Origin of the sequence: Vibrio sp. A1-1 (genome assembly GCF_021728175.1) — a bacterium.
Taxonomy (GTDB): Bacteria; Pseudomonadota; Gammaproteobacteria; order Enterobacterales; family Vibrionaceae; genus Vibrio; species Vibrio diabolicus.
Genome location: NZ_JAKKCL010000014.1, coordinates 57672 through 115342, shown reverse-complemented (window position 1 = coordinate 115342; position 57671 = coordinate 57672). Strand labels below are relative to the sequence as shown.

At 44.2% G+C, this 57671-nt stretch carries 50 protein-coding genes and 1 pseudogene (2 of these 51 cut by a window edge); 40 read left to right on the top strand and 11 right to left on the bottom strand.

The annotated features are described in order from the left end of the window. From tssA to tssG, 6 genes are all read left to right on the top strand, one after another. A protein-coding gene (gene tssA, locus L3V30_RS18545; RefSeq protein ID WP_237309508.1) for a type VI secretion system protein TssA crosses the window boundary here: on the top strand, positions 1–1376 show its 3' portion. It extends 187 nt beyond the left edge of the window; 1376 of the gene's 1563 nt are visible here — the last part of the coding sequence; the start codon falls outside the window, past its left edge; it ends in the stop codon at positions 1374–1376. Between the two features lie 26 nt (positions 1377–1402). Continuing rightward, positions 1403–1909, top strand: a complete 507-nt coding sequence (gene tssB / locus L3V30_RS18540) for a type VI secretion system contractile sheath small subunit (RefSeq protein ID WP_005392637.1) — start codon at positions 1403–1405, stop codon at positions 1907–1909. A gap of 8 nt (positions 1910–1917) precedes the next feature. Next, positions 1918–3393, top strand: a complete 1476-nt coding sequence (gene tssC, locus L3V30_RS18535; protein ID WP_005392635.1) for a type VI secretion system contractile sheath large subunit — start codon at positions 1918–1920, stop codon at positions 3391–3393. 61 nt (positions 3394–3454) lie between these two features. After that, positions 3455–3865, top strand: a complete 411-nt coding sequence (gene tssE / locus L3V30_RS18530) for a type VI secretion system baseplate subunit TssE (protein WP_005392634.1) — start codon at positions 3455–3457, stop codon at positions 3863–3865. 10 nt (positions 3866–3875) lie between these two features. Next, positions 3876–5624 (top strand): type VI secretion system baseplate subunit TssF, encoded by a 1749-nt coding sequence (gene tssF / locus L3V30_RS18525; protein ID WP_237309505.1) that lies wholly within the window; start codon positions 3876–3878, stop codon positions 5622–5624. Then, positions 5621–6619 (top strand): type VI secretion system baseplate subunit TssG, encoded by a 999-nt coding sequence (gene tssG, locus L3V30_RS18520; protein WP_006741089.1) that lies wholly within the window; start codon positions 5621–5623, stop codon positions 6617–6619. Before tssF ends, tssG begins: the two co-directional genes overlap by 4 nt. 54 nt (positions 6620–6673) lie before the next feature. Here the strand turns inward: tssG and L3V30_RS18515 are convergent, their stop codons facing one another. Genes L3V30_RS18515 through L3V30_RS18505 form a run of 3 tightly spaced genes read right to left on the bottom strand, consistent with a single transcriptional unit; the run spans position 6674 to position 11888 of the window. Further along, positions 6674–7126 (bottom strand): Lrp/AsnC family transcriptional regulator, encoded by a 453-nt coding sequence (locus tag L3V30_RS18515; RefSeq protein WP_005373369.1) that lies wholly within the window; start codon positions 7124–7126, stop codon positions 6674–6676. 28 nt (positions 7127–7154) lie between these two features. After that, positions 7155–10547, bottom strand: coding sequence for a type VI secretion system membrane subunit TssM (tssM, locus tag L3V30_RS18510; protein ID WP_053807876.1), 3393 nt, complete (start codon positions 10545–10547; stop codon positions 7155–7157). A gap of 27 nt (positions 10548–10574) precedes the next feature. Then, on the bottom strand, positions 10575–11888 hold the full coding sequence (locus L3V30_RS18505; protein ID WP_203347561.1) for a type VI secretion system ImpA family N-terminal domain-containing protein: 1314 nt from the start codon (positions 11886–11888) through the stop codon (positions 10575–10577). Positions 11889–12425: 537 nt separating this feature from the next. Here L3V30_RS18505 and L3V30_RS18500 point away from each other — a divergent pair. The 10 genes from L3V30_RS18500 (at position 12426) to L3V30_RS18455 (ending at position 23371) form a co-directional block, all read left to right on the top strand. Continuing rightward, a complete protein-coding gene (locus L3V30_RS18500; protein WP_005392629.1) occupies positions 12426–13025 on the top strand; it encodes a hypothetical protein in 600 nt (199 codons plus the stop codon). 9 nt (positions 13026–13034) lie between these two features. Further along, positions 13035–14534: an FHA domain-containing protein gene (locus L3V30_RS18495; RefSeq protein WP_237309503.1), complete on the top strand. Its 1500-nt coding sequence runs from the start codon at positions 13035–13037 to the stop codon at positions 14532–14534. Further along, the gene (gene tssJ / locus L3V30_RS18490; protein WP_237309501.1) at positions 14527–15027 is read left to right on the top strand and encodes a type VI secretion system lipoprotein TssJ; all 501 of its coding nucleotides are present in this window, start codon (positions 14527–14529) and stop codon (positions 15025–15027) included. The genes L3V30_RS18495 and tssJ overlap by 8 nt, the downstream gene beginning before the upstream one ends. An 11-nt stretch (positions 15028–15038) precedes the next feature. Then, a complete protein-coding gene (gene tssK / locus L3V30_RS18485) occupies positions 15039–16364 on the top strand; it encodes a type VI secretion system baseplate subunit TssK (RefSeq protein ID WP_006741084.1) in 1326 nt (441 codons plus the stop codon). After that, a complete protein-coding gene (gene icmH / locus L3V30_RS18480) occupies positions 16361–17152 on the top strand; it encodes a type IVB secretion system protein IcmH/DotU (protein WP_237309499.1) in 792 nt (263 codons plus the stop codon). The genes tssK and icmH overlap by 4 nt, the downstream gene beginning before the upstream one ends. A 148-nt stretch (positions 17153–17300) precedes the next feature. Beyond that, a complete protein-coding gene (locus L3V30_RS18475; RefSeq protein ID WP_237309497.1) occupies positions 17301–18758 on the top strand; it encodes a DUF4150 domain-containing protein in 1458 nt (485 codons plus the stop codon). A gap of 12 nt (positions 18759–18770) precedes the next feature. Next, positions 18771–20948, top strand: coding sequence for a hypothetical protein (locus tag L3V30_RS18470; RefSeq protein ID WP_237309495.1), 2178 nt, complete (start codon positions 18771–18773; stop codon positions 20946–20948). Then, positions 20945–21430 (top strand): hypothetical protein, encoded by a 486-nt coding sequence (locus L3V30_RS18465; protein ID WP_237309493.1) that lies wholly within the window; start codon positions 20945–20947, stop codon positions 21428–21430. The genes L3V30_RS18470 and L3V30_RS18465 overlap by 4 nt, the downstream gene beginning before the upstream one ends. Before the next feature lie 203 nt (positions 21431–21633). Beyond that, complete coding sequence (locus L3V30_RS18460) at positions 21634–22044, top strand: hypothetical protein (RefSeq protein WP_006741077.1); 411 nt, start codon at positions 21634–21636, stop codon at positions 22042–22044. 223 nt (positions 22045–22267) lie between these two features. After that, positions 22268–23371, top strand: a complete 1104-nt coding sequence (locus tag L3V30_RS18455) for an alpha/beta hydrolase (RefSeq protein ID WP_176319289.1) — start codon at positions 22268–22270, stop codon at positions 23369–23371. A 116-nt stretch (positions 23372–23487) separates the two neighbouring features. On the opposite strand, the gene L3V30_RS18450 is transcribed toward L3V30_RS18455, so the two are convergent. Beyond that, entirely contained in the window at positions 23488–24624 is a 1137-nt protein-coding gene (locus tag L3V30_RS18450) for a multidrug effflux MFS transporter (RefSeq protein ID WP_237309491.1), read from the bottom strand. A 99-nt stretch (positions 24625–24723) separates the two neighbouring features. Between L3V30_RS18450 and L3V30_RS18445 the strand changes: the two genes are divergently transcribed. Then, positions 24724–25497 (top strand): helix-turn-helix transcriptional regulator, encoded by a 774-nt coding sequence (locus tag L3V30_RS18445; RefSeq protein ID WP_237309489.1) that lies wholly within the window; start codon positions 24724–24726, stop codon positions 25495–25497. A 93-nt stretch (positions 25498–25590) separates the two neighbouring features. Here the strand turns inward: L3V30_RS18445 and L3V30_RS18440 are convergent, their stop codons facing one another. Then, positions 25591–26499 (bottom strand): LysR family transcriptional regulator, encoded by a 909-nt coding sequence (locus L3V30_RS18440; RefSeq protein ID WP_085343965.1) that lies wholly within the window; start codon positions 26497–26499, stop codon positions 25591–25593. Between the two features lie 135 nt (positions 26500–26634). Between L3V30_RS18440 and L3V30_RS18435 the strand changes: the two genes are divergently transcribed. The 9 genes from L3V30_RS18435 to mnhG all read left to right on the top strand — a co-directional run bounded on the left by L3V30_RS18435 (position 26635) and on the right by mnhG (position 34705). After that, positions 26635–27354 (top strand): SDR family oxidoreductase, encoded by a 720-nt coding sequence (locus L3V30_RS18435; protein ID WP_237309488.1) that lies wholly within the window; start codon positions 26635–26637, stop codon positions 27352–27354. 394 nt (positions 27355–27748) lie between these two features. After that, positions 27749–28684 (top strand): universal stress protein, encoded by a 936-nt coding sequence (locus L3V30_RS18430; protein ID WP_046875927.1) that lies wholly within the window; start codon positions 27749–27751, stop codon positions 28682–28684. A 110-nt stretch (positions 28685–28794) separates the two neighbouring features. Then, the gene (locus L3V30_RS18425; protein WP_005392611.1) at positions 28795–28986 is read left to right on the top strand and encodes a hypothetical protein; all 192 of its coding nucleotides are present in this window, start codon (positions 28795–28797) and stop codon (positions 28984–28986) included. A 166-nt stretch (positions 28987–29152) separates the two neighbouring features. Beyond that, positions 29153–31822, top strand: coding sequence for a hydrogen gas-evolving membrane-bound hydrogenase subunit E (gene mbhE, locus L3V30_RS18420; RefSeq protein WP_237309487.1), 2670 nt, complete (start codon positions 29153–29155; stop codon positions 31820–31822). Further along, positions 31822–32175, top strand: coding sequence for a Na+/H+ antiporter subunit C (locus L3V30_RS18415; protein WP_006741070.1), 354 nt, complete (start codon positions 31822–31824; stop codon positions 32173–32175). Before mbhE ends, L3V30_RS18415 begins: the two co-directional genes overlap by 1 nt. Beyond that, positions 32172–33668 carry a Na+/H+ antiporter subunit D gene (locus L3V30_RS18410; RefSeq protein ID WP_006741069.1) on the top strand — a complete coding sequence of 499 codons (1497 nt, stop codon included), beginning with the start codon at positions 32172–32174 and terminating at the stop codon, positions 33666–33668. The genes L3V30_RS18415 and L3V30_RS18410 overlap by 4 nt, the downstream gene beginning before the upstream one ends. Then, on the top strand, positions 33665–34141 hold the full coding sequence (locus L3V30_RS18405) for a Na+/H+ antiporter subunit E (protein WP_170901820.1): 477 nt from the start codon (positions 33665–33667) through the stop codon (positions 34139–34141). The genes L3V30_RS18410 and L3V30_RS18405 overlap by 4 nt, the downstream gene beginning before the upstream one ends. Beyond that, positions 34134–34412, top strand: a complete 279-nt coding sequence (locus tag L3V30_RS18400) for a cation:proton antiporter (protein WP_005392606.1) — start codon at positions 34134–34136, stop codon at positions 34410–34412. Before L3V30_RS18405 ends, L3V30_RS18400 begins: the two co-directional genes overlap by 8 nt. Beyond that, positions 34412–34705 (top strand): monovalent cation/H(+) antiporter subunit G, encoded by a 294-nt coding sequence (gene mnhG / locus L3V30_RS18395; RefSeq protein ID WP_005392605.1) that lies wholly within the window; start codon positions 34412–34414, stop codon positions 34703–34705. Before L3V30_RS18400 ends, mnhG begins: the two co-directional genes overlap by 1 nt. Before the next feature lie 25 nt (positions 34706–34730). Here mnhG and L3V30_RS18390 read toward each other — a convergent pair whose 3' ends face one another. From L3V30_RS18390 to L3V30_RS18380, 3 genes are all read right to left on the bottom strand, one after another. After that, positions 34731–36737: an acetoacetate--CoA ligase gene (locus tag L3V30_RS18390; protein ID WP_237309486.1), complete on the bottom strand. Its 2007-nt coding sequence runs from the start codon at positions 36735–36737 to the stop codon at positions 34731–34733. 87 nt (positions 36738–36824) lie between these two features. Beyond that, complete coding sequence (locus L3V30_RS18385) at positions 36825–37751, bottom strand: FAD-binding protein (RefSeq protein WP_237309485.1); 927 nt, start codon at positions 37749–37751, stop codon at positions 36825–36827. Next, positions 37748–38500, bottom strand: a complete 753-nt coding sequence (locus L3V30_RS18380) for an electron transfer flavoprotein subunit beta/FixA family protein (protein WP_005386149.1) — start codon at positions 38498–38500, stop codon at positions 37748–37750. Before L3V30_RS18380 ends, L3V30_RS18385 begins: the two co-directional genes overlap by 4 nt. 156 nt (positions 38501–38656) lie before the next feature. Here L3V30_RS18380 and L3V30_RS18375 point away from each other — a divergent pair, with 156 nt between their 5' ends. From L3V30_RS18375 to L3V30_RS18330, 10 genes are all read left to right on the top strand, one after another. After that, the gene (locus L3V30_RS18375) at positions 38657–40294 is read left to right on the top strand and encodes an electron transfer flavoprotein-ubiquinone oxidoreductase (protein ID WP_237309484.1); all 1638 of its coding nucleotides are present in this window, start codon (positions 38657–38659) and stop codon (positions 40292–40294) included. Positions 40295–40535: 241 nt separating this feature from the next. Continuing rightward, positions 40536–41336, top strand: a complete 801-nt coding sequence (locus L3V30_RS18370) for an ABC transporter ATP-binding protein (protein ID WP_005392600.1) — start codon at positions 40536–40538, stop codon at positions 41334–41336. Beyond that, on the top strand, positions 41336–43288 hold the full coding sequence (locus L3V30_RS18365) for a long-chain fatty acid--CoA ligase (RefSeq protein WP_237309483.1): 1953 nt from the start codon (positions 41336–41338) through the stop codon (positions 43286–43288). Before L3V30_RS18370 ends, L3V30_RS18365 begins: the two co-directional genes overlap by 1 nt. Beyond that, the gene (locus L3V30_RS18360; protein ID WP_005392598.1) at positions 43288–44181 is read left to right on the top strand and encodes a branched-chain amino acid ABC transporter permease; all 894 of its coding nucleotides are present in this window, start codon (positions 43288–43290) and stop codon (positions 44179–44181) included. Before L3V30_RS18365 ends, L3V30_RS18360 begins: the two co-directional genes overlap by 1 nt. An 11-nt stretch (positions 44182–44192) precedes the next feature. Further along, entirely contained in the window at positions 44193–45260 is a 1068-nt protein-coding gene (locus L3V30_RS18355) for a branched-chain amino acid ABC transporter permease (protein WP_104973556.1), read from the top strand. A 45-nt stretch (positions 45261–45305) separates the two neighbouring features. After that, the gene (locus L3V30_RS18350) at positions 45306–46550 is read left to right on the top strand and encodes an ABC transporter substrate-binding protein (protein WP_006741059.1); all 1245 of its coding nucleotides are present in this window, start codon (positions 45306–45308) and stop codon (positions 46548–46550) included. Between the two features lie 80 nt (positions 46551–46630). Next, entirely contained in the window at positions 46631–47452 is an 822-nt protein-coding gene (locus tag L3V30_RS18345; RefSeq protein WP_237309482.1) for an ABC transporter ATP-binding protein, read from the top strand. A gap of 9 nt (positions 47453–47461) precedes the next feature. Next, the gene (locus L3V30_RS18340; protein WP_346014791.1) at positions 47462–48664 is read left to right on the top strand and encodes an AMP-binding protein; all 1203 of its coding nucleotides are present in this window, start codon (positions 47462–47464) and stop codon (positions 48662–48664) included. Positions 48665–48788: 124 nt separating this feature from the next. Continuing rightward, positions 48789–49394 carry a methyltransferase domain-containing protein gene (locus L3V30_RS18335; protein ID WP_237309479.1) on the top strand — a complete coding sequence of 202 codons (606 nt, stop codon included), beginning with the start codon at positions 48789–48791 and terminating at the stop codon, positions 49392–49394. Between the two features lie 150 nt (positions 49395–49544). Then, positions 49545–51458 (top strand): BCCT family transporter, encoded by a 1914-nt coding sequence (locus L3V30_RS18330; RefSeq protein WP_237309478.1) that lies wholly within the window; start codon positions 49545–49547, stop codon positions 51456–51458. Positions 51459–51549: 91 nt separating this feature from the next. Here the strand turns inward: L3V30_RS18330 and L3V30_RS18325 are convergent, their stop codons facing one another. Genes L3V30_RS18325 through budA form a run of 3 tightly spaced genes read right to left on the bottom strand, consistent with a single transcriptional unit; the run spans position 51550 to position 54839 of the window. Continuing rightward, entirely contained in the window at positions 51550–52308 is a 759-nt protein-coding gene (locus L3V30_RS18325; RefSeq protein ID WP_237309476.1) for an SDR family oxidoreductase, read from the bottom strand. Next, positions 52305–54008, bottom strand: a complete 1704-nt coding sequence (gene alsS, locus L3V30_RS18320) for an acetolactate synthase AlsS (RefSeq protein ID WP_237309474.1) — start codon at positions 54006–54008, stop codon at positions 52305–52307. The genes L3V30_RS18325 and alsS overlap by 4 nt, the downstream gene beginning before the upstream one ends. Before the next feature lie 45 nt (positions 54009–54053). Then, complete coding sequence (budA, locus tag L3V30_RS18315) at positions 54054–54839, bottom strand: acetolactate decarboxylase (RefSeq protein ID WP_005373273.1); 786 nt, start codon at positions 54837–54839, stop codon at positions 54054–54056. Between the two features lie 97 nt (positions 54840–54936). Between budA and L3V30_RS18310 the strand changes: the two genes are divergently transcribed. The 4 genes and pseudogenes from L3V30_RS18310 to L3V30_RS18300 form a co-directional block, all read left to right on the top strand. Beyond that, positions 54937–55818, top strand: a complete 882-nt coding sequence (locus tag L3V30_RS18310) for a LysR family transcriptional regulator (RefSeq protein WP_005392586.1) — start codon at positions 54937–54939, stop codon at positions 55816–55818. A gap of 129 nt (positions 55819–55947) precedes the next feature. Next, the gene (gene hxpB / locus L3V30_RS18305) at positions 55948–56604 is read left to right on the top strand and encodes a hexitol phosphatase HxpB (protein WP_164665520.1); all 657 of its coding nucleotides are present in this window, start codon (positions 55948–55950) and stop codon (positions 56602–56604) included. A gap of 181 nt (positions 56605–56785) precedes the next feature. Further along, positions 56786–56893, top strand: a pseudogene (locus tag L3V30_RS23980) (TIGR04141 family sporadically distributed protein); the annotation flags it as partial. Between the two features lie 112 nt (positions 56894–57005). Continuing rightward, positions 57006–57671: the 5' portion of a PhzF family phenazine biosynthesis protein gene (locus L3V30_RS18300; RefSeq protein ID WP_164665521.1), read on the top strand. 90 nt of this gene lie beyond the right edge of the window; only the first 666 of its 756 coding nucleotides appear in the window; it begins with the start codon at positions 57006–57008; the stop codon falls past the right edge of the window.

Genomic DNA, 57671 nt, shown 5'->3' with positions numbered 1-57671 from the left:
ATAGTAAAGATTTAAAAGCACTTTGCTATTTAGTACGAGCGCTTGCCGAGGAATCTGGGCTCAAAGGTTTTGAGCAAGGTCTGAAACTGCTTAATGAGGCGTTAGCTTGCTTCGGTAGTGATCTTTACCCATCACGGAAACGCGGTAGAGACGGTGCGGTGGAGTGGTTGAACCATCAATTTAAATTGATGAGCACTAAACTTGCGGACAGTGCGCAATCTTGGGAATTAGTTTCAGGTTGCATTTCGACTATTGAAGAAGTGCAGCGTCAGTACGACGATGTTTACCAAGATTCCGAAGCTGACTTCTTTGAGATTCGCACGCAGCTCAATGTTTTATCTCAACAAGCAGCGGCCGATGACCAGAGCGATGAGTCAGTCGCAAACATCGAACAAGCGGCACCTGCACCAGCTGCGGTAGAAACGCCAGCACAGAACGATGTTCAAACCACACCAGTGAAGACGGTTCCGCCGGCCCCTAAACCTGCGCCAGTTAAGAAAGCCGTAGTAAAAGAAGTCGATGTCGATACGGACTTCTCTTCGCCGACGGCTTCTAAGCGAACCTTGAAGAAGGTTGCGGAAGTCATGCTTCATGCGAACCCAAGTGATCCGCTGGCTTACCGAATTTATCGTCATCTGACTTGGGATGACATTGATGGTCTACCTGACCACCAAAACGATCAAACGCCATTGAGCTTGGCGGTATCGTCCGATCAACAAGCGGAATACCGCGACAAAGCCAATCAGGAAAGTGACATCGACACGATTAAACGTTTGGAGCGCACGCTAACTGACGCGCCATTTTGGCTCACAGGCCACCATTTCGTGTATTTGATGCTTACTAACTTAGGTTTTGATGACGCAGCACTTGCCGTGAAACAAGAAGTAAAGCGGTTTGTTGAGTCACTGGAGGGCATCGAACGCCTCTCTTTTAAGAATTCTATACCATTTGCAGATGAAGCAACATTGAGTTGGTTGTCTACTCAAGATGCTACTTCATCGGCAGCACAAACTGTCGTACAGACGGTTGTGATCGCTGAAGAAGATTCATTGCTGGTGGAGGATATCACTCTAGAAAATCTAGGGGAATATGCCGCAGAACTCGCCCGCAAACTTGAGCTGGATGGCTCAGGGCGAGGACAGTTCATGCTGTATTTACAATTGATAGCAGCTTACCAGTCTGTTGGATTATACCCGTTGTGTTTGCCGTATCTTGAGAAGGGGTGGGAAGTACAAAATGCGTTTAATCTCGCGAGCTGGGAACCCCACTTATCGTCGCAGTTAGAAGACCTGATTCGAAAAACACTCAATCAGTTATTCAGAAGTAAGGATCTTTTACCTGAGAAGTATGAAGAGTGGAAAGCAATTTATGACTAATTAAAGAGTTAGATAAGGAACGAATTATGTCACGTGACGGCTCGGTGGCTCCTAAAGAGCGAATTAATATCCGTTATGTTCCAGCAACTGGCGATACGCAAGAAGACGTAGAACTGCCGCTAAGCATGATGGTGGTTGGCGACTTTACTGCACGTGCAGATGAGACGCCAATTGAAGAACGCACTCCAATCAATATCGATAAAGACAACTTTAACGAAGTGCTAGAAGGCATGTCTCCAAACGTTAAAGTGAACGTTGAAAACCGTCTTTCTGATGAAGAAGGCGGCCAAATCGGTGTTGATCTAACGTTCCAAAACATGAAGGACTTCTCTCCAGAAGCGATCGCGAAAAGCGTGCCTGAACTAAACAGCCTGCTTGAACTTCGCGAAGCCTTGGTGGCGCTGAAAGGCCCTCTAGGTAATGTTCCTGCGTTCCGCAAGAAGATCGCATCAGTACTTCAAGATGAAGACGCGAGAAAGAAACTGTTGGATGAACTAAGCATTGGTAACGACCAAGACGCGAAAGAAGAGTAAGGGATATCATGTCTGCAGAAGCACAAGCGCCAGAACAAGAAGCAGCCTTAGTTGAATCAGGCTCACTTCTGGATAGCATTCTTAACGAAACTCGTTTAAAGCCAAGTGATGAAGGTTTTGATGTTGCAAAACGCGGCGTAGAAGCATTCATCAGTGAGCTACTAAGCAGCTCGAACACAGAGAAAGTGGATCAGTCTTTAGTTGATCTGATGATCTCAGAAATTGACCAAAAACTGTCTAAGCAAGTTGATGCAATTCTTCACAACGAAGAAGTTCAAGCGATTGAATCAACTTGGCGTGGCCTTAAGTACCTGGTTGACCACACTGACTTCCGTGAGAACATTCAAATTGAATTGATCTCTGCAAAGAAAGATGAAGTTCTTGATGACTTCGAAGACGCACCAGAAGTGGTGAAGTCTGGTTTGTACAAACAAATCTATACGCGTGAATATGGCCAATTTGGTGGTAAACCTGTTGGCGCAGTCATTTGTGACTACGATATGTCGGCTTCGTCTCCAGACATCAAACTGATGGAGTACATGGCAAACGTGGGTGCAATGTCTCATGCACCATTTATTACATCGGCGTCTGCGAAGTTCTTTGGTTTAGATAGCTATGAAGAGCTACCGAATCTAAAAGATCTTAAGTCAGTATTTGAAGGCCCACAATACACTAAATGGCGTAGTCTACGTGAACACGAAGATGCACGTTACCTAGGTCTATGTACGTCTCGCTTTATGCTACGTACACCTTACTCTGTAGAAGATAACCCAATTAAGGCGTTTGACTACGATGAGCAAGTAACAGACAGCCATGACAACTACCTATGGGGTAACTCTGCGTACGCGATGGCATCAAAAATTAGTGAATCTTTCGCTAAGTACCGTTGGTGTCCAAACATCATTGGTCCTCAAAGCGGTGGTACTGTGCATGACTTACCGGTTTACAACTTTGAAGCCATGGGTCAAATCGAAACTAAGATCCCAACTGAGATTCTTGTTTCTGACCGTCGTGAGTACGAGCTAGCAGAAGAAGGCTTCATTGCGCTAACTATGCGTAAAGGTTCTGACAATGCGGCGTTCTTCTCTGCAAACTCAGTTCAAAAACCGAAAGTGTTTGCGAACACGCCAGAAGGCAAACAAGCAGAGATGAACTACAAGCTAGGTACTCAGCTTCCTTACATGTTCATCATCAACCGTCTAGCACACTACATCAAAGTGCTACAGCGTGAGCAAATTGGTTCTTGGAAAGAGCGTTCTGACCTAGAAATCGAACTGAACAAGTGGATTCGTCAATACGTTTCTGACCAGGAAAACCCGCCAGCAGAAGTCCGTGGTCGTCGTCCACTACGTGCTGCTAAGGTTGAAGTATCAGATGTAGAAGGTGACCCAGGTTGGTACAAAGTATCAATGTCTGTACGTCCTCACTTCAAGTACATGGGTGCAAGCTTCGACTTGTCTCTAGTTGGTAAGTTAGACCAATAACCCATTGCTGAAACCATAAAGCAGCCAGTAAAGACTGGCTGCTTTTTTCGTAGGAGTGAAGATGGAAAAAGGTTATCGCCTTTTAGAGCGGATTGAGCTTGGTGAACCCAAAAACTGTTACGAGAAAGTCGTTTCTCACAAGCATTTGATTGAATCTATTCATTCTCATCTCGCAGACTTGCTGAATACACATTCTGGGAATGCAATGATCGACAATGAGTATGGTTTACCAGATTTTAATGACGTACTTTCTAACAACACGAACCTAGTTCGCCACATTCAAAAAAACATCACGTCAACCATAGAACGCTTTGAACCGCGACTGTTGAATGTCGAGGTTAATTATCGTGAAGATCACCATAACCCGCTACAACTCGGCTTTGGTATTCGCGGCGAAGTTTCCCATAACGGCGGTAAAGTCCCAATGTCGATAGACGTCTACATGGGAACCGACGGCCAATTTAACGTTTAGTAGGTGCCACTTGAGTAACAGTAAATACTTTCAAGATGAACTCACGTATTTGCGTGAGTCGGGTAGTGAGTTTGCCAAATATCATCCGAAGTTAACTCACTTTCTCTCTGAGGGAACCTTTGACCCAGATGTCGAACGACTGCTCGAAGGTTTTGCCTTTCTTACAGGTCGAATCCGCGAGAAGATTGATGATGAACTGCCTGAGCTGACGCAATCTCTGATGACTTTGCTGTGGCCACATTACATGCGTTCGATTCCGTCTTTGTGCATTAGCGAACTAAAGCCGCATACCGGAAGTGTTACTGAGAAAACCGTGGTGAAACGTGGCGCAGAAATGGCGAGTGAACAGGTAGAGGGCACGCAATGTTTGTTCCGTACTTGTTACGACGTCAATCTATACCCAATTACGATCACTAACATCGAACAGACCAACAGCCGCACCAGTTCGATGGTTGATGTGACTTTATCGACGGAGCATGGTCTTGAACTGTCTCGGATCGGTTTAGACACGCTGCGATTACACCTGCATGGCGAGATTCATATTACTCGAACTGTCTTCTTATGGCTGTTCCGTTACCTAGATTATGTCGAATTAGATGTTGGTGGTGGTTACAAACATCGCTTAGGGCCAGAATATGTTAAGCCAGTTGGGCATGAAGAGGACGAAGCGCTCCTGCCTTACAGCAAAAATTCATTTGCAGGCTACCGTTTGCTGCAAGAATTCTTCTCTTTGCCAGATAAGTTCATGTTCTTCGACATTAAAGGCTTAGAGTGGCTAAAAGGCATTCCACAACGTAGTACGGTCAAAATCAAATTCCACTTTAAGCGTGCATTACCGTCAGAAGTGGTGCTTAAAGATAAACACTTGAAGTTGCACTGTACGCCTGCCGTTAATTTATTTGAAAAAGATGGCGATCCAATTCGTTTAGAGCACCGACGTAACGAGTACAAGGTACGCCCGCAAAGCAACACTCAGGAGCATTACGAAGTCTATTCCATTGAGCAAGTGGAAAGTTGGAGTAAAGACGAGCGCCGTCGAAAGTCTCTGATTGAATTTGAATCATTTGAGCATCAAATTAACCAACGAGATAAGCGCGAGTTCTACAAATCTAAAGTCGCTGAGCGTGTAAGCGGTAGAGGCCTTGAACGCTACATATCATTTCATACTCATAATGGGGACATTGCGGAACTGGGAACAGAAACGGTACTCATGAAACTGCAATGTAGTAACGCAGATTTGGCGGAACGTTTGTCAGTGGGGGACATCACTTACGCGACTCATAAATCACCGACCTATGCGACGTTTAGGAATATTACCAAGCCCACTCAATCGGTCAGTCCGCAAGTGAATGGTGAGCTTCAGTGGCAGCTAATTGCGAATATGTCACTCAACTACTTATCGCTGGCAAATATTGATGTACTTAAAGTGCTTCTCTCTACCTATGATTTCCACTCTCGTGTTGACAGACAAGCGCACCGTGCATCCATTCATCGACTTGATGGGGTTATCTCTTCGGAAATGAAACCAATCGACCGTGTGTTTCGTGGCGTTTCGGTACGCGGCAATCAGTTTAAGTTGGTCACCAATTCCAAATTTTTTGTCAATGAAGGCGACATGTTCTTGATGGCAACGGTGCTTAACGAATTCATCCGTTTGTACTCGAGTGTGAACTCCTTTACCGAACTGGAAGTGTTTGATGAAGCGACAGGCGAGGTTTATAACTGGGCAAGTCTTATCGGACAGCAGACGATACTATGATTAATACACTTTCTGATAAGTCGAATGAGTTTAGTTTCTATCAAGCAGTCTTGCTGCTAGAGAAGCATTATCAACTAGAGCCGAACTCTAACTTTGTCGCCGTCGGTGAGAACAAGTACTTCCACCAAGAACGTATTGAGTTCAGCGTTTCGCCAAACTTATCTTTTCCAAAGAGCGATATGGACTTTATTGCTCATATGGAGAGAAATGGCCAGCAGTATTCTAGAGTCGAAACTAACTTTCTTGGCTTGCATGGTTCAAGCTCACCACTTCCTGCTTCTTATACTGAGAAACTGGCAGGGCGAGATCCTGAAGACAATCCGGTAAAAGATTTCTTTGATTTTTTCCATAATCGGTACACCAGTTTGTTGTACCGGGTTTGGAAGAAATACCGATATCACGTGCAGTACCAAAGCGGGGCAAGTGATGCCTTCTCTGGACGTATTCTGCACTTGGCGGGCCTATCTAGCGTAATGCAAGATAGTAAGGTCGCAGAGTTAGATCGAGCGAAAATACTGTCTTATGTAAACCAACTTTCTACGCGTACGCGTTCGCCGAAGCTGATTTCCGGTATTGTTTCGCATTATTTCTCGTTGCCTAGCGTGCGCATTGAAGAGTGGGTATATCGCCGCGTAGAAATCGCAGAAAGCCAACGGAATAAACTCAACCGTGCTAATTGCATATTAGGGCAAAATTTACACTTAGGACAAAGCATTGCGGACTTAAACGGCAAATTTAATCTTTGCATCGACAGCATCGATTTTGAAACATTTAAGCAGTTTTCCTATGATGGTGAGTTACACAAAACACTGGTCGGCCTAATGCGTTTCATTTTGCGTGACCCGATGTCGTGGGACTTAAAGTTGACAGTTAACTTAGATAGTATTCCAGAGAATAAGCTAGGTAATGGGGAAGGGAACCACTTAGGACAAACATTCTGGTTAGGTAACCCAAGTGATAAAGATGCCAAAATCCGAGTTATCGGAAGCATATAAGAAAGCCGCTCTACGAGCGGCTTTTTATGTTGTCATCAAAAAGGTCAGAAAAGCTTAACGGCTGATCGGCTGGTGAAGTACGACGGTAGTATCAAGCCTTTGAATCCCGTTAAATGACTCAATTTCGTTACAAAGATGATGAATAGACTGCAGATCGGGCGCTTCAATTAGGGCAATAATATCAAAGTTGCCACCAACAACGCTTGTTAAGCGAACCTCAGGGATTTCTTTAAGCGCATTTGTTACATCATTTTTCTTACCCTTTTCACAAGATATCAATAGATAGCTTGCGGCTTTGCGCCCTTCGTTTTCTACACGAATTTGTGCGGTATAGCCTTTGATAATACCGGTCTTTTCTAAACGATTAATCCTTTCTGCTACTGCTGTACGAGACAAACCAATGTTTCGAGATAGATTCGCAATAGACTCACGCCCGTTTGACAATAGACTTGAAAGTATTTTTCGATCTAATTTATCTAAACCTTGTAAAGTCATGTTTGAAATCATGTGTTCTGCCTATTTTGTTTTTATATTGTTATTTAATCGACTCTGGGAGCGTAAAGTTATATAGCTCAGCAAGAGTGAATGGGTTTTTCTGCGTCAATGGAGTGATGCGTAAGCTTAAGTCCCTCCCTGACACTTTTATGTCACTGACAAAGCTGCCGTTATGAGTGTTTGTCAAGGTCGAGTCACCTAGCAATCTGTATATCGCCCATTGACCACTCTTATTTAAAACGTGCTGTCTACCTTCGTCTGTTACATCCTGGAGCGTGATACTAATATTGAAGTCACCATTTTGCGGTGGCCAGGCCATTTCACGAATTCGGCTTGGACCGTGGTAGTAACTCATATTGGTATCTGCAATTTTTAAACTGGCTCTAATTGCACTAGAGTCAAGGTCGAGTACTCTTGCACTAAACGGAATATGAACTCGGTTGGTGCTTTTATTAATTAATGTATCTCGAATGACATTATAGTTGCGTAGTTGCACTAGCAGAGCTGGAGAGATTGGCATCGTCTCACCATCTACCTGCTTTGGCGTCCACAAGTTCGTATCGTAGAACGGTGCAAAGTTTTTCTGAATAAATGTGTCTAACAAGCCACCTGAAGCAAATAGCAATTCGAAATCTTCAATTGAGATTTCCTCGGTCGCTGTTAGGTCAAATGGATATTTCCCTAATCCAATCTCTTTAAACTTGGTATAAATTTCACTGTACCACTGAGTTTGGATGCCTTTTGCGGACTCTGTAATCATTACTGACCAGCTTTGCTGAACCACATCTAGTAACCAGCTGCGAACGGGTTCTGGTGATTTTTGTGCAATCTGTTTAAGCTTGATTAATGGGTCCGCCTCAGTACTGTTCATTCGATGCTGTGCTGCTGCTAGCGCCGCCATTTGTGGATCTGGCGCGTCGGCGATGTCCTTCATGTAGGTGCGAACACGGCTCAACGCTGCAACGGTCTCATCCCAAGGAGTAGGGGAGTTTGGTGTCTCACTCACTTGAAGCTGGTTTAATAAGTGAAAGGCTTGCTCAACACGTTGCATTAGCAAGTAATCAGGCTTTACCACTTCTTCTACGGCATCTGATGCAGAATCTGCTGCTGCCGCGAGTTTCGGGTCAAGTTTTGAAATTAGAGCGCTTTTTTCGCCAACGGGTGAAAATTGCGTGTTGGCATAGACCTGCTTCAATACCGTTGTCATTGGTGAAGAAGGGCCAGAGATTAAGTCTATCGCGTTGGTCAGGTCACCAACGTTGTCATAGTTTTGGACTTTGAGCTCACTCAGCGCATTACGCCAGTTATTGATGTAGTCATCAGTATATTTTTTTCGCACTTCTTCTTTAAAGGCTTCTTGCTCTTCGTTGGTAGGGATGACATGTTGCGATAGACCTAGAACCCAGTTGTCGCTGATTACTCGTTGTGACATTAAGTCCACGCGTGGTCGATAAAAGGTGCTAAAACCTGTGGAGGTATAGATCTTATCGACGATTAAGCGTTCGCTATCGATTGGAGTGTTAAATACATTGCTAAACTCAAAACCGACGGCTCGTTGCAGATCTAATGTTCCTAAATCAATAGAGCTTGCTTCGTTTAAAATGCCTGCATACACGAGGTCGACATTCGAATTTGCAAGTAATGAGCGACGTGTTGCGCGAACAAGATCCATGTTGATATCGATTGGAGCAAATTGTGTGCGAAAGTAGGCGTCTAAGTAGCGCATGGCCTGATCAACGACGTCACTTCGGTTACTCAAATCACTCATCATTTGGAGTGTTTGATGACGTAAAAAACGGATATCACGCTTAGATGGATCGTTAAGCATTAAATACCCCTTCAATAGAGGTAAAGCGCGCGTGAAAGCGTTTTGATTTTGTGCCAATTGTAGGCGGTAACCTTTCTCAATCAGAGGTATTAGCTGCTGAGCGACTTCCTTAAGTAACGCTTCGTAGGCAATGCGAGTGCTTTGATCCAAACGGCTAATATTGAGTGGTAATATTTCCTCATCTAAAGCCTTAGAACCTTTAAGCCATGCCCCATAAGACGGTTCTATCGCTTTGGTTGCATTTTCTAAAAGCTCACTAAATCTTGCATCGTGCTCTGCTTGTGATTTGTCATCAATACTTAGTAGTTGATTCATCACATGTAAGTTACTGTCTAACGTAGTTGCAAAAAAGTAACTACCGCCAGCAAGCAGAATAATGGAGCCGAGTATGGCTAAACGGCTTTGTCTCTGAATTAGACGAAGATACGTCTTGTTTTCTCCCGCAAAATCGCTTTCAGGCAATATTTGCGAATCAATCAGAAAGCGAGAAAAATACGGTGTTTCCGTCAACTGGGTATGCTCAGAGGCGATAATTGGTAAGTTGAAGTAGTTACTACAACTTTTTGCTAGTAAATTGTATTTACGACCGCCTTGTAAACTTGAGCTAAAGAAAATTTCACGGATATCTAGCGAATAAACACCGTTGTTAACATCACACAGACGCTCAAGAACATAGCTGACTTCAGACTGACATAGCTCAAACTGCTTAGGGAAAGCGAGAATTGCCTGTTTCTCGTCGATATCTGTTGAGTTAGCTGATGCATCTAGCGCGTTACTTTCAAGCACTTTAACTAGATTTCGGTAGCTATCACGGTAGTATTCTGAAAAAACACCTTTGGCCTCTTTCAGCGGGATAGAAAGGAACTCTACACGTGTCTTAAGAGAGCTAAAGTGCATGTATTCTTTAAATCCATCTAACTTGTCTAGCTTCGACATAATTAGATAAATTGGTAATGCTGACGACGTTTTAGAGTTGATAGTGCTCAAGCGCTCCAATAACGACGAAATAGTGTACTCTTTTTGTTCTGGCTCAGAGACGATCATGAACTCGAAGTCGATGAAGAATAAACAGCCTGAAAATGGTTTTCTAGGTCGGTGGCGAATTACTTCTTCGATGAATGTATTCCATAAAGAAGCATCACTGCTTGATATTTCTTGAAACACTAAGCGTTGGTCAGGTTTGATGTATACAGCGCTGTCAGATTCGTACCATTCAAAAAAATCATTCTTAGCGGTTCTCGTGCGATCCATTGGTTTAATTGCACTAGAATTAAATAAAAATTGACGTCGCCCTGACCCTTTATTACCAAGCATCAGATAAATTGGTTTCTTACCTGAGTTAGCAAGAAGAGGTTGGATAACCATAGAAAGAGCTTCTTCCTCAGTTTCCAAATTTTGAGCTTTAGCGCTGTTCTTTTTTTTCAACCATAGTGTGAATTGAAAAGTGATGTAGAAAATGGCGATAACACCAAGGCTCAGCCAAAGATACAGTTTATCTGCATCTTTTAGAAAAAGAAGATAAATAGCGGTAATGGTTATCGCCACTAAAAGCGTTAATATAGTAGAAATCACAACTGGATTTCTAAACAGTTTTTGTTTGAACATAAGCCTAAAACTTCTTTAATTGTATTGTTATTTATTGTCAGTTTTTTCAGCTTGTAGCTGACTCAATTTATATAGGTAGATGTTCAGTAAAAGGGTTGCGCGGTCAATTTCCTTTTGCTGTGAATACTTTTCAGCGTATTCAATACGACCTAGAAGCGGGAATAGTGAGTTACTATATTCGTACGCCGTTTTAGAGTTCTTATCTACATTCTGTCTAGCTACGTTGGCAAACACCGTTCTTGCGTCTGAAAATCGCTTATACACATCCATAAACTGGTCTTCTAAATGGGCGCTCTGTGTCAAAAAGTTTTGACGTAACTGCTGGGCAGAAGATGAATCTGGATAGATTGCGATTAATTCATTGGTCAAGCTATCGAGCTCGCTGACGTTACTTACTTTGGCCGAGTCTAAAAACCAGTTATTCATCATAATATCTACGCGATTAATAGTTGGTGTTTTCAGTGACTGGGCATATTTTTTATTTTCGTAATCTAACGAGGCGACCAACTTTACAAGTTCATTAAGTGAAGCTTGACTAATTTTTTGCTCCAGCGTTCGATAGCGTTGTTGTTCGTACACAAAATGTGAACATATCGCCGTAACAATCAAGCCAATGATGAAGTAGATCATAAATCGGCCGGACTTTGTTGGGGTCGTTTTTTCACTGTTGTTGAGGGGGGATGGCGAGTCCGGGGCAGGAGAGGGAGATACATTCACTTTAATTTCAGGTGTTGCCTGTGCGGAAGCTGAAGCGTTAGTATTTGCTTGTTTTTTCTCGCGTAACTCTATGGCATGTTGTTGTTCTTTTATCTGTTCAGCCCATTGATTTAAGATACGACGAATGCGACCAAATGAAGGCGCTTGAATACCGTAATGAAGGCGAAGCTCTTCCTCTATTCTTAAACACAACTGGTGCGCAGCTTCAATCAGTGGAAGTTCTTCCGGCAACGCACGGTGCTTATTAATACGTTTTTCAGTATGCTCCACCATCCATTCAATTGCGCTCATTCGTGCTTTTGACTTTGAATGTTCAGGGTATGCGGTGTTCCAATAGACGACACACACATCAAGCAATGAATTTAACCCTTCAACAAGGCCTCTTAGACCATCGTTATATGTTGATGCGACCGTGAAGTAGCAGCAACAACGTAAGTCTTTTGCGTGAGTGCTCAAGATTTTTTTTGAGAGTGTTTGAACCGTTTTCCAAGAGACTCTTCCGGTGACTTTATTAAGATTATTTATTTGACGTTTTATTTCGTCAAAGTCTTCAGAGCCATTAGGGTTAGAGCCGCTTGGGTTATTTTCATCGATTGGTCTTCGAGCGAAGTCGCTAAAAAACATAAGGCAAATTCCAACTGATCATATAAAAGTATTAAGGTATATAGGACTCCACTGCTGTTATATTAAATTGTAAGCAGTGCATTACCGAAGTGATTCTATAGACAAAAGAAGTTGTTTAGATAATAAAAACACTTAAAAAATAAATTAAATTATCCTTAGTGTGATCTTTGTTCATAATATTAATGTCAATAGTTCGATTTGTTTTTAAGGAGAGCCTTATATATGACGAAGTCGATCTTTTGAGTTAATAAATGTGATTAAATTGTTAATTTTGTCTGTTTTTGTTCGTCTGTGTTCTTTAAAATAGCCCTCTTAAATTGGTGATAGAGCCTTCTTAATTTTTATTTAATTAAATAGGTTTACAGGCTCATTGCTTTAACTCAGTTCGGTCCATTAGTTTTTGTTTGTAGGTAAAATAACCAACCCTGTAGTTGAAATGTATTAAGTTATAGGTGTTTTTTTAGGCTTATTGAAAAAGAGAATATAATTGATATCTTTCGCCTCTAAGTAGAATATCGGTTTTCCTAGAGGGACGAAATGCTAAAACCAAGTCAAATCGGGCTGATTTCAGCCATGTGTCTATTTTCTTCTTTTGCAGTCGCAAAGGGAGAGCGTTATGGACTCTCTGCCAGTATGTTGACTATCGATAGCATTAATTACGAAGAAGGTAACAGTGGTGAACAAGACACTCTGAGGTTTGGCTTGGTTCATTCTCGCCCTATTGATGAAAATAATAACCGTTGGCGCTGGTGGTTAGGGCTTAACTACCTAGCAGAAGATATCGAAGCGCCAGCTAGCGGTCTATATCAAGAAGTAACTAACTATGAACTTCGTGTTGTACCGCAATATGCGCTGGCTTCTTGGAGCGTTTTCACACCGTACGTAGGTGCTGGTTTATCTGCAGGTTACTCACAATATTCAAACCGTTGGCAAGTTGACCCAGAAGGTTACCGCTATAAGAGTGTCGAGGACATCGATCAGTTCGAGCTGGGTGCAGTTATCGCCGTTGGTACAGTCATTAAGCTAGGTAGTAACCCAGATGCTCATATACAAATCATTCCTCAAGCCTCTTATATTCTCCCAGTTATCAATGATGGGATAGGTGGGCTTGAACTGTCTGTTTCTATGCTATTTTGAGGTATATAGATGCACTCAAATCAGCTAGTTCTATTTATTTCTAAATGCCCAGAGGAATACACAGGTGTCAAGCACATTGAAATGCCCGAGAGTGGTGGTTCAATGGGGCGTTCACCAAGTTGTAGTGTGTCTTTAACCGATCACAACCGCTTTATATCAGGCACTCATTGCCTGATCAGTGTGTATGGAGATACCTACTATATTAGTGACGTATCCACTAATGGCACTATGGTTAACGGAAACAAAATACTCAAAAATCAACCTGTTGCGATAGTCGATGGCGATATTATTTCTTTAGGACAATATGAAATTGGCGTTTCTCTGGAGCATGTTACCTCGACACAAGACATTGCCGCTGATATAGCCCCTGAGCGAGTATCCAATGATCCTTTGGTTAGCCTCGGTGACGCAGTTGTCGAAGAAGAAGAAAAAGTAGGCGCTTTAGAAGATTTGTTTATGGAGACTAAACAGGATGACATTGATTGTCATGATCCTGTTGCGCACCTTAACTTTTCAATGCAGCGAGATGATGATTATTTGATTCGTGACGATGAGCATCCAGAGCCTGAACAGCCTAAAACGGTGGAAAGCACACGTCAGGTGGTCGATGACAGTTTCAGCATATACTCCGAGTTTGATCAGCCAAGCCTCATCCCTGAAGATTGGATGGCTACGGAGACCAAGAGTAACGCATCAATAAATGGTTCGTTAGGGATAGAGGTAGAGAACGGTACGCCACATAGAGAAGATATTGTCTCAGAAGAGACGGTTCAACCCCAAACGACGATTCTAGATAGGGCAGTTCAAAGACAACATCGTGCACCTAACTCCACAGAGGCGATCGTCGAACATACTGCTACGGGCTCAAAATGGGAAGAGATGACACAGTCATTTACTCCTTCTTCTCAAACTAATCCGCAACTTCAAATGCCTGCTGCAGAACCTACGATAAACAGTACGACTAAAGAGCAAGCGGGTATCGAAGCTATCGCCTGTTCTCAAGATATAGCACAAGCGTTCTTTGATGGTTTGGGTATAAGAAATCCTGAGCTAATGACGAATGAAGCTCAGTTGTTCAAACAAATGGGCACTTGTTTGCGCTTATGTATTGATAACCTGCAGAAAGAATTACATGAAGTAGAGTCCTTGAAAGAAGAGCAGAGTACGAGTGAGTCTAACTCTAACATTGCGGAGCTGATGCTGACTCTCAATAGCCAACATCTACTGGCTCCAAATGAACTGGTAGAACAAATGCTTGATGAGTTGAATGACCACCAAGTCACGTTTAATAAAGCGCTGAATGAGCTCATTTTAGAACAATCAGAGACGAACGATCCCGTTGCATTTGCTAACAAAGTGGCGAGTCAATCTTTGTTCTCAACGAAGTCAAAACTGTGGGGCGAATATTTAGATTTCTACTCTAACAATCGTCGCCTGCTCAACGAAACATCCTTAAAAGGGCTGATTAAGAAAAACTATAACAAAGTGATTAAGGGAAACCATGCGTAGTATCGCCGTATTACTCGGATTTGCCATGTTGTCCGGTTGTTCCATGTGGGATCAATTTAAAGAGTCCACGGGTATCACACCAGAAACTTCGTCCATTGAATTGGTTATTGAGGCGTCACCTGTACTCAATATGAGAGATGGGGGGCAGTCATCTCCGGTCATTCTCCGCCTTCACGAATTAAATTCGCCAGTTTTATTCCGAAGCTTAGATTTTTTTGCGCTGTTTGAAAACGATAAAGCGTCGTTGGGTGATGAGTACATCAAACGTTATGAATATCAAATACAGCCAGGTGGAAAAGTTCATGAAATGCTAACGCTAGACCCTGACACTCGTGCCGTCGGTTTTTCTGTGGCCTTTCGTGATATTGATGGTTCGTCATGGCGTAAAGTTGAAGTCATTGAAGAGAAGAGCGAGTACTACATCAAGCTCAAGTTAGAAGGCAGTGAGTTAATTTCTGATAATACTCGCGGCATTGAACAGGTTTACTTTTAAGGGATAGAAACATGTCTTTATACAATCCAGTTGTTTGGCAAGATGGAATGTTCATGAAGCCGCAGCATTTTCAACAACTCGATCGTTCGCAAAGTAAACTGTCGAGCATGTTGAGCAACAACGCATCTCCTTTACATTGGGGGATTAAGCGTTTGGAAATAAATTCACAACTGCTAGCCCTCGGTAAAATTGGTATTACGCGTGCAGAAGGCATCCTACAGGACCGCACGCCATTTGAGCTTCCACTGCTCGCTGAACTACCAGAAGTGAAAGATGTGGATCCTTCGATTGCCGATAAAGTGGTTTATTTGTGCTGTCCGTTACCATCGGAACGTTCTGAGTTATTTGGCACTAAAAAAGACGGTGCACGTTATACGATGGAATCTCAAGAAGCGGTTGATGCTTGTTATGATTCGGAAGACATGGCAAATATCGTTGTCGGTAAGCTTAACTTTTGCTTAATGTACGACCATGAAGATAAAAGTGCTTACACGTCTATTCCGATCCTCAAGATCTCGGAAGTGAAGCCAGATGGCAGCGTGATCTTAGATGATAGTTTCATTCCTACCTGTATTGATATTCACGCATCTACGGTACTTAATAAGTTCGCGACGGAGTTTGCTTCTATGCTCAAGCACCGCGCAGAATCCATAGTTCAGCGATTAGGGGTAGTGGATCAACAAGGCGTATCATCAGTTTCTGACTTTATGCTTTTGCAAGCGCTCAATAGATACGAACCCTTGTTTTGGCATTTTGCAAACACAGAAGCTGTACACCCTGAGTCTTTGTATCGAATTCTTCTTCAGGCAGAGGGCGAGCTTTCGACGCTGTGCTCGACGACACGCCGACCTATTGAGTTTACTAAATACAATCATGGTGATCTTACTAGCTGTCTTTCTCGCGTTCTAGACAGTGCGAAAATGACATTGAGCGTGATGTCTGAACAAAGAGCAATTCCACTGACCTTAAAAGATCAGAACTATGGCATCAGAACGGCAGCGATCCCTGACAATAAGATCATTGATACGACGACCTTTATCCTCGCAGTGAAAGCCGACGTAACCTTGGATGTCCTGCATACCCAGTTTGTCAGCCAAACGAAGATCGGCTCAATCGATAACATTCGCGATTTGATTAACCTTCAACTTCCTGGGATTGAGATTAAACCAATGCCAGTTGTGCCACGCGCGCTGCCGTATCACGCTGGCTATACCTATTTCGAGCTCGATAAAACGGGCGAAGAGTGGATGGCATTGAAGAACACTGCTGCGATTGCGATTCACGTTGCGGGCGATTTCGCTAACTTATCATTGCAACTTTGGGCCGTTCGTCTATGAGTTACGCAGAAACAGACGTCACCGTAGTCTTATTCCAACCAGAGCCTGGCAAACCAATGGAGGTAATGCCAGCGCCTGACTTATCGAGAAACATCGCAGTACAAGATCTATCTATCGACAACATGGGTATTAACCCGCTGGTGGACCAGTTCTCATGGTTGATCGCCAGTCTGTCTTGTATGTCTTCGATCCCTTGGCTTGATGACCCGATGCCATTTCGTGAACAAGTGGCACGTGAGATTCGAAAAGGTGAACGAAAACTTGATGAAATGGAGCTCGATCGTGCTTCGGTTCTTGTTATTCGTTACTGCTTGTGTGCGGCGATTGATGAATCTGTTTGTCGGCAAGAATGGGGGGCAAATAGTCACTGGAGCCAGAACAGCTTACTGTCTGAATTCCATAACGAAACATCTGGTGGTGACAAGTTTTTCGTTATTCTCGACCGCTTAAAAGCCGACCCTCGCAAATACCGTCACGTTATAGAGTTTCTCTATTTATTGCTTCAACTTGGTTTCCAAGGCAAGTACGGCCGTGAAGAGCGTGGTAACGAAAAGTTAGCGGAAATTGGCAGCACCATTTATCGATTAGTGCGAGATGACCGCCTAGCAGAACAAGAAAAAGTTTCTTTAATCAACCTTAAAGCTAAATACCTAAAGAAGCCGTTAAAAAGGGTAATTTCACCCAAGCTGATCTTGAGTCTTAGTGCGATTACGTTTGCGCTTATGTATGCGGCAACCTACATCGTCATAGACTTAAAATTCCAGCAACTGCTTGAAGTGTATAGATAACCAGAAATCTAAAAATGAGATCTTCTGCCAGTTTTAAGGTTTGCTGTGAATATCACTGGTCTTTTAGTGAAATTCACTAGTCATTTAGAGAGATTGCAATGTGCGATCTCTTTTATCATTCAATCAATAAAATTCAAATGGATTGGTTATGGGCGTAACAGTTGGTGCGAATGGACTTTCGATAGTTCATAAAGGCTCAGGTGGTGAAGCGAATGCAACGCTCCCAGATGTTTGTTTAACTAAGGTCGGCAAGCCAGTCGTTCCTATCCCTTATGGCAACAATGCTAAATCAGCAGACCTTGCTGGTGGGACTACGACGGTCTCTATGGATGGCGGTAACAGTGTCGCTATCAAGGGCAGTACGTTCTCAAAAAGTACCGGCGATGCGGGCGGTGACAGAAAAGGCGTTGCCTCAGGCACGATAGAAGCCGAAGCAAAATTCATTTCAGCTTCACCAACGGTTAAATTTGAGGGCAAGGGCGTATGTCGCCTGTCCGATCAAATGACCATGAACAAAGCCAATACCATGTGCTTGGGCGGTGCACAAAACCCATCGGTTTCTGTTACGGAAGATCAGGAAGGGACGTATACGCTGGATATAGAATGCAAATATCCAAATGGGCTCCCTTACTCTAATGCACAATTTTCTTTAGTCGAACCTTCAGGTGCTGTCATTGGGAGTGGAGTGCTGGATTCTAGCGGAAAAGCATCTGTTAATGGTCTCGCTCTAAAAGAATGCAAGTTAGTGCTCAGCGAAACTCAAGACTCTTATACGCCGAACCAATCTTTAGCTGAAAATATTGTGACGGAAACTTACCCTGATCCGAATGATTTTTGTACGTTTGTCGCAGGTCGCCGCTCGCCATTTTGGGAAGATCGTGTTGGGGTTGCTAATGACTGGGGCATATTGATGTCCCCTTCCTTCAGTGATGATGACTTTAAAGATATTGTGTTAGGGCAAAGCCGTATATCGTCTCCTTATGCGATTAGTCAAAATCACTCTAAAGATTTTTCTGATGCTTATGTTTCGGCACTTTATCACATCCAAACTGATACTACTGCGCTAGAGAAATATGAACCTTTAGTTGAACTGCTCTTGGAGCAAGTGCACGAAAATGGCGATATATTGAGAGTCTTATATCAAGCTGATGTGTTTGAGCCTCCCTATGAATTATTAGCGAAGCTTCGCTTTTTAGGGACTGGGAATACTGTGAAGTATTTGCAGTTTGTTTTATGGACGTTGATAAACAATCAAATCTGTTCATACATCGATGAGCTAAACAGTGAAATCATCGGTCGTTTAGATTTCATACAAAGCCAAGCTTCTGCAAGATCGTTGAGTTCTGTTGAAGAGGGTATAAACGGTTATAAAAAAGCACTTAACCACTTCAAACAAGCACTTCCTGACGTCATTAGCCAAATTTTCGAAACCAAAAATGACACCCTAATTTCTATATCGGCAATGGCCCTTGGGAGTACCGTTAACATAGCGAGCCAATCTAGCTTTGCTACTAATTTAGGTAGGGTTAATGCGGTGGTGTACACGAAGTCAAACAACTTGAACCGCCCATCATTTGTCACTTTTGACGATAACTTTTCTGACTAGGACATTTAAATCATGGATGCAGTTTTTCCGATAGCGCAACGAGAAGGTGACGCTTACTACACGCTCAGTGATTTTACGAAATTGTTTGATCAAGCTAAGAGCGGTCGTTATTTAATAGGACAAGGGTACGGTTGGCATAGTGGCATTCACTTAACATCAAAAATGTTACCGTGGGGGAAAGGGCTCAGACCTATTCAAGCGATGCTTGATGGAAAAATAGTGGCATTTCGCATAAATCCTGATTACCTAACATCAACGTACCAAGAGAAAGAGTTTAAGTATAGTAATAACTTTGTGCTTATCGAGCATGAGGCTGTAAACCCCGAAGATAATGAAGATGTATTTAAGTTCTATACACTTTATATGCACCTTGCGCCACCTTCAGATATTGGCGCCAATTCATCTATAACCACGCGTTACCGTTTACAAGAAAGGCGTAATGTACGCACTTTCAAACATAGTGATGTGCCTACTAATTCTGGTGAAAAAAAACAGTCGATGTCTAAAGGAACATTACTTGAATACCTGTATGCAGAAGAGAAGGAGACCCATCCATACCAGATCGACAAAAATACCTACAAAATGATAAAGTGCCGTGTGGTAGAGAATGGTAAATCGGCAAGTGGTAGCGAAAAAGCACTGTTAAACAAGATTGTTTGGTTTGCTTCGGGTCTCAATAGTGACTTTGACATTTTAGAAGATTCCTCTGCTGTCCTATCAGAACCAGTTTCAGAACCTAAATGGATGTCGGACAAGGCGGCAATGATTAGGGACGGTAGTGTGGTTTCTTTACTCCCACTCCTATTTAGAGAGGGGATAAAGGTTTCAGCTGGGGAAGATATCGGTTACATGGGACTGCATGAGTACAGTAACGATGCAATTGGAACTAAGAAAGAAGATAATCGTGTGCATATCGAGATGTTCTCTTTTGAGGAGCCGCCCGAATTTTTCAAAAAACAGATTTCTCCCAAAAATGCGGAAGAAAATCCACTTGTTGTTCTCGATGGGGCCGATAGTAGCGGTGCCGTTGATATGAGTAATTCGTTTATTCAGCAATTACTTGAATCTGTGACAGAAGATCAAGTAACGGACTTCTCCTCGTTCACTGCTCGCGATGCCAAAGTATACTTAGACGGTAAGCGTAAACACTTTGAGCGATTTATTGTGAAACATCCTACAGATTGGCATACAGAGTCGTCACAAAGTCTTTATGAATCAATCCATCAGACCGCAAAGGAAGCTCTAGATATTAAGTGCTCCGCTGGTTTTGTGACTGAAGAAGACTACCGTAACTCCCCATGGCGCGATCAAGTGATGGATAGCTTTGATCTTTTCTCGCAATTCGAACTGGAAAGAGCAGACAAGTTCTCATGGATGCAAGATTTACAAGGTGATTTGCAACTAAGCGATGATAAGAGCCTTTGGCATTATTGGCCTTTTATTCCTCAAGCTCAAAGAGATTTTAAGTTTACTCTAGAAATGCTACAAGAGGTATACCCTAGGGTTAAAAACTCTAAGATTGAGTTCTTGCGGGGGGTTGTGAATGAATTAAATGCCCATGTGGAGTTTTACAAACTTGATACGCCTTTAAGACGTGCTCATTTCTTTGCACAAATAATGCAAGAAACTGGTTCTAACCTATCAACGGAGGAACTATTTAGATATAGTTTTAGAGGATTAGTATTAACGTTTAGAAATTTTGCACGTGACAAGGTATCCGCTAAAGAGCTTTCTTATGATGAAAGTGTGCCAGGTAAGAACACGAAACGCGATGGTAGTACTTTAACCAAAGCTGACTTTATCAGAGTTGCTAACATAGCATATGGTGGTCGTATGGGTAATGATAAAGTAAATGACGGTTGGAAATTCAGGGGTAGAGGACTAAAACAACTAACTGGTAAAAACAACTATGCAACCTTTGATAAATGGCACTCGAAAAATAAGCGAGAGTGGAGTGAAGATATAAACGTATCTTTTGTAGATAATCCAGATCTCTTATTTGAAGCCAAGTATGCCGTTCGCTCCGCAGCGTTTTTTTGGGTAACTAATAATCTTTATAAATTGGCTGATAACGGTGTTGAATACTCCGATTCTCAGGCTATCACAGCCATCGTAAATAAGAATACTGATAGCTATATTAAGCGGTTTGAAAATTTACAAAGACTTTTGAAGCTGGAGACTTTTGAATGAGATTAGTTAATTTAATACTAGTGGTGCTGCTGCCATATTTTACAAGCGCTCACGCAAGCGAAGGCTGTGATCAAGAATCTGTCGTATTCGCATGTGATTTAGAAAATAAAGGTGGCAGTTTGAAAGCTTGCTTTAATCAAGCTGAGAATTCGATGTACTTCGTTGTTGACGAAAATGGGTTGAAAACAGTTTATGCCCCACGAAAGGGGAAGAGTTTAGATAACTATAAATGGATAGATATTTCTCTTGAAGAACCTGAATACATTCCTTTGAAATTTGAAGTAAATGAAAACAAGAATGCGTACTTTTCATTGACAAGAGGTGGTGGACGGTTGAGTGTCGTTGCTAACTCCGTTGACATGATTGAAGATGAAAATGCTGTTGAGTACTACTGTGAATTGGGAACTGAAACAGCTCTGGCTCCTAGCGTTAGATTAAAAATAAAACACGTAAAGCCCAATGAGTTTGAAGCTTGGGATTAAATAGCAATAGATTCCAGTGAGAGCCTAAATAAAATTAATTGTAATAAAGAGTTAGCTTTTCTAGAAAATTTACTCGAGACGTTTGGATAAGAAATGTTCAGATAAAAAGCGCCGAAAGGCGCTTTTTATTTTCTTTAAAATAAAGTATGGTTTTCCTCCTTTTAAAATGGTAAGTGTTGAATAATTCTACAGTGGTTAGGTAAATGAATAAAATAACTAAACTCGCTTTGGCTTTGTCCGTATTGACATCTGTTGTTGGGTGTCAACTGGTGTCAAATACGCCGATGCAATCGACAGCAACGAAGGAAATAATTGAAAAAGCAAAGGCAGAGTTTGATGGACAACGCTTTTATAAGTTGAATGAATATGATGAAGAAATCAACGTTTCAGATGATGGGGTCATTACCTTCAAGTCTTACTTACCACGCAGCGGCGGCTATGAATGGGTACCAATTGTGATACGCGATACTAGTTTTCGTGTTTCTTGCGATTATTTCAGTGAATATGTTGAAGCTGGAATGGTTGTTCAGGTTCAGTTTGTAGGTAAACGCGGGCGCATTGAAAATTACGACAAGCAACGTTGTGAAGAGTTTGGCGAGCCAACATGGCAATAAGATCTATGGATAATTAAAGCGCCGACAGGCGCTTTTTATTTACGCCTTAATTAACGTTAGAAAAGGTTTAGACCAATCTTCGGAAGATTAGGCAAGCAATGCGTAGTATCTGATTAACGAAAAAATACGAAAGTTGCAACAATGTACGTGTCAGTAAAGTAGGAGCGATAAAGCATCCGCGTACTGTACTCATCGTGTGTTACGTTAATTAGGAGTGTCTACCATGAAAAGCCAGAACGACAATCAAGCAAGTTACCAAGATGAACCTGATGAAGGTCGTCGCAATATGATGAAAATGACGGGTGCCAGCGTGGTTGCTATGGGAGTCGGATCGCTCTCAACGAGTTCCGTTCAAGCTGAGACGCAAATAAATCTTGGTGACACCTGGGATAAAACATTTACGAAAAGTAACCAAGTTCAACATCGCAAAGTGAGTTTTAAAAACCGTTATGGCATCACGTTGGCAGCGGATCTTTATCAACCTAAAAATAAAAGTGGCAAGCTTGCGGCTATCGTCATTAGTGGTCCATTTGGCGCTGTGAAAGAGCAGTCTTCAGGGTTATATGCTCAAACATTAGCCGAGCGAGGCTTCATTACTTTAGCGTTTGATCCGTCGTATACCGGAGAGAGTGGTGGTGAACCAAGAAACGTTGCATCACCTGATATCAATACAGAGGACTTTAGCGCAGCTGTGGACTTTATTGGCCTACAGAAAGACGTTGATCGTCAGAAAATTGGTGTGATAGGCATATGTGGTTGGGGCGGCATGGCGTTAAACGCAGTTGCTGCAGATAAACGCGTCAAAGCAGTCGCAACCAGTACGATGTATGATATGACCCGTGTAATGTCTAAAGGCTATAACGACAGTACGACGTTTGAACAGCGCACGCAAACGTTAGAGCAGCTAAGCCTGCAACGATGGGAAGACGCCGAAAATGGAACACCTACTTACGGGCCAGTATCGCTTGAGTTAGTTGGAGGTGAGCCCCAATTTGTTATTGAGTATGCAGCCTATTACAAGTCTCCTGAACGTGGCTTTCATCCACGAGCGATTAACTCAAATGCTGCATGGACACTCACAACGCCGCTGTCGTTTATGAATATGCCAATTCTGACCTACATTGAAGAGATATCTCCACGCCCAGTGTTGTTCATTCATGGCGAAAAGGCGCACTCTCGCTATTTCAGTGAAACGGCGTATGAAGCGGCGGCAGAGCCTAAAGAATTGATGATCATTCCAAATGCGAATCATACGGATCTCTACGATCAATTGGATGTGATCCCATTTGATAAATTAGAGAGCTTCTTTAAGGTTAATTTAGTTTAGATCGCCCTCTAGAAGACAACTGAGGAGCGGTTACTATTGTGCTCCTCAGTTCCTATTGATTGAAAAATTCTCTAGATTCTCGGTGAACCATTACGGAGAGTATTTCATTATTATACTCACAAGTCGGTATGAACTCGCCTTTTAGAAAACGCTAATAAAATCGCTAAACAGCTACATGTTAATAGGATGACACTTAAGTTTTGTGCTGTTCCAGCCATCGCTAATCCCGTCCCGATCATGATGTAGTACATGAGCCCAAATAAAGCGCCTGCGCTACCTACCTGTTGTTTATAATCAACGAGTGCGTCACTGAGTATATTGGGTATCGCAATCCCATACGACATGACGACTAACATCATTGGAGCAACAAACCAGATTGATTGGCTCAGAATCAACACACCGACTGATCCCAAACTAAGCAATACTGCTGAGAGCCAAAGTAGTTGGCTTTTTCGAACATTTTTAGACACTAGGGATTTGTTTAAATAACTCCCAAGCAGAGTGCCTAACCCCAGTACCATGCCACTGTATCCAAATTGTTCGGAGTTATACCCAAGTGCTGAGAAAGTAAATGCGCCAAGTTGGTAATAAGCAAACAGAGCAATGTTATACAAAGCGACTAATAATGCTGAGCGCCAAATTCGAGTGTCTCTTAGCATTTTCCAGCTAAGTTGACGCAACCGTACTGGTGTCTGTTCTTTCTGTGTTTCAGGAAGCTTAATAACGTTATAAGCGAGCAATACTAACGCGATTAAAAATAAAGCGAAAAATACATAACGATATCCACCAAGCCCTGTAAGCTGTCCGCCTAATAGCATGCCTACTACCGGGCTGATTGATATACCCATCCCCATTAAGCTGAAGACTTTACTCAGTTCTTGACCGTCAAACGCGTCACGAAGCATGGTCTGTGTGACAACGGAACCTACCGCGATACCAAATGCGCTCAGAGCTCGCGCAGCCATGACAACAGCAAAACTCTCGGTTTGAGTTGCGAGTAAAGACGCAAAACCATAGATAAAGAGCCCAATTAACATGGTAGGCCTTCTTCCCAGTTTATCTGCGAGCACTCCCCAAACTACAACGCCAATGGCAAACGCTAGGAAGTAAATCGACAGTGTTTGTGCTGCTTGTGCGTGGTTTACATCAAATGATAGAGCGATTGAGCTCAACGCTGGGCTATAGATGGTTTCTACAATTTGCGGAAACATCAACATAACCAGCATGAGCCATAAAGAGGGCTTAGTATTCATATTGTTACCCATTGTTAATGAAGTTGGCGGGCAGTATAAATGAGGCTATGATTGAGCCAATAACAACATAAAAACCAAATACATCAATATTCGGACAAAATGGCACTTATTAACGAAGAAACACAGTTTGACGCAAACAAAATTTCTAATTGTGTAGTGGGAATTGCTGCGGATATTGGCAAGCACGACTCGGGTATGCATCAGCACAAGAAAGGGCAATTGTTGTACGCACCTCAAGGTTGTATGAGTTTTGCTCTGGAAGACTCGATTTGTATTCTGCCACCGACAAAGGCGGTTTGGATCCCACCTAATACGCCGCATCGCGCACTAATGACGAATGTGGTGGCGTATCGATCTTTGTATTTTGATTGTGAGGAGTTTGCCTGTCCGAGTAAGATCACGATGATAGAAGTGAATAATTTACTCCAAGCTCTTATTGATAAAATGTCATTTTGGGAGTGGGATAAGCCTAGCAGCGAGATGGTAAATACGACGGCGCTTTTTTGGGAGGAGTTTTATGCTGCGAAACGTTATTCGTTTCAGTTGCCTTTGCCATCGCATCGGCGCTTAACAACGTTTCGTCGAGAGTTGGTTGAACCTTCATTTCTCGCTCCTTCGCTTACTACTCTTGCAAGCAAAGTTGGGGCAAGCACCAAGACGGTAACACGATTATTTAAGTCGGAAACGGGTATGAATTATCAAGATTGGCGTCAACAGTGGAGGCTCTTAAAAGCAGTTGAATTGTTATCTACGGGAATGCAAGTCAGCGCCGTTGCTGATTGGCTGGAGTTTTCTTCAGACAGTGCTTTTATTGCATTTTTCAAAAAGCAAACTGGGCAAACACCGCTAATGTTTATGAAAACTAGACCTTAAAACATCACGATGCTTACGTATTTCTTTAGTACAAATTTGGGTTTTATAGATTCCGTATATATTGGTTCACATAGTGAAATGCTATCGAGCACGTTACTTGTGTTTACTCGGCAGCTGACGAAAATATTGAGTAGCAAAGTCAATAAAGGCTCGGATGCGTTTTGGTTGATGTCGGTCGTGATGGTAAAGGAGTGAAAACTCCACACTCGGAATGCTCCAGTCGGTAAACACTTCTTTTAGCTTGCCTGTCTGGAGTTCTTGTTGGCAATAAAGTGCTGGTACACGGATGATACCATTTCCCGCCAACGCTGCTTTTATCATTACTCTGCCACTCTTACATCGTAACTGTCCACGTATCTGGTGTTCCGTTGACTGCTTTGTATTTGTGTTCTCGAATGCCCAGCGTGTCACACTACCTGTCAAACAAATGTGTTTTTCTAAGTCTTTTGGATGCGAAGGATAGCCATGTGTTTCTAAATAACTTGGGCTTGCGTACGTCCCCATTTCCACATCAATCAGTTTGCGAGCGATAAAGTTGGAGTCGTCTAACTTTCCCATTCGAAAAGCGATGTCGAATTCATCCGCGATTAAATCGACACGATGGCTGCTAAAATCTAAGTTAATGTTCACTTGTGGGTGTTGGATTAGAAACTGAGAAACGATATCTGCAACAACGTCTTCTCCTAAATAACCCCCCACGCAGTTGATACGAATTTCGCCTCTTAATTCTTCTACATCATCAACCACTGCCATAACAGCTTGATCAATATTATGAAGGGCAGTTTCACACTGTTTATACAGAACCTTGCCTGCTTCGGTGAGGTTCAGTGTTCGAGTGGTCCTTTGTAGCAAAGTGACACCAATCTGTTGTTCCAGATTTGTTATTTGACGTGAAACGTGTGAGCGAGAAACGCCAAGTTGCTCTGCTGCTTTCGTGAAGTTTCCTAGTTGAGCGATTAGGACGAAAGAGCGAATATCCGCAAGGTTGATGTGTGTTTGCATGATGACTTCTGCGTAATTCAAAAAAGTATTGTTGCAGTATAACAACAGTGTTTCAACTAGGTCGGTATATATCAACAAACAAAGTTTTCTTAAACTTATCGCCATTGAGGTAAACCGTTCTATTAAGGATTCAAAATGAAAAAGTTAATTGTTATTACAGGCGCTAGTTCAGGCATTGGTGAAGCGATTGCACGTCATTTCAGCGAACAGGGCCATGCTCTTCTTTTGTTAGCAAGACGTGTAGAACGTTTAGAAGCATTAAACTTACCAAATACGCTTTGTGAAAAGGTAGATGTGACCGATAAAGCTTCTTTTGAAGCGGCAATTGAGAAAGCAGAAGCGTTGTATGGTCCGGTAGATGCACTTGTAAATAACGCAGGCGTTATGCTTCTAGGCCAGATAGATACTCAGGACGCATCGGAGTGGAAGCGCATGTTTGATGTGAACGTACTTGGCTTGCTAAATGGCATGCAGTCCGTTTTAGCACCGATGAAAGCGCGTAACAGTGGTACGATCATTAATATCAGCTCTATTGCGGGCAAGAAAACATTTCCTGATCATGCCGCTTACTGTGGTACCAAATTTGCGGTTCATGCGATTTCTGAAAACGTACGTGAAGAAGTCGCATCATCGAATGTTCGTGTTACGACTATTGCACCTGGCGCAGTGGAAACTGAATTACTTTCACATACTAAGTCTCAAGATATTAAAGATGGCTATGATGCTTGGAAAGAGGATATGGGGGGCGTGTTGGCAGCCGACGATATTGCACGAGCAGTGCTGTTTGCTTATCAGCAACCGCAAGGTGTATGTGTTCGCGAAATTGCTTTGGCACCAACAAAACAGCAACCTTAACATTAATTTACAGCGACTTCTGGATCATTAGGGCTGTGAATATTTGCACACTGATTCGTGATTGATATGGCATCTTTCAACTAAGTCGTATGAAAATTTAGGTTACCCATTTAAGTCCGTAGCCTAAGTGTGTTATTGCTTATACCCAAGTTACTCAAGGTGAGAAAAACTTTGAGTAATTTGGGTTTTTATTTGGTCTCAATTTTTAGTATGTAGCTCTATTGGGTCAGCGGGCCACAGTCGTAAAGAAAAGGAGAAGGTGACGTAAAGCAAAATGAAGCAATATCCATAGCTTAATGAGAATTGATTTCATCAACGTCACAAGCCGTTACAATTATCCGTTAGGTATTATACTTTGTGGGTGGTTAATATTTAACCAAACAAGGAGGTGTGTATGAAACGATTCGCGAACATACTTTTTGCAACACAAGGATTGCCTGGTCATAGTGAGGCGCTCGAACAAGCGATGAGGATCGCATCCAGCAACAAAGTACCTGTTTCAGGGCTAATTGCGTGCCCCGATTTCCCCGCGGATATGCTCCAGTATCAGCAAAGTTATGAGCAATCGCTACAAGACTCCCTCAAACAAAGCATTCAGGAATACAGACAGAAGCTCGATCTTTCTGAAGATGATCTGGCATTTCCTCTTACTGTGAAAAGCAGTGAAAAACCCGCTGTCTGTATCATTAAAGAAGCATTAGCTGACAACAAAGATCTTATCATCAAAGAAGCTGAACCACTCGGTGAAGGCGCTGAAGGCTTCAAAGCCATTGATATGACACTGTTACGCAAATGTCCTTGTCCATTATGGTTACACCGACCGATTGATAAGCCGAGAGACAAACGCCGTGTGGCTGTTGCTATAGATCCGTTAACGGCGAGCGATGAACAGCACTCATTAGCGGTGCGTTTACTTGAATTATCTCGTTCAATAGCCGACACCTGTGACAGTCGTTTACATGTGATTTCTTGCTGGGAATATTACTTAGAGAATTACCTACATGACAATGCTTGGATTCAAGTCGACGATGCTGAGTTGAAACATGAACTCGACAAAGCAAAAGCCGATCATAAACAAGCTCTACAACAACTGCTGGAAGAGTCGGGGATTACGGGTGAAATTGTGATTCATCATTTACACGGAAAGCCTGATGAAAAAATCCCGGATTACGTAGAAAGCATAGAAGTGGACGTTCTAGTCATGGGTACCTTAGCGAGAACTGGGATATCTGGCTACGTCATTGGTAATACGGCTGAAAACATTTTGCAATCTATAAACTGTAGTTTGGTCGCTCTTAAGCCCGATGGTTTTGTATCGCCGATTCAGTAATTGGTGTGTAACAAACCTGGGTTTAAGTGGTTGTTTTAGGTAAAGGAGGGAGACGGAGTTCTAGAACATGGAATTATCAGTGTATCAATAAGTTATCAGAGGAGAGTGACATGAAAAACCTATGCCCGAAATGCCACACAGAAATGATAGAACGTTCGAACGTTTATGTTTGTCCGAGAAATGATATCGGTGACTGCACCTACGATGCGTTCGAGTTAACTGATGACGATAATCCATACACATTCAGTCGAGAACACGTAAGTAGTGATCTACGTTCTTACACCGTAGCGGACAGTAAGTAGCTGTTTGTATTAACGTTCCTTTAAGTAGCATTCAGTGATTGCTGATTGCTACTTATCCCTTGGTTTTATGATCTTTTTTGAAATGCTTGGGCTAAAACAATCAAGTGGAGCTTTTTATCTTTGCGCCAAATAGGGCGAACTTTCTTATAAAAATGAATGGGCTGCGATGTTGAATAGCATAACGGGTAAAGAAAACCTGCCGAAAAATCCCGATAATCAGTTGGTCTTACTGATTTTCCCTGTGCTGCCAATTTTAATCTTCTCTTTTCTTTTTTACATCTACACACCCGCAGGCGTAAGCTGGAATGCGGAATGGATACCTGGCCTCGATATTAACTTCAGCTTTAGGTTAGATGGTCTGTCATTCCTTTTTGCCGGGCTGATCAGCGGGATTGGCGCACTGATCCAAATATACGCTTTGGCTTACTTACGAGAGAGTGATAGCCGATTTTCCTTTCATTTATACCTAACCCTATTCATGCTTGCCATGCTAGGGATTGTGATGAGCGATAACATCCTATTGTTGTTCGTTTTCTGGGAACTCACCACCATCACTTCTTACTTGCTGATTGGTTTTAATCACGAAAACAAAACGTCACGAAAAAATGCACTGCAGTCGTTGATCGTTACAGGTGCTGGTGGATTAGCGTTGTTAGCTGGCCTTATCTTGTTGGGAGCGATGGCAGGGAGTTATGAGTTACATACGATCATCGCTCAGGCGGACACGATTGCGCAGCACGAATGGTTTATGCCATCTCTAGTGCTCATACTACTTGGTGCATTTACTAAATCTGCGCAGTTCCCGTTTCATTTTTGGCTACCTAACGCGATGGCAGCGCCCACTCCAGTCAGTGCGTATTTACACTCGGCAACAATGGTAAAGGCGGGCATTTACTTGTTAGCGCGTTTATCGCCAGTTTATGCTCATAGCGAGGTTTGGTTTTATGCCCTAGTGATCACAGGGAGTATCACCGCCGTTTGGTGCACGTTTGTCGCATTAAAACAAACTGACTTGAAGCTGATGCTAGCCTACAGCACGAATGTTGCTTTGGGTAAATTAACATTATTACTAGGTATGGGCACAGATTTGGCCGTGAGTGCAGTATTGATGTTTATTCTCGCTCACTCTTTCTATAAAGCAGCGCTGTTTATGGTGGTGGGCAATATCGACAAAGCGACAGGAACACGAGATATTGATCAACTGTACGGCTTGAAGTCAGTGCTCGTCATCAGCATGGTTGCGGGGAGTTTGGCTGCATTGTCTAAAGCGGGATTCCCGCCGTTGTTAGGCTTTTTGAGCAAAGAATACATGTACAAATCCGCAGTAGAGCTCAATAACTGGATCGCCTTTGTACTTTTAATGGTCAATATATTGATGGTTGCGCTAACCATTATGCTTATTGCGAGACCATTCTTTGCTCGCCGTGATCTCGTGCCAATTGAAACGAAGCCGATTGAGGCCAAAAAGGCTATGTGGGTTTCACCTTTACTCTTGGCACTTGGCAGTCTCATCGTTCCTTTAGTCGGTTTAAATTGGTTAGATCACAACATCACCTTTCCTGGCTCTGCTGACATTCTGCCTGTAGCCGATATTAAAGCGACATCATTATGGCATGGTGTGAATGTACCGCTAGTCCTAAGCGTTATCACGCTAGTATTGGGGTATGTGGTGTACCGTGTTTATCCCACTGTGTCTGCATTTTTTCAGCGGTTACATCTATTCGTCCCCAAAGCAGAGAATGTTTTTGAACGACTATTAGATGACATGATGACACTGGCGAAGTGGCAAACGGCGCTGTTGCAGCAAAAGAAGTTGAGTCGTTATGTCCTGCTATTTTTCGCGGTACTCGCCGTCGCTTTACTTGGTCAGGTAGCATTTATTCCTCTGCCTTTGTTAGATCAGCTTTCAAACGTGGCTTTCTATGAGATTGGCATTGCCTTATTGCTGATTGGTGCAGCGATCGTATGTACGTTGTCTCACTCAAGGCTTCTTGCGATTTCTGCGCTAGGTATGATTGGTTTTATGACCACGCTTGTTTTTATGATCTACAGTGCTCCGGACGTCGCGAAGACTTTACTGTTAGTGGAAACATTAATGGTGGTCTTTTTAGCATTGTTAATGCGTCATATGCCGCGTTTAACCACCGTACCCAAGCATTCAATAAAACGCAAATTGGCGAATGTTTGTATAGCGGGCGTGATAGGTGTTTCGATTACTTTCCTCTTGTTAGGAATCACGTCCCAGCCGATGGATTCATCGGTGTCGGAATTCTTTGCGGAAAATAGTGTCCCAGGCGGGCATGGGCGCAATATTGTCAACGTCATTCTCGTCGACTTTCGTGCGTTTGATACATTGGGAGAGGTTGTCGTCGTTGTCATTGCTGGGATTGCAGCAGTGAGCTTGCTTAAGACAAGAGCGAAAAAGCAAAACCGTATTCAATCATTAATTTTTGCAACCACGGCACATATCGTCGCGGCGCTCATGCTTGTGTTCTCAGTGTATCTGTTATTACGTGGTCATAACGAACCGGGTGGTGGCTTCATTGGTGCATTGATTGCCGTTATTGGCTTATCGCTTCTCATGTTCGCGGAATCACCGAAATACGTTCGTTCTAGATTGTATTTCAAGCCGTTTTTCATTGCGTTATTTGGCATCGCATTGAGCTTGATATCAGGAGCTTTGAGCTTTGCGTTTGATAAACCGTTTTTAACCGGGTTGTGGTGGAAAGATGTGATACCGCTGGGTACGCCGTTGGTTTTTGATGTTGGTGTTTATCTTGCCGTTATAGGTGGCGTGATGGGGATGCTGCTTCGTATTAATGAGGAGCTAGAGTAATGGAAATAGTCTGGAGTGTTGTCGTTGGAATACTTGTTGCCGCAGGCGTTTACTTAATGCTAGAAAAGCATATCTTGCGTCTTTTGTTCGGTATCATGTTACTCAGTAGTGCGGTTAACCTTGCTATTTTTACAGCGGGAAGGCTGACTCCTGGAGAGCCGCCATTGATTGGCGATAATGCACTTTTGCCACCAGATGGCGCGGCAAACCCATTACCTCAAGCGCTGATTTTAACCGCGATAGTCATCGGTTTTGGGCTACTTATTTTTGCTTTAATGTTGTTCTATCGAGCTTATAAAGATTCTGGAACCGCAGACGTCGACGAAATGCAACGTTCTGAGGAGGGTCAATGAGTTCGATTTTGCTGACGTTACCTGTTGTTCTTTCATTGAGTACGGCGCTGACCATTTTCTTTGTACGTCGCTCAACAAAAAGTGTTGAGTGGTTAAGTGGCGCAAGTGCGATTTTGAACCTTGTTGTCGCAGGCCTTCTCACAGAAAACATCATAAGTAATGGTATTCAAGCCGTTGCTTTTGGCCAGTGGCAAGCACCGTTTGGTATCGTCTTTGTCGCAGATTACTTCAGCGTTGCCATGGTGATGATTACCGCAGTGATTGGTGCGATATGTGTTTTCTATGCCATGGCGGACCTTCACCGAAAACCTTCCTATAGCAATTACCATGCGTTGACGCACGTGTTGCTTGCTGGTGTTTATGGCGCGTTCCTCACCGGAGATATTTTTAATCTGTATGTTTGGTTCGAGGTCATGCTCATCGCGTCATTTGGTTTAATGGTATTAGATGCAACGAAAACTCAAATTGATGGGGCAGTGAAGTATGTGATGTTGAACCTGATTTCGACGCTAGTGTTCTTACTTGCCATCGGTTTGTTGTATGGCGCAACTGGCACCTTGAACTTGGCCGATCTCTATACCAAAGCGGGAGAGAGCGAATTGAGCATCAACATGATGTTGTCCGCCTTGTTTTTGTTTGCCTTTTCTATCAAAGCGGCACTATTTCCTTTATTTGCTTGGTTGCCAGCTTCTTATCACACCTTACCAAGTGGTGTGGTTGCGCTGTTTGCTGCGTTGCTTACTAAAGTCGGCGTATACGCGTTAATACGAGTCTTCACATTAGTATTTCCGCTCGCCGAGAGTGGTTGGCAGCCGACGTTGATTTGGATTGCTGGCCTCACTATGTTAACGGGCGTTTTGGGGGCGGCAAGTCAATTCGACATTAAGAAAATTCTTTCTTTTCACATCATTAGCCAAATAGGTTACATGATAATGGGATTAGCGATTTACACTCCTTTAGCTTTGGCTGGCGCTATTTTCTACATTGTTCATCACATCATTGTAAAAGCGAATTTGTTCTTAATCGGTGGCTTTATTGAGCGCAAATATGGCTCTAGTCAACTTGAACATTTGGGCGGGGTATATAAAGCAATGCCTTGGTTAGCGTTCTTGTTTCTTGTCCCTGCGTTTTCTCTGGCAGGATTTCCGCCGCTCTCTGGTTTCTGGGGCAAATTTTTGGTGATCAAATCGAGTTTACAGGCTGAATATTACTGGTTAGCAGGTACCGCGCTATTGGTGGGGCTGCTTACTGTCTACTCGATGACGAAAATTTGGAGTGAGGCATTCTGGAAAAAGCCGGTTAGGGAGAAAACAGAACAGACTCTGCAAGTCAAAGTACATTGGTTGTATTGCGTTCCAATTGCCGTATTGACCATGTTCACGTTGATCATAGGCTTGGTGGCGGAGCCTTTTTATCAGTTTTCTGTTCAAGCCGCTGAACAACTGTTAAATCCGAATGAATACATTCGAGCGGTATTGGGAGGAAATTTATGATCTATCTATTCCTCAATCTTTTCTTAGCATTAGCATGGATGATGTTAAACGGCAGTTATTCGAGTTTGAATTTTATTGTCGGATTTACGGTCGGTTTTTTTGCCTTACGGTTGAGCCAACCATTTGGATTAAAAACCAGCTACTTTCGACGTTTTGCGTCGGCATTAAAGTTACTGGTGTACTTCGCTTATGAAATGATCATATCGGTTGCAAGAGTCGTGTGGGATGTTGTGACGCCAACGCATTTGAGCCAGCCAGATATCGTCTATGTCCCTTTGGACGTCGATTCCGACCTTGAAATCACGTTACTTGCGAATATGGTTTCGTTAACCCCGGGCACACTCAGTTTAGACGTTACGCCTGATAAAAAGCATCTTATCGTTCATGCCATGTTTGCGCCTGAGCATGAAGAAGTTATTCGTGGAATTAAAAACGGATTAGAGCAGCGAATTTTGGAGGTGACGCGTGGATAGTTGGCTGCAAATAAGTGTCACTTTTGCCTATGCAGGGCTATTACTCAGTTTTGTTATGGCTTTCTTCCGTTTAATTTTAGGACCAACGCTGGCTGACCGAGTTGTGGCGTTAGATTTGATTTCATTTATCACCATCGGCTTTATTACGGTTTACACCTTAGACAGTGGTGAGGATGCCTTGTTAGATATCGCCATTACATTAGGTTTGGTCGCATTTCTTGGCACAATCGCATTTGCGCGTTTGATCGTTAAAAGGAAGGAGAAAGAATAATGGATGTGTTGATTGGGCTGTTTTTATGTTTAGGGACGTTATTGATTCTAAGCGCTAGTTTAGGTGTGTTGCGGTTGCCAGATTTATATACCCGAATGCATGCCGCAACCAAAGCCGGTACCGTTGGAGTTAGTTGCTTACTACTAGCGGTTGCCTTCTCACTCCCTGAAGTTACTGTGATCTCTCGGGTTATCGGTACGATGTTGTTTATCGTTCTCACTGCGCCAGTTGCCTCCCACCTACTCGGAAGAGCAATGCGAGAGGTCGGATATAAGATTTGGCGCAATGATTAAGTTTTTCTTGTTTAACCAATTGTCACTATTGATTAAGCTGGCTAATTTCTTCCAGCACTTCTGGGTTAGCAATGGCACCAATATTTTTTACAGCTTGCCCGTTCACCAGTTGTTTCACGGCTAGTTCAACCAGTTTTCCTGATCGCGTTTTAGGAATATCACTGATAGCAAAAATTTGGCGTGGCACATGGCGTGGTGAACATTTTGATTTTAGTGTTTGGCGAATTGAATCGGTGAGTTGTTGGGTTAACTCGACCTCGTGAGCTAGTTTTACTAGTAACCAGATTTCTTCAGACTGCTGGTTTAACTTGCCGACGGCGATGGAGTCCTCGACCTCGGGTAACGCGTTCACTTGCTGATAAATCTCAGCGGTGCCGATTCGTACGCCGCCTGGATTCAATGTCGCATCACTACGGCCGTAAAAAATAAAGCCGCCATGTTCGGTTTGCATCACATCGTCGCCGTGGTGCCAGATATCAGTAAACTTGCCCCAATAAGCGTTGTGATAGCGTTCGCCGTCGTCGTGCCAAAAGCCGATAGGGAAGTTAGGTAGCGAGTTATTGCAAGTCAGTTCGCCGCGTTGCTGTGTAATGGTTTTTCCCTCGTCGTCCAAAATACGCACGTCGATTCCAAGCCCTGCACCTTGGCATTCGCCTTTGTAAACTGGTGAGATAGGGTTTCCAAGTACAAAGCACCCGCAAATATCCGTGCCGCCAGCGATAGAAGCGAGATGCAAGTCCTGCTTGATGTGCTGATAGACATAATTAAATTGTTCTGGGTAAAGCACCGAACCAGTTGAGCACAGAGTTTTGAGTGACTTCAGGTCATGTTCTAGTTTTGGAGAGCAGTTCGCATGCTCCAGTGCCTCTAAGTATTTCGCTGAAGTACCAAACAACGACACGCTATGTTCGTCCACTAATCGCCATAAGACCGAGTGATCAGGGTAAACCGGACTACCGTCGTAAATCACTAAGGTTGCTCCACTCGCAAGTGCTGAAACATGCCAGTTCCACATCATCCAGCCACATGTTGTGTAGTAGAAAACCTTGTCTTGCGATTTGATGTCGCAATGCAGTTGATGTTCTTTGAGGTGATTGAGCAAGGTACCGCCCACGGAATGGACAATACACTTAGGTTGACCTGTTGTACCAGAAGAATACAAAACGAATAACGGGTCATTAAACAGTGTTGGTTGATATTGAATTGATTGTGGAGAAAAGTGGTGAGTAATATCGGACCAATACACAAAGTCAGAAGTGCAAGCACTCTTAGCGTTTTGTAAATATTCGATTTGGCATACGCTAATGGTTGCGTCTTCGGAGACTCTGCTTAGCTTGCTACTAAGAGTGGTGTTCTTGTCCGTCATATCGAAAGCTTTGCCTCCGAACTGGTAGCCATCACAGCAAAAAAGAACTTTCGGTTTGACCTGACCAAAACGCTCTACGACGCTATCGATACCAAAATCAGGCGAGGTTGAAGTCCAAATAGCGCCAAGGCTGGTGGTGGCCAGCATGGCAATAACGGTTTCTGGAAGGTAGGGCAAATAGCCCGCAACGACGTCGCCTTTACCAACATCACAAGTGAGTAGCCATTGCTGAACGACAGACACTTGTTCAAGCAACTGTGTACCAGTGAGCTGCCTGTGTTCACCGCTTTCATTAGTAAAAACGATAAACTCACGCTCAGGTGTTTGTTCGGCCTGAGAGAGGAGATTCTCTGCATAGTTCAGCGTGGCGTCAGCAAACCATACTGTGTCTCTATTTACATGGCTCTGAGTAGAATCTGTCTGTGTCCACTTGGGAGCACCAAGGCTTTTGACTTGCGAGCCAATATTTCCAATGACGTTACAGAAATGCCAGGTATGTCGCCAAAATTCGTCATTATGGTCAATGGACCACTGGTGTAAAGACGTGTAATTATTGATTGAGATATCTTCGGTTTGGTGCGCATTAACCGTCTCGATAAATCGTAGCAAGTTGCTATTGCTGATGCGCTCAGCAGATGGTGACCAAATAGGTGCAGAATTTTGCATAGGTCCCTCTAATTTCAATTCTTTTTGAATATGACCAAAACAAAATAAAGGGGCGAACATAGCAGTGTTCGCCCCTTATCTGATTGTTTAAAGTTGTTCGGCAAGCTGAGGTAGTACCTCAAATAAATCACCAACCAATCCATAGTCGGCAACTTCAAAGATAGGAGATTCTGGATCTTTGTTGATCGCGACAATCACTTTGGATTCCTTCATTCCTGCAAGGTGTTGGATGGCACCGGAGATCCCAACTGCAATATAAAGCTTAGGCGCAACGATTTTACCGGTTTGACCCACTTGTAAATCGTTGGCAACAAACCCAGCATCAACCGCCGCGCGAGAAGCGCCAATGGCGGCCCCCAGTTTATCGGCGACTTGTTCGATCAATGCGAAGTTCTCTTTGCTACCGACTCCGCGTCCACCTGACACAACCACCTCTGCCGCGCTTAATTCAGGACGCTCTGACACGGTTTTATCGACAGAAACCAATTCAACCATTGGAGCTGAGATGGTGACTTGCTGATGCTCAATGTCAGCTTGATTGTGACAAGTAACCGGCTCAAACGCAGACGCGCGCACTGTGACGACGCGAACCTTGTCGCTGGTGGTCACTTTGGCAAATGCATTCCCTGCGTAAATAGGACGAATAAAGGTGTTTTCATCGATAACTTGGACAATATCGGAGATTTGCCCAACGCCGAACTTCGCTGCAATTCGCGGTGCAAGATCTTTTCCTTTTGATGATGAGCTAGCCCAGATGGCGTCAAAACCTTCAGAAAAACCGACCACGATAGGTGCGATACTCTCGGCAAATTGATGCTTAAGTTGCTCATCATCGACACAAATTACGTTTGATATACCATCAACGCGACAAGCTTGCTGAGCGACTTCTTCACACTGGTGGCCTACTACGATCAAAACATTGTCTTGGCTGACTTGTTTTGCTGCATTAACCACTTTGAGTGTGTCCGCATGCAATTGGTTATTGTCATGCTCTGCTATGATTAAGTTCTTCATGAAATCACCTTCGCTTCGTTACGCAGCTTATCGAGAAGCTCTGAGACAGATTCAACCTTGATGCCACCTTTTCTTTGCGCTGGCGGTGTGACTTCTTGAATGGTTTGGCTAAATACCACTTCAACACCCAGACTGTCAGGTGTGATTGTATCTAACGGCTTGCGCTTAGCTTTCATGATATTAGGCAAAGAGGCAAAACGCGGTTCATTCAGGCGTAAGTCAGTACTGATCACCGCAGGTAAGTTCATCGCGACCGTCATCAAGCCGCCGTCCACTTCTCTCACGACCTGAACTTTTTGATCTTCTATCTTCACGTCTGAAGCGAAAGTTGCTTGAGGCCAGTCAAGTAGGGCTGCCAACATCTGAGCCACTTGGTTGTTGTCGGTATCAATCGACTGTTTACCCGTAATCACAAGCTGTGCTTGTTCTTGCTCGACCAGAGCTTTGAGCAGCTTAGCGACGACTAATGGCTCTATTTTGTCTTCAGTATCGACATGAATAGCGCGATCGGCACCTAACGCAAGCGCAGTACGTAGTTGCTCCTGACATTGGCTACCGCCAGCACTGACAACGATGACTTCATCTGCAATACCTTGCTCTTTTAGTCGTACGGCTTCTTCAACGGCTATTTCGCAAAATGGATTAATCGTCATCTTGACGTTATTGGTTTCAACATCGCTATGGTCCGCTTTCACACGAACTTTAACGTAGGGATCAATGACCCTTTTGATTGGCACTAGTATTTTCACGTTAGATTCCTTTTTACAGTGAAGACTATGTGTTTACAGTGAAGACGATGTGATGACGTCTTTAAAATGATGTTAATTTACCTTTACGTTTGCGTCAACTTTAAATATATTGTTGCTTAACAAGTTGGCAACATGCAAAGAAAAAGGAATGCAATCATGGAAAGAGACTGCATGGAATTTGATGTTCTGATTGTAGGCGCTGGTCCCGCAGGTTTGTCTGCGGCATGCCGAATCAAACAGTTAGCCGCAGAGAAAGAACAAGACCTCTCTGTTTGCGTGGTAGAAAAAGGCTCTGAAGTTGGAGCGCATATTTTATCGGGTGCGGTGTTTGAAACGCGCAGTTTGGATGAACTGTTTCCAGATTGGCAGGAAAAAGGCGCACCGCTCAATACCAAAGTAAACCAAGATAAAACCTACTATCTAGGCAATGAAATCAATGGTCATGAACTGCCTTCTTGGGCAGTGCCTAATACGTTACATAACGACGGTAATTACATTATAAGTTTGGGCAGTCTATGCCGATGGATGGCGTTGCAGGCTGAGAACTTAGGGGTGGAGATCTACCCAGGTTTTACCGCCAGTCAAGCCATCATCGATGAAGACAACCGCGTTTGTGGCGTGATCACGGGCGATATGGGATTGGACAAAAATGGTGAACAAAAAGGAAATTTCGAACCTGGTATTGAACTGCGAGCGAAGTTTACTTTATTTGCTGAAGGCGCGCGGGGTCATATTGGTAAGCAGTTGATTAATCGATTTAATCTCGCTGAAGATAAAACGCCTCAACATTACGCTATCGGCTTTAAAGAGTTGTGGGAAATACCACCAGAGCAGCATCAACAAGGGTTAGTGGTTCACGGCTTAGGCTGGCCGTTAGCGAACGAAGCCACAGGTGGCAGCTACCTCTACCATTTAGAGGGAAACCAAGTTGCCGTCGGGTTGATTGTTGACTTGAACTATAAGAATCCGCACTTGAGTCCATTCGATGAATTTCAGCGTTTTAAACATCACCCGTTGATTGAGCAATACCTCAAAAATGGTAAACGCATTAGTTATGGCGCAAGAGCGATCACCAAGGGCGGTTTCCATTCGCTTCCCACGCAACAGTTTGCTGGTGGCTTGTTGATTGGCTGTGATGCAGGAACGCTTAACGGCGCTAAAATCAAAGGCACGCACACCGCAATGAAATCTGGCATGCTTGCCGCTGAAGCAGTATGTGAAGCCCTTGAGAGTCAGTCTGTTACTGTTGATTATCAAAAGCATTTCAAACAGTCTTGGCTGTATGAAGAGCTTTATCAAGCACGTAACTTCTCAAGTGGCATTCACCGCTTTGGATCGTGGCTGGGCGGTGGCTTAGCGCTGCTGGAACATAACGTGTTAAAAGGCAAAGCTAAGTGGCATATCCGTTGTGATAAGCCCGACCATCAGTCTCTGCTATTGGCGGAAAACAGCAATGAAATTGTCTATCCAAAGCCTGACGGTGTGTTAAGTTTCGATCGCCTTTCTTCTGTCTATCTATCCAATATCTTCCATGAGGAAGATCAACCATGCCACTTACGACTGGCGAACCAACGGATTCCTATTGAGCAGAACCTTGAATTATATGCAGAGCCAGCACAGCGCTATTGTCCGGCTGGCGTGTATGAAATCGTACAGGGGGAGGAGCAGCCAGAGCTGCAAATAAATGCGGCGAACTGTATCCACTGTAAGACCTGCGACATCAAAGATCCAAGTCAAAATATTACCTGGACACCGCCGGAAGGTGGTGGTGGCCCTAACTATCCGAATATGTAGTCGTCTGAGAATAATTTTTATTAACAATTTATTTACTTAAAGTTTGCGTTAGTTCAAATCTTTCTCGATGAACTCGATTGCAACTTAATCTTTCAAGCACTATTCTGATTTTAAATTGACGTTTACGTAAACTGAATACAAAGTTGATGCATAGGTGTAAAAGCGGTTACCAGTATCAAAGTTAGGTTTGATCAAATAGTGCTCAATGGAACGCACTTAAATAACGAAAGGGAGATCAACTATGGTATCGGAATCGCCTCTATTGCAGGTAAACGATATTTCATTGGCTTTTGGTGGGGTGAAAGCTCTAACTGACGTGAGCTTCCATGTGAATGAAAAGGAAATTTTTTCAATCATTGGTCCAAACGGTGCAGGTAAAACCTCAATGCTCAATTGCATCTCTGGTCGATACACACCAAACAAAGGCTCTGTAATCTTCGCTGGAGATGATGTAACCAAACGAACACCTAGCCAACGAGCTGAGTTAGGGTTGGGAAGGACCTTCCAGAACTTAGCACTCTTTTCTCATATGTCGGTACTCGACAACATTATGGTTGGTCGACATCACCTACTGAAAAACAACTTCGTCACAGGGCCACTTTACTGGTTCTCTAACGCGCAGAAAGAAGAAATGGCGCACCGTAAATACGTAGAAGACGTAATCGATTTTCTTGAAATTCAGCACATTCGCAAAGCCACCGCTGGCACACTTTCTTACGGTTTACGTAAACGTGTAGAGCTTGCTCGTGCCATTGCCTTAAAACCTAAGTTACTGCTGCTTGATGAACCAATGGCAGGCATGAACTTGGAAGAAAAGGAAGACATGGCGCGTTACATCATGGATTTAAACGAAGAGTTAGACATCACCATCATCATGATCGAGCACGATATGGGCGTGGTGATGGATATCTCTAACCGCGTATTGGTGTTGGATTTTGGTAAACACATTGCTATGGGCGAGCCAGAAGAAGTGATGGCCAACCCGCATGTGAAACAAGCGTACTTAGGCGAAGAGCTACCGACATTAGAGGAGAGTGCATAATGGCACAGCAACATAATGATTGGGCAGATATAACCCGCTTAGATACCTTTCCAAAAGTATTGCAGCACAACGCCAAGCACTGGCCCGAGCAAGTCGCAATGCGTGAAAAGGAGTTTGGTATTTGGCGAGAGTTCACTTGGCAAGATTATGAAAACCGAGTGAAGTGGATGTCTCTGGCACTGCAAGATTTAGGTGTTGGTGAGCAAGACGTTGTTGGTTTGCTGGGTGATAACCGCCCGGAATGGGTATGGGGCGAGTTGGCCGCACATGCGATCAAAGCTTTCTCGCTGGGTATCTATCAAGATTCCATGCACGAAGAAGTGGCGTACCTCATCAACTATGCCAAAGCAAAAGTCGTGGTTGCGGAAGATGAAGAGCAATGCGATAAGCTACTTGAGCTCGGTGATGAGATCCCAAGCGTAGAATTCATTATCTATTGTGACCCGCGTGGAATGCGCAAGTACGACGACCCACGACTGATTGACGTTGAAAAGGTCTATAAAAAAGGTCAACTGATCGACAAAGCGGATCCCGATAAATATCTCAATATGGTTGAGGCAACCAAAGGCAGCGATCTTTCGATTCTTTGTACCACGTCGGGTACGACTTCCAAACCAAAGTTGGCTCAGCTACACAGCGGCACTTTCTTAGATCACTGTGCGGCTTATCTGCGTGCCGACCCGCGCTCTCCAGGCGACAACTACGTTTCTGTTCTGCCTTTGCCTTGGATTATGGAGCAGGTGTATGTGGTTGGTCAGGCGTTGATTTCTCGTCAAATCGTTAACTTCGTGGAAGAACAAGAAACCATGATGTCTGACTTGCGCGAAATTGGCCCGAACTTCGTCCTACTTGCACCGCGAGTTTGGGAAAACATTGTGGCAGACGTGTCTGCGCGAATGATGGATTCCACACCGTTTAAGCAGAAGATGTACAAACTGGGCATGAGCTTAGCCAACAAAGCGCTGGAGCAGGGTAAACGCTCTAAGTTGGCTGAATGGATTCTTCTGCGTGCTCTGCGTGACCGTTTAGGGTTTTCGAACCTGACATCTGCGGCAACCGGCGGTGCGGCGATGGGACCGGATACTTTCCGTTACTTGCAAGCGATCGGTGTACCACTCAAGCAGCTTTACGGTCAAACCGAAATGTGTGGTGCGTACACTGTCCACCAAGCCGATGACGTGGATTATGATTCGGTCGGCGTTGCGTTTGATAATGCAGAAGTGAAAGTCATCAACCCAGACAGCAATGGCGTGGGTGAGATCATCGCGAAAAGTACGGGTATGTTTACTGGCTACCTGAACAACCAGGAAGCGTATGACGAAGACGTACAAGACGGATGGATGCACACAGGCGATGCGGGCTATTTTAAAGACTCTGGCCACTTGGTGGTGATTGATCGTCTGAAAGATATGTCGGAAACCAGCCATGGCGACCGCTACTCTCCGCAGTTCATTGAAAACAAACTCAAGTTCTCGCCGTTTATTGCAGAAGCCGTAGTGGTGGGCAAAGGTCGACCTTGGCTATCCGCCATCATCTGTATTCGCTACGCGATTGTTGCGAAGTGGGCAGAACAGCGTGGCTTAGCGTTCACTAACTACACCAACTTATCCGCTCAACCAGAAGTGTATCAAGCCATTCGTGAAGAAGTGCTGAAAGTGAACGAATCCTTACCAGATGCACAGAAGATCAGCAAATTCATTCTACTTTATAAAGAGCTAGATGCCGACGATGGCGAGCTAACTCGTACGCGTAAAGTGCGCCGTGGTGTGGTTGCGGAGAAATACGGAAACATCATCGAAACCATCTACAGCGACGATCCAAAAGTCGATGTGGATACGGTGATCACTTATCAGGATGGCACCAAAACACGCATTCAAACGTCGCTAGTGATTGAAACGCTTATTGAACATGAGCCAACACTGGTGGATAGCGAACAACGGAGGATCGCATAGTGAATACGGATTTATTACTGCAACTCGTCATTAATGGCGTGATCGTTGGCATGTTGTATGGCGTGGTCGCCATGTGCTTTGTACTGATATACAAATCGACTCAGGTGGTCAACTTCGCTCAGGGTGAGTTCTTGTTGATTGGCGCATGGGTATGCTGGGCGGCGCTTGTTCATCTGCAACTGCCATTTTTTATCGGCTTTTTACTCACGCTCGCGTTCATGATGGTGTTCGGTATTGCGGTGCAAACCATTGTGCTCAGGCCGTTAATTGGTGAACCGATTATCTCTGTGATCATGGTGACCATCGGTCTGTCTATGTTCTTCCAAGCATTGATGAAATGGATATTTGGTGTCTCAGCTGTGTCGTATCCGCAAGTGTTTGAAACCAACGTGGTGAATATCGGTGGTTTGAACGTTGAGTTCGCTTACATTCTGAGTTTGATCTTCTCGATGCTCATCATGGGCGCGTTCTACTGGTTCTTCAAATTCAGCAAAATGGGTCTGGCAATGCGCGCAACGGCATTTAACCAGCAAGTAGCCCAGAGTCTTGGCATTTCCATCAAGAAAGTGTTCGCCATTAGTTGGGCTATTTCGGCAATGGTATCTGCAACAGCAGGGATTGTTATCGGGATCGTTAACGGCGTATCTGACGCGCTATCCATTATTGGTATCAAAGTTTTCCCAGCCGTTATTTTAGGTGGCTTAGATTCTGTAGTCGGCGCAATTGTCGGTGGCATCACCATCGGGGTGCTAGAGAACTTAGCTGAGTTTTTTGATAGCCAATACCTGCAAGTGGGTAACCTGTACAACATCGCACCATTCTATGTGCTGTTAATCATTCTTGCCTTCAAGCCATACGGCCTGTTTGGTACCAAAGATATCGAGCGTATTTAAGGAGAAATAACATGGCTCAACTTAGCATGCGCCCATGTGGGGATTTTCGAACCACATACAAAAGTGATACGCCAATTTTTGAAACCAAAACCATCAGAAGCCTTGCGATTGCAGGTGTCATCGCCATGCTGGCAGCACCGCTGGTCTTGGATATTTACTTCCTAAACCTGTTTATTCAGATTGCATACCTCGGTATCGCGGCATTGGGCTTAAACATTCTGGTTGGTTTTACCGGACAAATCTCGCTAGGTCACGGTGCGTTCTTTGGCTTTGGCGCTTTTGCATCGGCTTGGCTAAATAACCAGTTTAACATTCCAGTCGTGTTTGCGATTCCGCTCGCGGGTTACTTAACCATGATTGTAGGGATGCTGTTTGGTCTGCCAGCGGCTCGAATTAAAGGTTTATATCTAGCTATCGCAACGTTGGCGGCGCAGTTTATTTTAGAGGACTTCTTTGCTCGTGCAGACTGGTTCAGTGGCGGCTCATATGGTGCTGGTGCAAACCCTATCAATCTGTTTGGCTTTGAGTTTACGACCGACGAAAGTTTCTTCTACATCGCTCTATTTGCGCTGATCTTCATGTATATGTGGGCATCGAACTTGATCCGTTCTCGTGATGGTCGCGCGTTTGTATCGGTACGAGATCACTATCTGTCGGCAGAAATCATGGGCATCAACCTAACTAAGTATCGTCTGCTCTCATTTGGTGTATGCGCATTCTATGCGGGCATCGGGGGCGCACTCTACGGACATTATCTAGGTTTTGTATCAGCAGAAGGTTTCACCATCATGATGTCTATCCAGTTTTTGGCAATGATCATCATTGGTGGCTTGGGTTCAGTCAAAGGCACATTGATGGGTACGATATTTATCGTATTGCTGCCTGAAGTTTTGGAGTTTGGCGTGACGGGGTTGGCTGAGTTTAGCAATAACACTTCGTTCATTGATGGCCTGGCTTACTTCAAAGAAATGGCGATTGGTTTAGTCATCATGCTGTTCCTCATTTTCGAACCTCAAGGGTTATCGCATCGCTGGCAACAGATTCGAGCATATTGGAAACACTATCCGTTCTCATATTAACGTGGAATTAAGTGGAATATACCTCAATAACAAGGACAACGAGTTATGAACAAAGGACATTTAGCGACAACGTTGGTGCTATCTTCGGCACTGTTTACTACCGCCACTTGGGCAAAAGACTCTGTATTTGTCGGGCAATTAGTCGACTTTTCTGGACCAACAGCCTATGTGAGCAAGCCCTATGGTTCTGGCGTACGAGACGCATTGCGTTGGATTAACCAAAACGGTGGCATTAACGGTACCGAGCTCGAATTTGAAACAGTAGACATGGCGTATAAAGTGCCAGTAGCGATTTCCAACTACAAACGTTGGGTGGCGCGTAAAGACATGGTTGCGCTACAAGGTTGGGGCACGGCAGATACCGAAGCACTCATCTCGTTTGTGACCAAAGACAAAGTGCCAGTGTTCTCTGCCTCTTATTCAGGTCACTTAACGGACCCAACCGGCAAGAACCCAAAAACCGCGAAACCAGCGCCTTATAACTTCTTCTATGGTGCGTCGTACTCAGATGCGTGTCGTGCACTAGTGAAGTGGGCGAAAGAAGATTGGGAATCAAAGGGCAACCAAGGTGCGCCGAAATTTACCCATATTGGCGATAACCACCCATTCCCGAATGCGCCAAAAGAAGCGTGTGCAGAATATGCTGAAGAGCTTGGTTTTGAGGTGCAAAACCCAGTCGTTGTGTCACTAAAACCAGGGGACTTCAAAGCACAATGTCTGTCACTCAAAGAGTCTGGCACCAACTACGGTTACATTGCCAATATCGGTAGCTCGGTAATCTCACTCGTGAAGTCTTGTAATACGGTTGGTACAGAGTTCCAGTACATGGCGAACATTTGGGGCGGTGACAAACCAGTACTTGAAGCGGCGGGCGATGGCCTTAAAGATTATGTTTTTCCTGGCATGACGGCGTTTTGGGGAGACGATAACGAAGGCATGAAACTGGTTCGTGAGATTTCTAAGCAGTCTGAATCAGAACCGGGCGAGTTTAGAACTCACCACTACATTCGCGGAATTTGTTCTGCGTTCTACATGAAAGAAGCGATGGAGTGGGCGAAAGACAACGGTGGCATTACGGGTGAAAACATCAAGAAGGGCATGTATGTCCATGACAACTGGGTCCCACAAGGCTTAGAAGGTGTTTGTGTACCTGCGAACTGGAAGCCGGAAGATCACCGTGGCACAACAACCGTGAACGTGTTTATGGGTAACAACAACGGCGGCGCAGTCGATATTAAGAAAGTGTCACAAGTGACATTGTCACGTCGTGACGATTGGCTAGGTTACTAATCGACGACTTATTAATAACAAAGCTTACTGAAAATAAGGATGGGTGAGAGGACACTCTCACCCTAGCAAGGAGTAGCTTGATGGCTGAATTAGCAACGAATATCGAACCGGCAGAAATACTGCTTTCAGTGAACAACATTGAAGTCGTGTACGACGAAGTAATCTTAGTATTACGCGGCGTGAGTTTAGAGGTACCCAAAGGGCAGATCGTAACCTTACTGGGTGCCAACGGTGCGGGTAAATCAACGACGTTAAAAGCCATTTCTGGTTTGTTGAAAACCGAAGATGGTGAAGTGACGCGCGGCGAAATCAACTTCATGGGCGAGCGCATAGACAGCAAAAGCCCGGAAGAGATCGTCCGTTCGGGCATCTTCCAAGTGATGGAAGGGCGCCGAATTGTTGAAGACATGACGGTGATAGAAAATCTTCGCTTAGGCGCTTACACGCGCACGGACAACGAAGTCGAGCAAGACATCGAAATGGTGTTTGATTATTTCCCTCGCCTTAAAGAGCGCACTGGTCTAGCGGGTTATTTGTCAGGTGGTGAGCAGCAAATGCTAGCGATTGGTCGTGCACTGATGGCTCGTCCAAAAATGATCTTGTTGGATGAACCTTCGATGGGGCTTTCGCCGCTATTGGTGAAGGAGGTGTTCAGCATTATTAACAAGATTAATAAAGATCAAGGCATTACCATGCTTTTGGTTGAGCAGAATGCCAACTTTGCCCTTCAAGCGGCCGATTACGGTTACATCATGGAATCCGGCAAAATCGTTCTGGATGGTAGCAAGCACGAACTGCTAAACAATGAAGATGTGAAAGAGTTCTACCTTGGCGGCGGCGATGAAGATCGCAAGAGCTTTAAGAACCTGAAATCTTACAAACGTCGTAAGCGTTGGTTGTAAGGAGCGATGATGAACGAACTATTTGATGCGAAAGAGTCTTTGTCTCCGCAAGCGCGAGAAGAATCGCTGTTTCAACGTCTGCCAACGTTGATTGAAAATGCAAAAGCCAACAGCGAACATTATGCGGCGCATTTTGCTGAGTTAGAGCCTACGTTGGCAAATAATCGTGAAGGGCTTACCCAGTTTCCGATTACGCGCAAATTCAATATGCCAAACCAACAGCAACTTAAACCGCCGTTTGGTGGTTTAAATAGTGTTGCGATTGGTCAGATGGCGCGTGTATTCCAATCACCGGGGCCGTTGTATGAGGCACAAACGGATGAGATGGATTTCTGGCGTATGGGGCGCGCGTTTCACGCGGCTGGATTTAGTGCGGGCGATTTAGTGCATAACACGCTCTCTTATCATTTCTCGCCTGGTGGATTTATTATGGATGGTGGCGCAAGAGCTTGTGGCTGCGCGGTATTTCCGGCGGGTGTCGGGAATACCGAAGCACAAATTGAAGCGATTAAACAGCTGCAGCCAACGGGTTACACGGGCACGCCGTCTTACTTGCTGACGTTATTACAAAAGTACCAAGATAAATACGATGAGTCGCCGAGTTTTACCAAAGCGCTGGTCTCTGGTGAAGCAGTCACTGCAGACATGCAACAGGCGTTTGCGGACAAAGGCATTGCAGTCTCTCAAGCCTACGCAAGTGCAGAGCTTGGTTTGATTGCTTATCAAGTCACAGGCGAGCAAGGCTTGGTGGTTGCCGAAGATATTATCGTTGAAATCGTTAATCCTGATGGCATTCCTGTACAACTGGGAGAAGTCGGTGAAGTAGTCGTGACATCGCTCGATGAGAAGTTTCCGCTGATTCGCTACGCAACGGGAGATTTATCGGCATACCTAGAAACGGGCTCGGGTTCGCCACGCACGAATGCGCGAATTAAAGGCTGGATGGGGCGTGCGGACTCAGCGGTGAAAGTGAAAGGCCTGTTTGTTTATCCGCATCAGATCCAAGAAGTCTGTCGTCGCCACGATATTAAAGGTTCTTTGAAAATTGAGCGTGATGGCTTCAACGATACCATTACTTTCTGCTGTCATGATGTTCATGTCTCGGCAGAGGACATTCAAGCGACACTTCAGTCTGTCACCAAACTGAAAGGCAATGTCCAGTTTGTACCGAACCAAGCGGAGCAGCCGTTAATCAATGACCTGCGCAGTTAACCCATCATTGTAAAACGCATTTATAAAAAGCTAACAACGTAAAAATCAAAGGCTAGGAGAGGGGATACCACATTGTGCTGCGTATCCCTTTCTTTTTGTGCCAGTACAATCAGGAGGGCGATAAATGAAGCAGGCACCGACCATCAATCAACAGTTTTGGGATAATTTGTTTACCCAAGGCACCATGCCGTGGGATGCCAAAACCACACCTCAAGAGCTAAAAGCTTACCTAGAAAACGCGCTTCATAGCGGTCAGTCTGTATTTATCCCTGGCTGTGGTGCTGCTTATGAACTCAGCTCTTTTATTCAATATGGGCATGATGTGATCGCGATGGATTACAGCCAACAAGCAGTAAAAATGGCGCAATCGACGTTAGGCAAGCACAAAGATAAAGTCGTGCTGGGGGATGTATTTAACGCTGACTCTACGCACTCATTTGATGTGATTTACGAGCGTGCCTTTCTCGCTGCACTACCGAGAGACCAGTGGCCAGATTACTTTGCTATGGTGGATAAATTGCTGCCAAGAGACGGTTTGTTAATTGGTTATTTCGTTATAGATGATGATTATCACTCTCGCTTCCCTCCATTTTGTTTGCGAAGTGGGGAGTTGGAGGGTTATCTAGAACCGACGTTTAAGCTTGTGGAATCCTCAGTGGTGGCAAACAGTGTTGAGGTTTTTAAAGGTAGAGAGCGCTGGATGGTGTGGCAGAAAAGTTGCCGTATTTAAACGCTATGGCATCAAATAATGAATATAAAATCAGCGTCACATAATGCATATTTTAAAGACAATTATTCTTGTGGTAACGATAAGTGTTGTGAATTGGCGAAGTTGTGAGAAATGTAGATCATGTCCTTTGAAAACATAAGGATATATAGTATGGACAAATCATTTTCTCTCATCGATAAGCCTACCTTCTTAGGCTCACTCTTTCTTTTACTCAGCGTCGTTATACCTTTAATTTTATTTCCCACACAAGGTGCGGATTGGATAGCTTCAGCCAAATTTTTCATGACCGATAAGCTTGGTGTTTTATACCTCGCACTGGGTATCGCAGCAATGTGTTTTATGATTTATACGGTGTTCAGCGATCTTGGCCAAATCAAACTTGGTGAAGCCGACGAGCAACCAGAATTTGGTAACGCCTCATGGGCTGCAATGCTATTTTGTGGAGGTATTGGCGCAAGTATTCTGTATTGGGGGTGTATCGAGTGGGCATACTACTATCAATCACCACCATTTCAGTTGGAAGCAGGCAGTGAAGAAGCCATTCGCTGGGCCGCGACTTATGGTCTGTTTCACTGGGGACCGATCGCTTGGTCAATTTACCTTATTCCTGCTCTGCCTATCGCTTACTTCTTTTATGTACGCAAACAACCTGTTTTGAAAATCTCTAGTGCGTTAATGCCTGTATTAGGAGAAAAGCGCGCAAACGGTGGTATTGGCAAGTTTATTGATGTGCTATTTATTTTTGGTATGTTGGGTGGCGCGGCGACTACGCTTGGCTTAGCAGCGCCTCTTATCAACGGTGGTCTACATCATATCTTCGGTCTTCCAAACAATACCTTCAGCCAAGTGGCTGTATTACTTCTCTGTACTGCGATTTTTGGTTACTCCGCGTATGCAGGGCTTGAGAAGGGGATCAAATTCCTTAGTAACATTAACTTCTGGGGTGCGATGGGCTTGTTACTCTTTGTACTTGCCGTTGGGCCAACCGTGTTCATGTTAGAAACGGGCTTAGATTCTATTGGTCGTATGTTGTCTAACTTCTTTGTTATGGCAACCTGGGCGGAGCCGTTTGGTGGTTATGGTGAGTTTACAGATACACACTTCCCGCAAGACTGGACTATTTTCTACTGGGCATGGTGGTTGGTCTTTGCTCCTTGTATGGGATTGTTTGTTGCGCGTATCTCGCGTGGAAGAACGATCAAACAGATGGTCGTAGGTTCTATATTTTACGGTTCTTTAGGCTGTTTCTTATTCTTCATTGTTTTAGGTAACTATGGTTTATCGTTGCAATTGACGGGTGAGCTTGATGTCATCGCAATCCTCAACGAATCGGGCGCACCGGCGGCTATTTTTGCAACGTTAGACACACTACCGTTAGGGGCAATCGTTATTGGTGTTTTTACACTGTTGTGTATCATTTTTACGGCGACGTCGTTTGACTCTATCTCGTACATTCTTGCGTCTGTGGTTCAAAATGATGTGACGGAAGAACCGATGCGCTGGAACCGTTTGTTCTGGGCGTTTACTTTGTCTTTTCTGCCAACCGTCCTAATGTTCATGGGAGGTTTATCGACATTACAAACCGCTGCGATCGTGGGAGGTTTACCGTTGCTAGTTATCTCGGTGATGTTGATGGTGTCCTTTGTTCGCGCGGCGAGCCTAGATATTAAACATCAAGCAGAATACGAAGAGCCAACCATTAACATTGAAGAACTGCCGGAAATTGACCCTTGGTCAACAGAGGGAATGGCTTTGGCGAAATTTGAGCGCTTTAAAGACTTAGCTCAACAGGCGGCTGAAGAAGAGCGCGAAGCAATGGCGGCCCTGATGAGCATGCGTAAGAGAATTCGCGCATTTGCCTTAGAACATAGTTGTGAATCTGGGTTTTCGGACCATCATTTACCAGAAGAGATGCAAACAGAGCTACAGCAACTAACCGAAGCGCTTGAGTTGGCTCAACAGAAGAAACAAGAACTGTCTGAACAAGCCCAAGAATCTCGAATGGAATTTAATCATGTGTTATTAGGCGGCGCGTCGGCAGGTTTAGCAACGTCGCAGGCTTAAGAACAGACACACAAGAGCCGAGTACAAACTCGGCTCTTTTTTTGGCGTGGATACCTTACAGTTAAAAATTCTGCTCAGTCAGTGTTAATGCTTATACTATTTTAGGTTGACCATCTGATGCGGTGGCACCGCCGTCTACAGGTAGGTTTACGCCATTAATGAAAGATGCGTCATCACTTGCCAAGAAAGCCACGACAGACGCAATTTCTTCAGGTTCGGCGGCTCGGCCGAGCGCAATGCGCTCATTGAATTTATCGCGGATTTCCTGCGGCCAGCCGTTCGTCATGTTGGTTTTTACTAAGCTTGGGCATACGGCGTTAATTCTTACACCCTCCGCACCATGGTCCAATGCCATCGCTCTAGTAAGGTTGACCACAGCGCCTTTACTCGCGCAATAGAATGCGGCACCCCAGTCACCACCCAAACCAGAAACGGACGCGGTATTCACCATACAACCTTTCGTTTTTAAGAGTTCAGGTAACGCAAACTTCGCGCAATAAACGACGCCGTCAATGTTTACACCAGAGATCTTCTTCCAGTCTTCCACACTACCTTCAATCACTGAACCAGGGACATGTACGCCAGCATTGTTTACTAAAATATCCAGTTTACCGAAACGGGTAACAACATCAGAAATCAGTGCTGCGACTTTGTCTGGATCAGAAACATCAATGGAATGCGCAGACACGCGCTGTTTATCAAAGCTCTCAACGGCGTTTGCCAACTGCTCTTCATTCCAATCGGCAAGAGCGACGTTTGCGCCTTCTTCATACAAACGTTTTGCGATGGCCAAACCAATACCATTGGCAGAACCAGTCACGAGTGCGACTTTATTTTTTAATCCTCTCATGCGATTTCTCCTTCGAAACTTACAAAAACGGGATCTTGATTTTTCTCTGTGCGCGGCAACATCAGTTTGTCGTTGTCGCTGTAATCTACGGGGATAGCCACCACTGCTGGTCCTTCAACGTCCATGGCTTTATTCAATGTCGGTAGCAATTCGTGTTGACTAGTCACTGCGAAGCCTTTCGCGCCAAATGATTCGGCGTACGCCTTGAAATCAATTGGTCCAAATTTCACACCAGAGCAGCGCTGATATTTGTTGATCTCTTGCATTTCTACCATGTTGTAGGCGTTATCAACCCACACAATATGGACGATATTGCAGTTCAGTCTAACCGCGGTTTCTAACTCCATGCTCGATTGCATAAAACCGCCGTCTCCCGATATCGATACCACTTTGCTGCCAGGTTTCAGTAGGCTGGCACCAATGGCCCATGGCAGTGCAACGCCCATCGTTTGTTGGCCGTTAGACACCAGCATTTGGCGAGCTCGAAAACAACTTAAGTAACGAGCGATCCAGATGTGGAAGCTCCCCATATCAAGACATAACGTGGTATCTGGTGTGATGATAGATTGCATGGCTTTAATCAGTGCCAGTGGATGAAATCCTTGCTTGTTATAGACATTGGGATAGGTTTTGATCACTTGCCGTTGCAGTGCTACCTCTTCCAGTACTGAAAGTGCCGTTGGGGAAAGGCGAGCATATTCAGAGATGTAGCTGCCCATTTTGTCTAATGACTGCGCAATGTTTCCGACGATTTCAACACAAGGCTGATAATTAAGTTGGTATTCTGCCGGTTCAATATCGAGGTGAATCACTGGGTTGCGGTGGCTGTTCCAAAGCTCAGGGTCATACTCTATTGGGCTAAAGCCGATGGTGAGAATTAAATCGGCATCACGCAGTAAAACATCGCCGGGTTGGTTGTTAAATAAACCAACACGACCAGCAAAGTGGTGATAGTAGTTGATGTCTACCGTGCCGGCGGCTTGGTAAGTGCCGACAACGGGTAGCTGCGTATTTTGAAGAAATCGGGCGATAGCAGCAGCGTTTTGGCTGCGGCTCGCGTGAAGGCCAAGTAAAACCACACAACGCTTTGCTTTGCTGATTCGACTGACCGCTTCTTCGATTGCTGCGATGTCTGCGCAACCAGGCTGTGTGTAAGGCGAGGGGACAATAATGTCCGTTTGGGTTTGCTCGGATAAAACATCTTGGGGGAGACTCAAAAAGCAAGCCCCAGGACGACCTGACTCTGCGATACGAAATGCGTTCGCCATGATCTCGCTTGCGGCGTCCACATGCTGCACTTCAGCACTGAATTTGGTTATAGAGCGAAAAATACTGACGGTATCCATGCTCTGGTGTGTTTGTTTTTGCTGGTCAGTTCGTTTCACAGCACCACCGATAGCAATCAGCGGATCGCCTTCGGAGTTTGCTGTTGCCACCCCCGTAACTAGGTTTCCACAGCCTGGACCTGACGTAACCATTGTAACGCCTGCTTTGCCGGTTAGTCTTCCCATAACGCCCGCCATAAACGCGCCGTTAGCCTCGTGACGTACCGGAATCATTTGGATGTTAGTTTCTTCAATCGCATCGAACAGTCGATCGATTTTTGCACCGGGAATACCGAAAATGTACTTAATGCCGAGAGACTCTAGCTGTTGAGCGATCAACTGAGCTCCATTTTTATTTGAAGGTTTGGATTGCATTTGTTGTCCTTATTATTTGTTGTCCTTATTATTTGCCTGACTTTGTTACTTTTCCGCCTTTTCTATGGCGGTATTTATATCTTCCGGAGCCAAATTGGCGTTGAGGAAGTCTGTCGATACTGGGGTATCAATCACTAGCCGTGAGACTTTGCCAATCTGGAGAAATCCTGACGAAATGCTGTAATCCTGGATATGACCACCTCCTTGGCGGTCATCGGTAATAAAATGTTCGTGATAGCCGGGTACATTGATGCCAGTCGTATATTTAGGACTGCGAAAGCCGGCGACCACGCCTTGCTTATGCGTGAAGCGGAATGTCGGTTGTTCTTTGACCACTTCAAGCATTGGCCGATAAGGGCGTGTTTGTTTAGGTACGGTGCGAGTACGAACTGAATCGAAAACGCCATCAATGCGCACTGCGCAAAATAGGTTGTCACTTGGAACCATGTCGTCTATGAGGCTATGGACTTCATGACGTGACATGCGCGATGTTAGTGGCAGCTCGATATCAGGCTTAAAAAAAGTCATGACAGCAAAGGGCGTTTTTTGCGCCAGATCTGCCGGGTTTGCGGAGCCATCCGACTTGAGTTGAAAAACTTCCTTATCAAACGCAATCAACTCACCATCCAATTCATTGAACGTACCTAAACCAAAATCACCATGTTTCAGGAGTTCTTCTATGGTTGTTGAGCCTTCGTAAACACCAGCGATCAAAGCACTCATTAACGAAGTCTGATAAATCTCACCATCTCCGGTAACGTGATGGTATTCAGAAAATTCTTTCGCTACTTCAAGCGAACAAGCACATAGAGGGTTATAAAATCCACGCATGAGTAAGACCAGTTATGCAATGAAGAGTATATTTAGATTGACTTCTACACGGTGCTAAATCCAATATAAAAAAGATTTATTTTGATATGGAAAATATATGGAATTTCGCTACCTGAAGTATTTTGTCGCGGTCGCCGAGACTCGTCACTTTACCCGAGCCGCTGAACAGTTAGGGATTGCGCAACCTCCTTTAAGTCAACAAATCAAAAAGTTAGAGCACGAGCTTGGTGTGGACCTATTTAAGCGCTTGTCTAGAGGGGTAGAACTGACCCATGCTGGGCAAGTCTTTTATACGGATGCGGTAAATATTCTTGCTGATGTGGAACGCGCTAAAGCAAAAGCCCGACAGATTGCCCGTGGTGAAAATACGCAGGTTAAAATTGGGTTCGCGACGTCAACATCAACCTGCATTAAGGTATTAGAGAGGGTGGGGCGTATTCAAGAGAGTGGGGTTCATTTACAGGCGGCGGAACTGTCAATGCCAGAGCTTGCCGCTCAGTTAAAAAGCAAACAACTTGATCTCGCAATCATGCGGCTACCCTGCTACGCCAGTGAGCCTTTTGAGCACAAGGTGTTGTTTAACGACCCGTTTGTCGCGGTGATTCCGGCGGGGCACGAGCTGGCAAAGTATCCCTGTATCCAGATGAAACAGTTGAGAGACCATAAAATTTTACTGTTTCCACGAGAGACTGGACCTGCATTGTTTGATGGCATGAGCACACTTTTTGCCGACGCAGGAGTAAGACTCGAACCACAGTTTGCAGCACCGCAACTTCGTACGACGATTGCCATGGCGCAGGCTGGGTTAGGTATTGCTCTCGTTCCGCGTTCACTGGCTGAACATCTCGATGATTCTGCGACAGTCGCCGAGATTGATGATATCCCTCTCACTAGTCGTGTTGTTGTTGCTTGGGAGGCATCTAATCTCAATAAACAAGCGTTGAAAGTAGCCATGAACATCGGTCATGTTGAGGTTTAAAGATGAGTCATCGAACTGGCTCTGATAGCCACAGGCAAATGTGATACTCTCCCTCGTTATATGCAAAGCTATGCTTTGGTTGAATAGACAAATCTTACTCAACGAATAGAACTTACTGAGGATGTACCAATGATATACGCTGCGGTCTTTGATATGGACGGGTTGCTGATTGATTCAGAACCTTTGTGGAAGGAAGCGGAAAAGCAGGTGTTTTCATCAGTTGGCGTCCAAGTGACCGAAGTATTATCAAAGCAGACTGCGACGATGACGACAGGTGAAGTAACAAGGTTTTGGTATGAACGTAATCCTTGGCAAGAAAAGAGCCTAGAGGAAGTAGAGAATGCTGTTGTGGATAAAGTGGAGACATTAATAATTGAAAAAGGATGCGAATTAGAGGGTGTTACAGAAACACTCAAATTGCTTAAGGAAAAAGGGTTTAAGATAGGGCTGTCTACTAATTCACCTTATCAACTCATTCCCACCATTTTGAACAAACTCGGTATTGCCAGTTACTTTGACGCGATATCATCGTCAGACGATGTAGAACAGGGCAAGCCAGAGCCAGATGTCTACCTTTCAACAATCAATAAACTAGGTGTAGATTCAAGTAACTGTATTGCCTTTGAAGACTCTTATTCGGGTATGCTTGCGGCAACACGAGCAAACATAAAAACAGTCGTGATACCTCAACCTGATAAGTTCTACCAAGAGTTTAATGAAGCCAGTCTAAAGCTGCAAAAGCTATCAGAGTTTAATGAAAGCCATTTAGTGGATTTAATAGGATAAAGCTATTCATTACGATTGGTAATATTTATGACAGATGTCATACCATATGGAGAACTTTGATGAGACATTAGTTGCTTATGTGTAGGAGTGGTGAGGGATGAAATGAAGCTTAATGTCGTTGCATATTTGATCAAAGAAGGCTACGAAGAGGCCGATATAATCAACCCTAAGAAACAAGAAGAAAGGTGAAGTGCACTTGCCATTTTTTTCAAAAGTAAACCTGCGTCATCACAGTAGACGGTTACAAAACATGGGTTTTACGGTTGAACTAGCCAAGATAGATGCATAAAAAGACTAACAAAGCATTTAAGAGGGACTCCCGAGGCTTGTCATTTTTTGGTTTCGGGTTAATGATAGCGTTATTCACAACTTAGTGCAGCGTTAAACCGCAAGGATGATGGATGATTAAAGCGCAAGTATATGATGTATTTTGTGATGAATTGGCTCAAGGTAACCCTTGTGGTGTTGTCGAACTAAATCACTGGCTGAGTGATTCTGAGTTACTTCAAATCACTCATCAGGTCGCTCAACCTGTCACATCATTTGTGGTTCAGTCTGGCAGTGACTACCACATTCGCTGGTTTAGCCTAGAAGGAGAGATCAACCTATGCGGACACGGAAGTTTGGGCGCAGGCGCTGCAATCATTTCCAACTATCATCAGAATGAGGTCATTCTAAAAAGCCAATATGGTCATATTACCGTTACTGAACTGGATGGAATGTATCGGATAGTGATGCCAAGTTGGCAAGCAAAGCCTCATGTAATCCCCTTGGATATTTCAGGCTTTTCCAATCGCCCCGTAGATGCTTTTACAACGCGTGATTTGGTTGTTGTTCTCGAATCCGAAGATGATGTTGTTCGCTATCAACCTAACTTTGATGAGCTGATTAAAATTGATGCGTTTCATGCTGTCATCCTGACGGCTCAAAGCTCTGATAGTGGCTATGTGCTGCGTTACTTTGCACCTAAAATCGGTATTTCAGAGGATCTTGCCACAGGCTCAGCTCAGTGCTCATTGGCGCCTTATTGGTTTGAAAAGCTAGGCAAAGAAAAACTGATGGCTCGC

Excerpts from the sequence above, each read along its gene's own strand:
- L3V30_RS18430 (WP_046875927.1), top strand. The coding sequence starts at position 27,749 with ATGAAACGATTCGCGAACATACTTTTTGCAACACAAGGATTGCCTGGT.
- hxpB (WP_164665520.1), top strand. The coding sequence starts at position 55,948 with ATGATATACGCTGCGGTCTTTGATATGGACGGGTTGCTGATTGATTCA.
- L3V30_RS18335 (WP_237309479.1), top strand. The coding sequence starts at position 48,789 with ATGAAGCAGGCACCGACCATCAATCAACAGTTTTGGGATAATTTGTTT.
- L3V30_RS18495 (WP_237309503.1), top strand. The coding sequence starts at position 13,035 with ATGCACTCAAATCAGCTAGTTCTATTTATTTCTAAATGCCCAGAGGAA.
- L3V30_RS18345 (WP_237309482.1), top strand. The coding sequence starts at position 46,631 with ATGGCTGAATTAGCAACGAATATCGAACCGGCAGAAATACTGCTTTCA.
- L3V30_RS18350 (WP_006741059.1), top strand. The coding sequence starts at position 45,306 with ATGAACAAAGGACATTTAGCGACAACGTTGGTGCTATCTTCGGCACTG.
- mbhE (WP_237309487.1), top strand. The coding sequence starts at position 29,153 with ATGTTGAATAGCATAACGGGTAAAGAAAACCTGCCGAAAAATCCCGAT.
- tssK (WP_006741084.1), top strand. The coding sequence starts at position 15,039 with ATGTCTTTATACAATCCAGTTGTTTGGCAAGATGGAATGTTCATGAAG.
- tssB (WP_005392637.1), top strand. The coding sequence starts at position 1,403 with ATGTCACGTGACGGCTCGGTGGCTCCTAAAGAGCGAATTAATATCCGT.
- L3V30_RS18375 (WP_237309484.1), top strand. The coding sequence starts at position 38,657 with ATGGAAAGAGACTGCATGGAATTTGATGTTCTGATTGTAGGCGCTGGT.
- L3V30_RS18500 (WP_005392629.1), top strand. The coding sequence starts at position 12,426 with ATGCTAAAACCAAGTCAAATCGGGCTGATTTCAGCCATGTGTCTATTT.
- L3V30_RS18355 (WP_104973556.1), top strand. The coding sequence starts at position 44,193 with ATGGCTCAACTTAGCATGCGCCCATGTGGGGATTTTCGAACCACATAC.
- mnhG (WP_005392605.1), top strand. The coding sequence starts at position 34,412 with ATGGATGTGTTGATTGGGCTGTTTTTATGTTTAGGGACGTTATTGATT.
- L3V30_RS18330 (WP_237309478.1), top strand. The coding sequence starts at position 49,545 with ATGGACAAATCATTTTCTCTCATCGATAAGCCTACCTTCTTAGGCTCA.
- L3V30_RS18390 (WP_237309486.1), bottom strand. The coding sequence starts at position 36,737 with ATGCAAAATTCTGCACCTATTTGGTCACCATCTGCTGAGCGCATCAGC.
- L3V30_RS18310 (WP_005392586.1), top strand. The coding sequence starts at position 54,937 with ATGGAATTTCGCTACCTGAAGTATTTTGTCGCGGTCGCCGAGACTCGT.
- L3V30_RS18455 (WP_176319289.1), top strand. The coding sequence starts at position 22,268 with ATGAAAAGCCAGAACGACAATCAAGCAAGTTACCAAGATGAACCTGAT.
- budA (WP_005373273.1), bottom strand. The coding sequence starts at position 54,839 with ATGCGTGGATTTTATAACCCTCTATGTGCTTGTTCGCTTGAAGTAGCG.
- L3V30_RS18505 (WP_203347561.1), bottom strand. The coding sequence starts at position 11,888 with ATGTTTTTTAGCGACTTCGCTCGAAGACCAATCGATGAAAATAACCCA.
- L3V30_RS18410 (WP_006741069.1), top strand. The coding sequence starts at position 32,172 with ATGAGTTCGATTTTGCTGACGTTACCTGTTGTTCTTTCATTGAGTACG.
- L3V30_RS18465 (WP_237309493.1), top strand. The coding sequence starts at position 20,945 with ATGAGATTAGTTAATTTAATACTAGTGGTGCTGCTGCCATATTTTACA.
- L3V30_RS18340 (WP_346014791.1), top strand. The coding sequence starts at position 47,462 with ATGAACGAACTATTTGATGCGAAAGAGTCTTTGTCTCCGCAAGCGCGA.
- tssJ (WP_237309501.1), top strand. The coding sequence starts at position 14,527 with ATGCGTAGTATCGCCGTATTACTCGGATTTGCCATGTTGTCCGGTTGT.
- L3V30_RS18435 (WP_237309488.1), top strand. The coding sequence starts at position 26,635 with ATGAAAAAGTTAATTGTTATTACAGGCGCTAGTTCAGGCATTGGTGAA.
- tssE (WP_005392634.1), top strand. The coding sequence starts at position 3,455 with ATGGAAAAAGGTTATCGCCTTTTAGAGCGGATTGAGCTTGGTGAACCC.
- L3V30_RS18425 (WP_005392611.1), top strand. The coding sequence starts at position 28,795 with ATGAAAAACCTATGCCCGAAATGCCACACAGAAATGATAGAACGTTCG.
- L3V30_RS18475 (WP_237309497.1), top strand. The coding sequence starts at position 17,301 with ATGGGCGTAACAGTTGGTGCGAATGGACTTTCGATAGTTCATAAAGGC.
- L3V30_RS18370 (WP_005392600.1), top strand. The coding sequence starts at position 40,536 with ATGGTATCGGAATCGCCTCTATTGCAGGTAAACGATATTTCATTGGCT.
- L3V30_RS18515 (WP_005373369.1), bottom strand. The coding sequence starts at position 7,126 with ATGATTTCAAACATGACTTTACAAGGTTTAGATAAATTAGATCGAAAA.
- L3V30_RS18460 (WP_006741077.1), top strand. The coding sequence starts at position 21,634 with ATGAATAAAATAACTAAACTCGCTTTGGCTTTGTCCGTATTGACATCT.
- L3V30_RS18450 (WP_237309491.1), bottom strand. The coding sequence starts at position 24,624 with ATGAATACTAAGCCCTCTTTATGGCTCATGCTGGTTATGTTGATGTTT.
- L3V30_RS18325 (WP_237309476.1), bottom strand. The coding sequence starts at position 52,308 with ATGAGAGGATTAAAAAATAAAGTCGCACTCGTGACTGGTTCTGCCAAT.
- L3V30_RS18365 (WP_237309483.1), top strand. The coding sequence starts at position 41,336 with ATGGCACAGCAACATAATGATTGGGCAGATATAACCCGCTTAGATACC.
- L3V30_RS18415 (WP_006741070.1), top strand. The coding sequence starts at position 31,822 with ATGGAAATAGTCTGGAGTGTTGTCGTTGGAATACTTGTTGCCGCAGGC.
- L3V30_RS18385 (WP_237309485.1), bottom strand. The coding sequence starts at position 37,751 with ATGAAGAACTTAATCATAGCAGAGCATGACAATAACCAATTGCATGCG.
- icmH (WP_237309499.1), top strand. The coding sequence starts at position 16,361 with ATGAGTTACGCAGAAACAGACGTCACCGTAGTCTTATTCCAACCAGAG.
- L3V30_RS18405 (WP_170901820.1), top strand. The coding sequence starts at position 33,665 with ATGATCTATCTATTCCTCAATCTTTTCTTAGCATTAGCATGGATGATG.
- tssG (WP_006741089.1), top strand. The coding sequence starts at position 5,621 with ATGATTAATACACTTTCTGATAAGTCGAATGAGTTTAGTTTCTATCAA.
- L3V30_RS18470 (WP_237309495.1), top strand. The coding sequence starts at position 18,771 with ATGGATGCAGTTTTTCCGATAGCGCAACGAGAAGGTGACGCTTACTAC.
- L3V30_RS18440 (WP_085343965.1), bottom strand. The coding sequence starts at position 26,499 with ATGCAAACACACATCAACCTTGCGGATATTCGCTCTTTCGTCCTAATC.
- alsS (WP_237309474.1), bottom strand. The coding sequence starts at position 54,008 with ATGCAATCCAAACCTTCAAATAAAAATGGAGCTCAGTTGATCGCTCAA.
- tssC (WP_005392635.1), top strand. The coding sequence starts at position 1,918 with ATGTCTGCAGAAGCACAAGCGCCAGAACAAGAAGCAGCCTTAGTTGAA.
- L3V30_RS18445 (WP_237309489.1), top strand. The coding sequence starts at position 24,724 with ATGGCACTTATTAACGAAGAAACACAGTTTGACGCAAACAAAATTTCT.
- tssM (WP_053807876.1), bottom strand. The coding sequence starts at position 10,547 with ATGTTCAAACAAAAACTGTTTAGAAATCCAGTTGTGATTTCTACTATA.